We start from the raw sequence: 56,247 nt of genomic DNA, 5'->3' as shown, positions 1-56,247 counted from the left end.
CCGACAGCGCGACGACCAGCAGCGCGGTGATGATCGCCGCGCCGCGCTGGCGGCCGCGTGCCCGTGCGTGACCGGCAGCACGGGCGGCAAGCAATGAGCGGTGAGGGCGCGCGCGCATCGTCATTCCCCGACGAGGAAGATGCGCGTGACCGGCACACGCAGCGACGTCGCGCCGATGCTGACCTGCAGCCCCGTCACCGCGCGTGCAGGCGGCGCGTTGCCGATCTGCGGCACCTTGAGCGCATCGTTGTTCTGCGCGAGCGCGTCGTTGGCCGTCTGCAGGTTGGTGGTCCAGCCCACGCGCGGCACGTATAGCTTCGCGTCGATCGCGCCGACGCCGCCCATCAGCGCGACCCAGCTCCAGCCTTCGACGCTGCTGTCCTTCAGCATGTTGCGCAGCCGGTTCGCGTCGTCGATCGGCGGCGATGCATAGCGCACGACGCGCCCGCCGGCGATCCGGTAGCGCACCACCTGCAGCCGCGGCGCGACGCCCGGCACCTCGAGTTCGCGGACGATCTGCAGCGTATTGCCTGCCACGCCGATCGCCGGCTGGCCGGCTTCGTCGTCGGTCGCGGCGAGCCGCGCGTCGATGCGCATCTGGTCGAACATCTGCGCGAACACGCGCTCGTCTTCCATCGCGGCCGCGACCTTGTCGCGACCGCGCATGATCTGGTCGAGCCCGCGCCACGCGAGGATCGCGACCACCGCGAGGATCGCGATCGCGATCATCAGCTCGATCAGCGTGAAGCCGCGGGCGGGGCGGGCGAGCGGGCGTCGCATCGGCGCGTCAGAGCGGACGGCTGGTTTCATTCGCGACCACCGTCACCATTTGCGCGAGCACGCCGGTGTGCCCGGGCATGCTCACCGAAATCCGCACGCGCCGGAATACCGGGTTGGGCGTGGTGCTCACGCGCTGCGTGCAGACGAGCTGCACGTTGCCTTGCGAGCAGTCGAAACTCTGTTCGCCGATCTCCGGCCACGCATGCGTGAGCCGCATCTGCGCGAGCGCGTTGTCGGCGCTCCAGCCGGCGAGCAGGCGGTGATGAAGGTCGGACGCGTTGTTCGCCATCGTGCCGACCGCGCGGATCGACGCGGCGAGCGCGACCGCGATGATCGCGAGTGCGACCAGCACCTCGATCATCGTGAAACCGCGCGATGAAGAAACGGAAGAGGGCAGGCGACGACGCATCGTCATTGCACCTCGTAGCGGCCGTTGCCGGTGCCGACGATCGTCGCGCTGCCGACCGCCGAATGCAGCGTCACGCGCACCGGCGTGTCGATGCTCTCGGTGCCGAACACGACGCGGTTCGCATGCGTGTCGGCTCCCGGATAGTCGATGTCGGCGCCCGTGACGCCACCGTCCCAGTCGCGCGGGCGCAGCAGGTCGTCGCGCAGCGTGCGCCAGCCGTCGGGCGAGCTCACGTCGAAACGGAAGCCGTGCGCGGTCGGCTGCCACGCGATCGGCCGGGCACGCACCTGCGCTTCGTCGCCGGCCGTCTCGAACAGCAGCGCGATGCGCTGCGCTTCCTCGCGCAGGTCGGTACGCGGATTGCGCGTGAGCGACAGCGACGCGAGCGACACGAGCAGCCCCGCGATCACGAGCACGACCAGCATTTCGAGCAGCGTGAAGCCGCGCGCGCGATGACGCCGCGCGCCGTGCTCTGCTTGCCCGCCGTCGGCACGCACCGGCGCGGACGAAACCGCGCCGCGACGCACACGGCAATCGCGGCCGCAGCGGAAGGTCGTGCGAGTGGCGAGCATGAAGACGGGAACGAAACGTCGGGCCGGTCAGCGAGCGCTTATTGCCACGAACCGATGTCGGTGTCGTTGCCTTCGCCGCCTTCCTTGCCGTCGGCGCCGTAGCTGAACACGTCGATCTCGCCGTGCACGCCCGGGTTCAGGTACTTGTAGCCGTTACCCCACGGATCGTTCGGCAGGCGCTCAAGATAGCCGCCGTCCTTCCAGTTGTTCGGGATCGGATCGGTGGACGGCTTCTGGATCAGCGCGTTCAGGCCCTGATCCTGGGTCGGGTAGCGGCCGTTGTCGAGACGGTACAGCTTGAGCGCCTGCATGATCGTGCCGATGTCCTGCTTCGCGGCGATGCGGCGTGCCTCGTCCGGGCGGCTCATGATCTTCGGCACGATGAGCGCCGCCAGGATCCCGAGGATCGCGACCACCACCATGATCTCGATCAGCGTGAAACCGCGCTGGCGACGCACGGCCGCGTTGCGGCGAGTGATCCACGTTTGCATGACTGACTACCTCTTTCCAAAAAATGTCGTTGGTCGGGTGACGCACCCGCGCACCGGACGATTGCCTGACGGCAACCTTCCGAACCCGCGGGCGCGGAGCACGCATTGTAAGGCGCGCATTGCCGAGGGCTTTCACCCAACGCAAATTTCATATACATCCGTACAATAGCGCGCATGAACGCGCTCTCGATCCGGATCCTCTCCCTAGCCCTCTTCGCGGGTTTGTGCGCGACGGCCACCTACTGGGTCGTCACGCTGTCCGCCCGCGAAGCGCCGCTGCCCGCCGCCGCCGCGCGGCTGCCGATCCGCACCGAGGACGCCGCGGCGCTCTTCGGCGGTCAGCTCGACAAGAATGCCGTGCAGGACATCCACCTGTTCGGCATCCTCGCGCTCGACCACGGCGGTGCCGCGATCATCGGTGTCGGTGGCGAACCGCCGCGTGCCGTGTCGCTCGGCGCGGACGTCACGTCGGGCGCGAAGCTCGCCGAAGTCCGCCCCCGCTCGATCATCGTCGAGCGCAACGGCGCCCGCACCGAAGTCCAGCTGCCCGCCAACACGCCGTCCCCGGCGATCTACGTGCGCTGAAGCCGAAGGCGACGGCCCGACCCGCGGTCAGGCCGTCATTGCACCATGTTGTTCAGTTCGATGATCGGCAGCATCACGGCCAGCACGATCACGAGCACGATGCCCCCCATCGCCAGGATCAACAGCGGCTCGAGCAGGCTCGTCAGGAACATCGTGCGACGCTCGAGCTCGCGCGCTTCGCCTTCGGCCGCGCGATCCAGCATCGTCGTCACGTCACCCGTCGCTTCACCGGAACGGATCAGGTGCACGAGCACTGGCGGAAACGTCTTCACGTTGTTCAGCGCGCGCGACAGCGCGGAGCCTTCGCGCACGCGCACGATCGCGTCGTCGATGTTCGCGCGCATCGCGCGGTTCGACAGCGTCTCGCCGGCCGCCTGCAACGCGCGCAGGATCGGCACGCCCGCCGCGGTGAGAATGCCGAGCGTGCTCGCGAAGCGCACCGTGTTGTAGCCGCGCACGAGCTTGCCCGCGAGCGGTGCGGTGAGCACCCAGCGGTCGAACGCGAGGCGCGGCCCGTCGCGCGACAGTGTCGACTTCACGAACCACACGATCAGCACGACCGCGATCAGGATCGCCCACCACCAGTGCCGCACGAAATCCGACAGTGCCATCATCACGATCGTCAGCACGGGCAGCTGCTGCTTCGTGCTCGCGAACACGTTGACGACCTGCGGCACGACGTAGCTCAGCAGGAACGTGACGATGCCGAATGCGATCAGCGTGACGATCCCCGGATACGTGAACGCCAGCAGGATCTTCTGCTTCAGCGCGTTGCTCTGCTCGATGTAGTCGGCCAGGCGCGACAGTACGATGCCGAGCTTGCCGGTGTGCTCGCCCGCGGCGACGAGCGCACGATAGATTTCCGGAAAGTCGCGCGGATGCTGGCCCAGCGCATTCGCGAGCGAATGGCCGCCGAGCACTTCGGCGCGGATCGCGGCCATCAGTTCGCGGATGTAGTCGCGCTCGGCCTGCTCGGTCAGCACGCCGAGCGCCTCGTCGAGCGGCAGCCCGGCGATCAGCAGGCTCGCGAGCTGGCGCGTGAGGATCGCCTGTTCGCGCTGCGACAGCTTGCGGCCGAACGCGAGCCGCTGCGACCGCGCCCCGCGCGTCGCGCTGGCGGCCGGCTCGACGACGAGCGGCGTGAGCCCCTGCGTACGCAGCTGCCCGCGCGCGGCGCGTGCGCTGTCGGCATCGATGACGCCTTTCTGCGCGCGTCCCGCCGAATCGATTGCTTCGAAACGGAATGCCGGCATCGCGCTATGCGCCTCCCGTCACGCGCAGCACTTCCTCGAGCGACGTCGCGCCCGACGCGAGCCAGCGCTCGGCGTCGTCGCGCAGCGTGCGCATCCCTTCCGCGCGGCCCGCGGCGAGGATCTCCGCATCGGCCGCGTTGCGGTGGATCAGCGAGCGGATCGACTCGTCGACCAGCAGCAGTTCGTATACCCCGCGCCGGCCCGAATACCCCGAATGCCCGCACTTGTCGCAGCCGACCGGATGCCACACGGTGCGGCCTTCTTCCTGGCGCTCTTCCTTGCAGACGGGGCAGAGCTGCCGCACCAGCCGCTGCGCGAGCACGCCGAGCAGCGACGACGCGAGCAGGTAGGGCTCGACGCCCATGTCGGTCAGACGCGTGACGGCCGAGGCCGCATCGTTCGTGTGCAGCGTCGCGAGCACGAGGTGGCCCGTCAGCGACGCCTGCACCGCGATCTGCGCGGTTTCGAGGTCGCGGATTTCGCCGATCATGATCACGTCCGGATCCTGGCGCAGGATCGAGCGCAGCGCACGGGCAAAGGTCATCCCGATCCGCTCGTTCACCTGCGTCTGGCCGATGCCGCCGAGGTCGTATTCGATCGGGTCCTCGACGGTCATGATGTTCGTCGTCGCGGTTTCGAGCCGCGACATCGACGCATACAGCGTGGTCGTCTTGCCCGAACCCGTCGGGCCCGTGACGAGCACGATGCCGTGCGGGCGCGCGATCAGCTTGTCGAACTGCACGAGCGTGTCGCGGCCCATCCCGAGCGCCTCGAGGTTCAGCCGCTGCGCATCCTTTTCCAGCAGACGCAGCACCGCGCGCTCGCCGTGCCCGGTCGGCAGCGTCGATACCCGCACGTCGACCGGCCGCCCGCCGACGCGCAGCGTGATGCGGCCGTCCTGCGGCAGGCGCTTCTCGGCGATATCGAGCTGCGCCATGATCTTGATCCGCGAGATCAGCGCGCCGTGCAGCGCCTTCTTCGGCCGCACGACGTCGCGCAGCGTGCCGTCGACGCGAAAGCGCACGACCGACGCGTTCTCGAACGGCTCGATGTGGATGTCCGACGCCTGTTCGCGTGCCGCTTGCGTGAGCAGCGCGTTGATCATCCGGATGATCGGCGCATCGTCTTCCGATTCGAGCAGATCCTCGACTTCGGGGATGTCCTGCATCAGCCGCGACAGGTCGACTTCGCCCTCGACTTCGCCGACCACCTGCGCGGCGCTGCCGTCCTGGCGTGCGTACGCATGGTTGATCGCCTGCGCGAGCTCGTCGGCCGGCACGCGATGCACGGCGATCGAGCCGAAGTTGCGCGCGATTTCCGCGAGCGCGGCGTCACTCGTACGTTCGCTGATCCACACCTCGAGCGTGTCGTCGAGCTGATGCGCGATCAGCACCTGGCCGCTCTTCGCGAAGCCGTACGGCAACAGTCGCGCGGCGAGCGGCGACGGCGGCTGCCGTTCGCCCGGCGCGCCGTCGTGGGTGGAAGAGGCGTGCACGTCGCTCACTGCGACGCTCCCGGCGTGGCCGTCAACGGCTGTTGCGGCACGCTCTGCGGCTGCGCGGGCGTCGCTTCCGGCAACGGCTGGGCCGGCACCGGCGCCACCTGGCGCTGCAGCTGCTGGCGACGCATCTTGTCGAGATCGAACAGGTTGCCCGCGGCCGTGCCGCCCTGGCTCGGGCCGATCGGCATCGGCGGGACGACCGGATCGTCCTTGTCGCGGATCACGTTGTTGTCCGACTTGTACGCCCCCGTCACGCCCTGGATGTAGTCGTAGCGGTTGGACGTGACTTCCTGCGCGGTACTGCGATCGGAGATGATCACCGGGCGCAGGAACACCATCAGGTTGGTTTTCGCGCGCACCTTCGATTCGGAACGGAACAGCTGGCCGATCCACGGGATGTCGCCGAGCAGCGGCACCTTGCTGTTCGACACCTGGTAGTTGTCCTGCATCAGGCCGCCGAGCACGATGATCTCGCCGTTGTCCGCCAGGATCGTCGACTGGATCGAGCGCTTCGTGAAGGTCGGGCCGGTCTGCGCGCTCGTGGTCCCCGCGACGACCGCCGAATCCTCGGTGTAGAGCTGCAGCTTGAGGATCCCGCCGTCGGTGATCTGCGGCTTCACGTGCAGGGTCAGGCCGACGTCGCGGCGATCGTAGGTATTGAACGCGTTGTTCGTATTGCCGCTCGTCAGGTTCGAATACGAACCGGTCGCGATCGGCACGTTCTGGCCGACGACGATCTTCGCTTCCTCGTTGTCGAGCGTGATCAGGTTCGGTGTCGACAGCACGTTCGCGTCGCTTACGCCCGCGAAATACTGCAGCAGTGCACCGAGCCCCTGCACGCCGAACATGTTGTGCAGCCAGCCGATGTTGAGCCCCTGGCTCAGCGCCCCGAGATTGTTGGCCAGCCCGCCACCGGTGATGCCGCCGGCGGCGTTGGTCACGCCGCCCGCCGTCAGGTTGATGATGCTGTTGCCCAGGCCCAGCCCGGGGTTCAGGTTCGTGCCGCCGAGAAACTGGCCGCTCGCCACCTGCCACTGGATGCCGAGGTTGCCCTGCGTCGTCGAGTTCAGCTCGACGATCAGCGCCTCGATATAGACCTGCGCGCGCCGCGCGTCGAGCTGGTCGATCACCGAGCGCAGGTTCCGGTAAACCGGATCCGACGCGGTGATGATCAGCGAGTTGGTTGCCGCATCGGCCTGGATCATCCCGCCGGGCTGGTTGTCGTCGCCCTTGTCCTTGTCGCCGCCGAGCAGGCCGCCACTGCCGAGCCCGCCGCTGCTGGACGTGCCGCCGTACGATGACGACGAAGACGAGCCGCCGAGGCCGCCCGACGGCAGCGGCGGGGTGCCGGAGGTACCGGTCGAGAAGTTGCCGCTCGATGACGAGCCGCCGTTCTGGTTGAAGCTGTTCGCATCGTTGGACGACGCCGACGAACCGCTGTCGCTGCCGCTGCCCTTGCCGAGCATCCCGCGCAGCGTCTTCGCGAGCTTCACCGCATCGGCGTTGCGCAGCGGCACGACGTGCATGTTGCCGGGCACCGCGCTCGGCGCATCGAGCTGCTGCACGAGACGCTTCGCGGCCGCGAGGCGCGACGCGCTCGACGCGCGTAGCAGCAGCGAGTTGGTGCGCGGGTCGGCCGTGACCGACACCTTCAGCGTCGCGTCGCTGTTGCCGATCGCGCCGGGGTCAAGCATTTTCTGCAACTGCTGGGCGAGGTCGATCGCGTTCGCGTTGCGCAGCGCAACGACCTGCACCTGCGCGCCCGCGGCGCTGTCCACGCCGGCGATGATCTGCGCGATGCGCCGCACGTTGTCCGCGTAGTCGGTCACGACGATCGTGTTGTTCGCCGGGTAGGCGGTGACCGTGTTGTTCGGCGAGATCAGCGGCCGCAGCACGGGCAGCAGGTTGTTCGCCGATTCGTTGTGCAGCTCGAACACCTGCGTGATCACCTGGTCGCCGCGCGCCTGCGGCGCATTGCCGACGTAGGTCGGCACGCCCTGCAGTTTCGCGTCGGCCTCGGGCACGACCTTCAGCACGCCGTGATCCTGCACGAGTGCGAAGCCCTGCATGCGCAGCGCCGACTGCAGCGTCTTCAGCGCCTGGTCTTCCGGCACCGGCCGTTCGGCCACGAGGTTGAGCTGCCCCTTCACACGAGGGTCGACGATGATGGTCTTGCCGGTTGCGGCGCCGATCGCCTTGGCGACCTGGTCGATATCCGCATTCACGAAATTGAGCGTGACCTGAGCGTAGGCGGCCTGCGAGACGATGATGCCGGCGACGATCAGGGTCGTGGCGACACGCCGCATAACGAAGCGATTTCTTGTCATGGATGAATGGGTCGATGCCGGCTCAGGCCACTTCCGGCGGTAGTGCTGGGATCCAAGTCCGAAAGAGGCGACATTAGCAGTTTTTCATGTCCGAAATATCACATTGATCCGAGGACTGTCTCACATACGACATGTATCCGGCGAACCGTATGCAATCTGTAAGATTCGGCATTATTCTCGGCATGCGGCCATCGCTCCCGTTTCACGATGAACCGACACGGAAATGCGGTATAACCGGGCGGCCGTACTCCTGTATGTCGCAAGCTAACGGACTGTCGGTATGATACGGGCGGCACGATTCTCGTCGCACGAATAACAGGCACGGGTTTTCCCGACCCTCACGCATTTTCTTGTCGATTTCGCACCATGAACAGACGGTTCGTTTCGATCGTGTTGATCGCCGCCGGCGGGTATTTCGCCAGCGCGAACGCTCGCGCGGACTGTTTCGACGAGGCCGCTAAATATCAGCAGGTCAATCCGCTGATCCTGCGCGCGATCGCATGGCAGGAATCGCGCAACCGGCCCGGCGCGCTGAACAAGAACACGAACGGCTCGGTCGACTACGGCCTGATGCAGATCAATTCGATCCACCTGCCCACGCTGTCGCGCTATGGAATCGGCCGCGACACGCTGATGGAGCCGTGCAAGAACGTCTATATCGCCGCGTGGCATCTCAAGCAGAAGATGAACCGTTACGGCAACACGTGGCAGGCGGTCGGCGCCTATCATTCGGAAACCCCGTCGCTGCGCGACAAGTATGCACGGCAGATCGCCGGCATCCTGACGCAGTGGAAGCTGCTGCCGCCCGTGCAGTGACGCCGCGCCGCAGCGCGGCCTGATGCCGTACCGGCCGGCCGGCGCGCGTTTGATGCACAATGCGGATCTCACGCCGCAATTTCGCCCGTCCGCGGGACGATCGCGCCCCGGAAGGGCGTCGCGGCCGCTTTTTCAATTTTTCCGTTGGTGCATATCGCTATGAATCCGGCAATGAACCAGCCGTTGCCCGTCACCGTGCTGTCCGGCTTCCTCGGCGCCGGCAAGACCACGCTGCTCAATCACGTCCTCGCGAACCGCGCGGGCCTGAAAGTCGCCGTGATCGTCAACGATCTCGCGGCGGTCAACATCGATGCGTCGCTCGTGCGCGACGCGCAGGCACTGTCTCACGTCGAGGAACGCCTCGTCGAGATGTCGAACGGGTGCATCTGCTGCACGCTGCGCGACGACCTGCTCGTCGAGATCCGCACGCTCGCATCGGAAGGCCGCTTCGACGCGATCATGATCGAATCGACCGGCATCGCGGAGCCGATGCCGATCGCCGAAACCTTCACGTTCGTCGACGATGACGGCACGTCGCTGTCGACCATCGCGCGGCTCGACACGCTCGTCACCGTGGTCGACGCGTACAACTTCCTGCGCGACTACGGCTCGGACGATGCGCTCGCGACGCGCGGCATCGCCGCATCGGAAGAGGACGACCGCACGCTCGTCGAGCTGCTGATCGAGCAGATCGAATTCTGCGACGTGCTGGTGATCAACAAGGCCGACCTCGTCGCCGCGGACGACCTTGCCCGCCTGCAGCACATCCTCGCGCGACTCAATCCGCGCGCGCACCAGGTCGTGTCGACGTTCGGCAACGTGCCGCTCGACGAAGTGCTGAACACGGGCCGCTTCGATTTCGACGAGGCCGCGAACGCTCCGGGCTGGCTCGCGTCGCTCGATCACGATCACACGCATTGCGACGACCCCGACTGCCATGACGAACATCATGCGCACGTGCACGGCGAAGCCGACGAATTCGGGATCGGCAATTTTGTCTATCGCGCGCGCCGGCCGTTTCATCCGGCGCGACTCTGGGCGCTGCTGCATCAGGAGTGGCCGGGCGTGCTGCGCAGCAAGGGCTTCTTCTGGCTCGCGACGCGCAACGACATCGCGGGTTCGCTGTCGCAGGCGGGCGGCGTATGCCGGCATGGCCCGGCGGGGCTTTGGTGGGCGGCGCAGGATCGCGCCGAATGGCCGGACGACGACGAGCTGCTCGGTGAAATCCGCGCCGAATGGCACGGCGACATCGACGATCGCACAGTGGGCGATCGCCGGCAGGAACTCGTGCTGATCGGTATCGCGCTCGACGCGGATGCATGGCGCGAGAAGCTCGATGCGTGCCTGCTGACCGATGCGGAATTCGCGCTCGGCGCGGCCGGATGGCACGCGTTCGACGATCCGTTCCCGGCGTGGGATGTCGATTCGCACGACGACGACGATCACGGCGACACGCAGATCGTGCACGCGTAACGCGTTGTAAAAACAACCGTTAAATCTTGCAAGAGGGGCGCGGACTGTGGCGAAAATGCTGCGCGCGCCCAACAAAAAACCCGCCGAAAGGCGGGTTTTTCTTGGAACAGGCGCTGGTTTAACGCTTGTTGACGGCGTCCTTGAACGCCTTGCCAGCCGTGAACTTGACCGTCTTGGCTGCCGGGATCTTGATGGTTTCGCCGGTCTTCGGGTTGCGGCCCGTACGTGCTGCGCGCTTGCCCGAACCGAAGCTGCCGAAGCCGATCAGCTGAACCGCATCACCCTTCGACACGGCCTTCTTGATGACTTCGAGCAGCGTGTCCAGCGTTTCGCCGGTTTGAGCCTTGCTGGCGCCCGTTTGGGCGGCGACGGCGTCGATCAGTTCCTGTTTGTTCATTAAGGTTCCTTTATCAGGTTAGGTTGACACGAACAGCGCGAACGCGCCGATTATACGTGCGCGAACCGTGCCGTCGAGAGTCAGACTCCGACGACACAGCGCCGAATCCTGGCCCGCGCGACGCGCCCTCCGGTGAGCCGGTGGCCACCCCGCGGTACGGCGTTGCTATGATAGCGCAGCGCAAACCCAATAACGACAAGGGTTTCAAAGATTTTCATCGGTATTTCGCCGAATGAATCATCGACTGCCCGTTTTTTGACCAGCGCCAACCGGACAGGATACGCAGCGCGGTCCGCCCGTGCGCCGCGCCGTTGGCTTTTTCCAACGACCGGTCGGACGGCCCCGCGCAATCCCTTGCCAGGCTTGGCTGCCACGTTTTTTGTTTCGCATGACCGACCGACTTGTTCCCGCCACGCTCGCGCGCCGCGACGACCGCACGCTCGTCTCGCCCGAGTTCGGCGAGCTCCATCGCGGCGCGTCCGGCGCGCTCGCGCATCGCGTGTTCGTCGCGGGCAACGGGCTGCCGGCGCGCTGGCAGGGCCGCCGCACGTTCACGATCGTGGCGACCGGATTCGGCGCGGGCGGCAGTTTCCTTGCGGCCTGGGCCGCCTGGCGCGACGATCCCGCGCGCTGCGAGCGGCTGCATTTCGTCGCAGTCGAACCGCATCCGTTCTCGCGCGACGACCTGCGCCGCGCCGCTTCGCATATCGTTGCGGACACAACCATATCGGCGGATGTCGATGCCCTTGCCGACGCGTGGCCGATGCGCGTGCCGGGCCTTCATCGGCTCGAATTCGACGAAGGGCGCGTGGTGCTCACGCTGGCGTTCGGCGATGCGATCGACATGCTGGGGAAGATCGTCGCGCGCGCCGATGCGTTCTGTCTCGACGGCCTCGCATCATCGAACGACACGGATCTCCCATCGGCCGACGTGGTCCGCGTGCTCTCGAAAATCGCCGGCGAACACGCCACCTTTGCAGCGCATGCGAGTTCGGACGCGTTGAAACACGCGCTCGACAAATCGGGTTTCACGTATCGCGAAGTCGACGATCTGCTCGTCGGCGAATATGCGCCGCGCTGGCGCGCGCGCCGGCACGAGCCGCCGCTCGCACTGCCCGTTGCGACGCGCCGTGCGATCGTGATCGGCGCGGGGCTGGCGGGCTGCGCGGTCGTCGAACGCCTGGCCGCGCGCGGCTGGGAAGTCACGCTGATCGAGCGACATGACCGGATCGCGAGCGACGCGTCGGGCAATCCGGCCGGTGTATTCCATCCGCTGATGACACGCGACGACAACGTCGCGAGCCGGCTCACGCGCGGCGGCTTCCTGCACGCGATCGCACGCTGGCAGGCGCTCGAACGCGCAGGCCACGCATTCGCGCGCAGCACGCACGGGATGATCCATCTCGCCGAATCGGCCGGCGACTTCGAGCGGATGCGCGAGGCATTCGATGCGTTCGGTGCGCCGTCCGACTATGTCTCGCTGCTCGACGTCGAGGCCGCGCGCGCGCATCTGAACCTGCCGGTCGCGCAGGGCGGCCTGCTGTTTCCGCACGGCGGCGCCGTCTGGCCGGCCGGCCTGTGCGCGGCCCAATATGCGGCGGCCGGCGAGCGCGTGCGCTTGCTCGCGTCCACCCGCGTTGCCAAGCTCGAACGGCGGGGCGACGCATGGCATGCACTCGACGATGCGGGCGGCACGCTGGCTGAAGCGCCCGTCGTCGTGCTCGCGAATGCCGGCGACGCCGCGCGTCTCGCCGGGCTGCACCATGTCGCGTTGCAGCCGGTGCGCGGCCAGCTCACGTTGCTGCCGGCCGGCAGCACGGCATCGCTGCCGTGTCCGACGATCGGCGACGGTTACGCGGTGCCGCTCGACGACGGCACGCTGCTGATCGGCGCCACGTTCGAACCCGACGACGTCGATCCCGCGATGCGTGCGGCCGGCCACCTCGAAAACATCGAGCGCGTACGGCATCTGCTACCGGGCCTGATCGGCGACCTGCCGGATCCCGACACACTGCGCGGCCGCGTTGCGTTCCGCTGGGTCGTCGGCGACCGCCTGCCGCTGCTCGGCCCGCTCGCGGACGAAGCAGGCGCCATCGCCAATGCCCGCGCGCTGAGCGGTGCGCAGGCGCGCGACCTGCCGCGCATGCCCGGACTCTACGGCGCATTCGGCTTCGGCTCGCGCGGCCTCGTATGGGCGGCGCTCGGCGCGGAACTGATCGCCTCGCAACTCGAAGGCGAGCCTTGGCCGCTCGAACGCGAACTTGCCGATGCCGTCGACCCCGCACGCTTCCTGATCCGCGCATTGCGCGCGCGCCGCGTCGGCCAGGCCGGCTGACCGCTCAGCCGAGTCGCTCACAGTTTCCGGACTTTTTCGCGCAAGGTTATCCACTCGACGCTGTGGATAACCGCGCGAAATCCGCGCGCACTTCGTGTGCAATCACAGTGGACGTAAACTGGGCAACTCGGCACAGCTGTGAGGCGGCCCAAAAGTTGCTCAACTCAAACCTCTGTGCACGAACAGCCTGTGCAACGGGTTATGGGTTCTGCAACGCCTTGATCTGTCGACGTAAACCGAAGTTATCCACAGAACTGTGCGCCCTTTGTTAACTTCTACTACGTATATATACAAGTAAACCTTTGAAACCAAAGACCTGTGGTGCCGCACAGCGCCGCGAGTCGATTCAATGGGTTCCAGACCGAAAAAGCTGTGGCACAATCGGTTTCCTTCGCGTTCATCCGGCCAGGCGCCGGACATGCTTCAATGGAACGGTCGGCACGATTTCGAATCTGAATCTTCGAGACTGCGCAGTCCGTTCACACACCAGGCCGACAATCCAGATCGGCAACCTGAACGACTTTCCGCCCTGTGGTGGAAAAGGCGGATCCCATGTCCCGCCGTCGTCGACACAACAATCACATTCGGGGCGATACCCAGCCGGCGCGCATCCATTTCTGACGCTTGACCCCGCGTCGCTGGCGGTCGCTTCCAAAGGAGAAGTCACCACGATGAAGTCGGCGTTCTCATTCCTGCCCAACTGGCCGCTCACGCCGGATGCCGTGTTCTGGGCCGGGCTCGCGTTGTTCGCGGCCGGCCTGTGTGGCGAGCTTTGCTATCGCGCATGGCGTCTGCCCCGCATCACCGGCTATGCGGTAATCGGTCTCATCGCCGGGTCGTTCGGCTTCGGCGTGATCGATGCAAGCACCGACGAAACATCCCGGTTGCTGATCGACGTCGCGCTCGGCCTCTTGCTGTTCGAGCTCGGCAGCCGTCTCGACCTGCGCTGGATCCGGCGCAATCCGTGGCTCGTCGCGTCGAGCCTCGCCGAAGCCACGCTGACGTTCGTGCTGGTGCTGTTCGTGATGCTCGCGCTCGGGGTGTCGGGGATGGTCGCGTTGGTGCTGTCGGCGATCGCGATCGCGACGTCGCCATCGATGGTGATCCAGCTGAAGACCGAACTGCGCGCGGAAGGCCAGGTGTCGCAACGCCTCATCACGCTCACCGCGCTCAACAGCGTCTATGCGATCGTGCTGACCAAGCTCGTGACGAGCTGGCTCCACCAGGAAGCGTACGGCAACGTGTTCGCGACGATCCTGCAGCCGCTCTACCTGCTCGCGGGGTCGTTCATCGTCGCGTATGTCGTCGCGCGTTCGTGCAACTACCTGTTCCGCCACATGACCGCGACGATGCGCGACGAGCATTCGTTCGTCGCGCTGTTCGGGCTCGTGATGCTCGCGATCGCCGTCGCCCAGGCGCTGAAGCTGTCGACGCTGCTCACGCTGCTGCTCGCGGGCATCATCGTGAAGAACCTCGAGGCGCGCCCGCAACTGTGGCCCGAGCACTTCGGCACGGCCGGCTGGCTGCTGACGGTGACGCTGTTCGTGCTCACGCTCACGTCGTTCACGTGGGGCGACATCGCGCTCGGCGGGCTGCTCGCGATCGTGCTGATCGTCACGCGGCTCGTCGCGAAGCTGGCCGGCGTCGTCGCGTTCGCGAAGCCGAGCGGCATCGGCATGAAGCAGGGCGTCGCGCTCGGCATCGCGCTCACGCCGATGTCCGCGCTGTCGTACCTGCTCGTCGACGACACGTACCAGCTCTATCCGAATTTCGACCCGCACCTGCGCGCGATCGTGATGTGCACGATCGTGATCCTGCAGCTCGTCAGCCCGTTCATCGTGTACCGCTGCCTGTCGGCGGTCGGTGAACGCAGCGACGGCAACTGATTCCGGAACCTGCCATGGCACTCGAAACCTTCGTCAATTCCGAGCCGTTTACGTTCGGCGTCGAACTGGAGATCCAGGTCGTCAACACGCACAACTACGACCTGACCAAAGCGGCCTCCGACCTGATGCGCCTGATCCAGGGCGAGACCTTCCCGGGCAACATCACGCCGGAAATCACCGAGAGCATGATCGAGCTGTCGACCGGCATCTGCCATTCGCACGAGCAGGCGGTGAGCGAGCTGCATGCGATCCGCGACGTGCTCGTGAAGGCGGCCGACCAGCTCAACGTCGGGCTGGCCGGCGGCGGCACGCATGCGTTCCAGCAATGGAGCGACCGGCAGATCTACGATGCGCCGCGCTTCCAGTACATCTCCGAGCTGTACGGCTATCTCGCCAAGCAGTTCACCGTGTTCGGCCAGCACGTGCACATCGGCTGCCCCGATCCCGACAGCGCGCTGTTCCTGCTGCACTCGATGTCGCGCTTCATTCCGCACTTCATCGCGCTGTCCGCGTCGTCGCCGTTCGTGCAGAACGTCGACACCGGCTTCCATTCGGCACGCCTGAATTCGGTGTTCGCGTTCCCGCTGTCGGGCCGCGCGCCGTTCGTGCTGACCTGGGACAGCTTCGAGGAGTACTTCACGAAGATGGTGAACACCGGCGTCGTCAACTCGATGAAGGACTTCTACTGGGACATCCGGCCGAAGCCCGGCTACGGGACGATCGAGGTGCGCGTGATGGACACGCCGCTGTCGGTCGACCGCGCGGCGGCGATCGCCTGCTACATCCAGACGCTCGCGCGCTACCTGCTGACCGACCGGCCGCTGAAGCTGTCCGAGGACGACTACCTCGTGTACACGTTCAACCGTTTCGAGGCGTGCCGCTTCGGGCTCGAGGGCACCTGCGTGAATCCTCAGACGGGTGAGCGCCGCACGATCGCCGAAGACATCCTCGACACGCTCGACCGGATCGCGCCGCATGCGGCCGCGCTCGGTTCGCGCGCGGCGCTCGACGAGATCGGCGCGCTCGCGAAGGCGCGCGTGAACGACGCATCGTGGTTGAGAACCGTTTTCAAACAGGAAAAATCGCTCAATGAGACGGTCCGCCAGCAGTGCTTACGTTGGCGCGAGTGAAAAAATGTTTTGCAGATTACGGGGTCGACCGAGTCGCGATTCACTGAACGGCCGGCGGCCCCGATTGCCGCCGAAATCGTTGCCGGTTGTCCTGAAAATCTGTGGATAACCTGATATTCCGCTGCAAAGTCAACGATCTGTTCACGGGATAACCCGGTGGATCATTGCGGTTGACCCGATGGCCGATCCGAACAGGAAAATGCCCCGGCGCACCGCTTGGCGGTCGTTCGACATTGCTGGCACAACGAAAAATCTTGGTTATCCAGTGATTTTCCACAGAATGAAGGGGATAACTTAGCTGTGCGATTTTCCGCTCTCGCTTAGAATGTCGGCTTTGCGGACACCGGAACGTCGAGTGTCTTACCGGTCGCCGCGAACGCGACCGCCGCGTGTGCCCTCGCGACGGCCGTGCTGACATACTCGCAAGAGCATGTCTGTTTTGAGATAGACATTCGATCTCCACACTACGGCCGCTCGGCAAACCGGGCGGCGGCAAAGCGAAAAGACTATGAGCGAAGGCGTTTACGGGAATCAGGCTTCGGGACGTGTGACCCACAGCCTGCTGCGGTTGAGTACGGCCATGCGAAGCCAGGCATGGGATTGGGCGGAAGGCGCAGGCCTCACGCCGACGCAGGGCGAGATTCTCGTGCTGCTGCTGCAGCGCAAGGGCCCAATGCGGCTCGGCGAGATCGCGCGCGAGACGCAGCTGACCGCGGCGACCACGAGCGATGCGGTGAGCACGCTCGAAACGAAGGGTCTCGTCGAGAAGCGCCGTGCGCTGGACGACGGCCGCGCACTGGCCGTGCGCCTGTCGGCCCGTGGCCGGACGGCCGCGAAGAAGGCGCTGCAATGGCCTGAATTCCTGACGAAAGCGGTCGGCAAGCTCGGCGCGGACGAGCAGGGCGCACTGTATCGCGCACTGCTGAAGACGCTGCGCGAACTGCAGGTGGCCGGTGCGACGCCGCCGCAGCGCATGTGCCTGACGTGCGCTCACTTCCAGCCGGGCAAGCCGTCGAAGAAGACCGTGCATCACTGCGCGGCGCTCGACATCTCGATGTCCGACAGCGATCTGCGTCTCGACTGCTCGGTGCAGGAAGAGGCCGACGCGGCAACGCAGAAGAAGACCTGGAAGATTTTCGCCGGCTGACGTCCGTCGATCGACCGGGAGGCCGATGATGAACGCTGAAGTCGTGGCGATCCGCCACGTGCATTTCGAGGATCTCGGGAGCTTCGAGCAGGTGCTCGGCGAACGGGGCCGGCGGGTGCGCTACGTCGACGTCGGGTCGTCGCGGGTCGAGGTGCTCGACGTGCTCGAGCCGTCGCTGCTCGTCGTGCTCGGCGGGCCGCTCAGCGTGTACGACGATGCGCAGTATCCGACGATCGCGCCGCTCGCGGCGCTCGTGCGCAAGCGCATCGATGCCGGGTTGCCGATCCTCGGGATCTGTCTCGGTTCGCAGTTCATCGCCCGGGCGCTCGGTGCGCGCGTCTATCCGGCAGCCCAGCACGAACTCGGCTGGACGCCGCTGACGCTCACCGATGCCGGTCGCGCGTCGCCGCTGCGCCATCTCGATGGCGCGGCGACGTCGATGCTGCACTGGCATGGCGACACGTTCGACTTGCCGGGCGGGGCGATTCATCTTGCCTCGACCCCGGCCTGCCGTCACCAGGCATTCGCATGGGGCCGGCACGTGCTGGCGCTGCAATGCCATCCGGAAATCCGCGCCGACCGTTTCGAACCGTGGCTGATCGCGAACGCCGGCGAAATCGCGGCGACGCCCGGTATCGACGCGCGCCAGTTGCGCGCCGATACCGCTCAACACGGCCCCGCGCTCGAGGCGGCCGCGCGACGCATGTTCGCGGAGTGGCTCGACAGCGTCGGACTATGACGCCGCCAGCGGCGCCGCCGCTTGCCGCGAAGAGGATGCCCGGCCCGCATGTGTTGCAGGCCGGCGCCTCGCCGTATGCGCCGCCTTTTCTCCATTGCCGGCAACCTGCCGCGCGCCGTACCTGACCATCCGCTTACTGTCGAACGCGCCGTCTGCACGCTTGCCGCCTGCGTGCTACGCTCGTTCGCTCTTTCCCTTCCTGGCGAGCGGCTTCCATGACTGCGCTGTTTTCCCCGTTCACGCTGCGCGGCGTGACCCTTCCGAACCGGATCGTGATCTCCCCGATGTGCCAGTATTCGGCCGAACGCGGTGAAGCGACCGACTGGCACATGATTCACCTCGGCCATCTCGCGCTGTCGGGCGCGGGGCTGCTCTGCATCGAGGCGACCGCGGTGGAACCCGACGGGCGCATCACGCATGGCGACCTCGGCCTCTGGGACGACGCGACCGAAGCCGCGTTGAAGCCCGTGCTGGCCGCGATCCGCAAGCATTCGCCGGTCCGTATCGCGATGCAGTTGTCGCATGCGGGGCGCAAGGCGTCGAGCAACGTGCCGTGGCAGGGCGGTCAGCTCGTGTCCGTCGCCGACGGCGGCTGGTTGCCGCATGCGCCGTCTGCCGTGCCGCACAAGGATGGCGAGACGCCGCCGCTCGCACTCGATGCCGCGGGCCTGAACCGGATCCGCGAAGCGTTCGCGGCGTCGGCGAAGCGGGCCGCACGGCTCGGCATCGACGCGATCGAGGTGCACGCGGCCCACGGCTACCTGCTGCACCAGTTCCTGTCGCCGCTCGCGAACCAGCGCACCGACGAATACGGCGGCTCGCTCGAAAACCGCATGCGCTTTCCGCTCGAGATCTTCGAGATCGTGCGCGCGGCGTTTCCGGAAGACCGGCCGGTCGGTGTGCGCGTGTCCGCGACCGACTGGGTCGAAGGCGGCTGGGAGCTCGACGATACGATCGCGTTCGCGCACGAACTGAAGCGCCGCGGCTGCGACTGGATCGACGTGTCGTCCGGCGGCGTGTCGCCGCTGCAGAAGATTCCGCTGTCGCCCGGCTACCAGGTGCCGTTCGCGCAGGCGGTGAAGCGCGCGGTCGGCATGCCGACGATCGCCGTCGGCCTGATCAACGAGCCCGCGCATGCGAACCGGCTCATCGAGGCCGGCGATGCCGATTTCGTCGCGATGGCGCGTGCGATGCTGTACGACCCGCGCTGGCCGTGGCATGCGGCGGCCGAGCTCGGCGCGCAGGTGACGGCGCCGCCGCAATACTGGCGCTCGCAGCCGCGCGAGCACAAGGCGTTGTTCGGCGACATCGCATTCGGCCAGCGTTGAGCGCCGCGCGCGCAATATTGCGTGTGATGTTGAACGAAGCAATCGTGAACGTGTAGGATGCGGGTGATTCGCCGCATGCCCCGACGCGGCACCCACCGGTGCCGCGTTTTCGTTTTGCGCGACGCCAGGCCGTGACCACGGCCGTCTTCCATTCAAGTCGTCTTCACAAGGATTCGTTCGATGAGTTCACGCAGGATCGCGGTGCGCCGCTCGGGAGTACACGGCAAGGGCGTGTTCGCCGTGGCGCCGATCAAGGCCGGCGAGCGCGTAGTGGAATACAAGGGCGAGCGAATTTCGTGGAAGGAAGCGCTGCGCCGCCACCCGCACGACCCGAGCGAACCGAACCATACGTTTTACTTCGCACTGGACGAGGGCGGGGTGATCGACGGCAAGATCGACGGCAACAGCGCGCGCTGGATCAACCACTCGTGCGCGCCGAACTGCGAAGCCGAGGAAGTCAAAGGCCGCGTGTACATCCACGCGCTGCGCGACATCGGGCCGGAAGAGGAATTGTTCTACGACTACGGCCTCGTGATCGACGCGAAGCTGACGAAGACGCTCAAGCGCGAGTACGCGTGCCATTGCGGCGCGGCGTCGTGCCGCGGCACGCTGCTCGCGACGTCCGACGAGGGCGGCAAGAAGAAAAAGAAGAAGGACAAGAAGGACGGCAAGTCCGAGTCCCGATCGAAGGACAAGAAAAGCAAGAAGTGATGCAGGCGGCGGCGCATCGTGCGCTGCCGCTGCCGTTTCGGCGGATGGCTGCCGCATCGTGCAGCCGTGCTTTCCGCCTTCCTCATCCGGCGCGCGGCCCAATCAGCGGCCGCCCGCCGCGAGTCTCTCAGTTCCTCAGTGCGTCGACGCGGCGGCCGGTGTTTCGCTGGCCGGCTTCTCGGTGTGCGCAACCAGCGGCACCCTCACTACGAAGCGCGAGCCGCCTTCCGATGCATCCTCGTATGAGACGGTGCCGCCGTGCATCGCGATGATGTCGTGCACGATCGCGAGGCCGAGCCCGGCGCCCGTCTCGACACCGTTGCCGCTTTGCGCGTCGCCGCGGAAGAAGCGCTTGAACAGGTCGGCCTGCTGGTTGGCGGGCACGCCGGGGCCGTTGTCCTCGACGACGATCTCGGCGGCCGGCTGACCGTCCTCGAGTGCGCCACGCGCGACGTTCACCGTGATCCGTGCGCCGTCCGGCCGCGCGAGCGGCACGTACTTCAGCGCATTGTCGAGCAGGTTCGCGATCACCTCGCGCAACAGCACCGGGTTGCCGCGCACGACCAGCTTCTCGTCGTCACCCGGATCGTCGGTGCGCTGGAAGCCGAGGTCGACATGCGACGCAAGTGCGCGCGGCACCCACTCGGCACCCGTCTCGAACGCCATCGCCGCGAGGTCGACGTCGACGAATCGTGCGGCCTGTTCGCCTGGCTCCGCACGGGCGAGCGACAGCAACTGGTTGGACAGCCGCACCGCGCGGTCGGCGGCGGCGCGCAGTTCGCGCACCGCGGCGAAGGTCTGGTGCGGGTCGCGCGCGACGGCTGCCTGCTCCGCGTGCAGCTTCACGGCGGTGAGCGGCGTGCGCAACTGGTGCGCGGCATCGGCGATGAACTTGCGCTGCGCGTCGAGCGCGGTCTTCAGGCGGCCGAGCAGCGCGTTCATCGCGCTCGTCAGCGGCCGGATTTCCAGCGGCACCTCGGTTTCGTCGACCGGTTCCAGCGACGTGTGGGTCTGCCGGTTCAGCGAGTCGGCCAGGTGCGTGAGCGGGCCGAGCTGCTGGTTGACGACGCGCCACACGATGCCCCAGCCCGCGAGCAGCAGCAGCAGCAGCGGCATCATGATCGCGACGAGGAATTCGGCCGCGATCCGGTAGCGGTGCCGCACCGGCTGCGCGACCTCGACGACCATCGGCTTGCCGCCTTCGACGTCGTCGACGCGCACCTGCGCCACCCGCACCGCGCGGTTGTCGTATTCGGCCTCGAACACGTACGCGTGGTGCATGCGACGCACGTTGATCCCCTGCAGCGGCAGCTTGGGATCGCCGGCGAGTTCCTGTTCGCCGTCGCTGATCCGGTAGATCAGCGCTTCGGCGGGATCGGAGAACATCGCCTGCGCGAGCGGCGGCACCGTGAATGGCGCGTCGGGGCCGGCGATCTGGATCTGTTTGGAGATGGCGGTCGCGAGATCGGCGAGCGAGCGGTCGATCACGTGCTGCGTGTATTGCCACGCGAGCCAGTAGGCGATCAGGCCGCTCATCAGCGCGAGCATCGACAGCGGGGCGGCGAGGCGCCGTAGCAGCGAGCGGCGCAGGCTGGTGGTCACAGCCGGATCAGGAGACATTTCGACGGGCAAATGGATAAGCGCCGCTCACGGGGAGCGGCGCGGTCGTGCGCCGGGCGGCGACGCGGAGCAGCGCGCACACGCGGGCGGCACGCGGCCGCCCGGCGTGCGGTGCTGCTCAGACGCTCGCCGTCTGGCGGATTTCCTGCAGCAGGTAGCCGAAGCCGCGCACCGTGACGATTTCGACACGGCACTGCTCGAGTTTCTTGCGCACGCGGTGGACGTAGACTTCGATCGCGGTGTCGCCGAGATCGCCGCCGAAGTGCGTGAGGTGATCCTGCAGCTGCGCCTTGCTGACCACGCGGCCGTGACGCAGCAGCAGCATCTCGAGCACCGCGAATTCACGCGGCGACAGTTCGAGCGGCTTGTCGTCGTTGAAGATGCGACGGTCGACACCCGACAGGCGGACGCCACCGAGCGACACTTCCGGACGCGGCATGTCGCTGTGCGGGCCGCTGCGGCGCATCACCGCACGGATGCGCGCTTCGAGCTCGGCCGGTTCGAACGGCTTGAGCATGTAGTCGTCGGCGCCGGAGTTCAGGCCCTGGATCCGGTCGTTCAGCTCGTCGCGTGCGGTCAGCACGATGACGGGCGTGTGGCGGTTGGTCTGGCGAAAGCGCGTGAGCAGCGTCATCCCGTCGATGCCCGGCAGGCCGAGGTCGAGGATCACGAGTTCGTGGCGGTTCTGTGCCAGCGCCTGTTCGGCAAAGATGCCGTCATGCACCATGTCGACGGTGAAGCCAGCCTGCTCGAGGCTGCTCTGGATACCGCGTGCGATGGGGCGGTCGTCTTCGATCAGAAGGAGTCGCATGAAGTTCGCTCAAGTACAATGGGTTGGCGGTTCAGGCACGCGGACAGCACGACGCCGTTTCCACAGGGGCGCCGCAACACCTGACATCAAGCATGGCGGCCAGCGAACGTTTAAATCCAAACATGTCCGATATTTCGATCAACGACCTAGAAGCCGCGATCAATTTCTGGCGCGCCCGCTCGCCGTCGAGCGGCGACGAACTCAAACTCTGCGAAGAGGCCAGCGCGCTTTCCAAGCCGTATGCGTTGCTGATTGTACAGCGCCAAAGCGCGCTACAACTGGAAGGATTGGACCCCAAGGCACGGAATGCGTACGAGACTTACGTGCGCCTTAAGGATGGCTTGGAAAGCTGAAGGCTTTCGCTGACTACATCCTAGAAAACGTTCATCGAAATGAAAAGTTGACGCGCCGCGCATCGAAAGACGCGCGGCGGTAGAGGAAGGCCTCAGGCGGCCGGTTGCGCGTGCGCGCCGGCACGGTCGATGAACAGCGCCAGTTCGATGTCGCGTTCGGTCAGGCCGTCGGCATCGTGGGTCGACAGCGTGATGTCGACGCGGTTGTACACGTTGAACCATTCCGGATGGTGGTTCATTTCCTGCGCCTTGATCGCAACGCGCGTCATGAAGCCGAATGCTTCGTTGAAATCGGCGAAGCGCAGGCTGCGCTGGATTGCATCGCGGCCCGGGACGGCCGTCCAGAGCGGCAGGCCTTCGAGCCGGGTCTTGCGTTCTTCTGATGTGAGCTTGTGGATCATCTTGCACCTCTCGGTCGGTAACGGCGCCCGCGCGCGGCTGCGCCGCGCGGCGCAGCCGGCATCGGTCATTGTTTCATAGTTGTGGGACGGCCATCGGGAGACCGCTAGCGGTGCGTCCCGGCCCCCTCGAGCGTCACGCGTCCGCGTCGTCGGGCCAGCCGTCGCCCGTGCCGCGATGCAGCACGCGATCGGTATCGAGCACCGCGCCGGCCGCGAACTCGGGCAGCGCTGCCAGCCGGTCGGCCAGCGCACGGCCGTCGACGTCGGCGAGCGCGAACAGCTGCGCGAAATCGTCGATCACGAAGTAGGTCTTCTGGAACGTGTCGATCCGGTACTTCGTGCGCATCACGCGCTCGAGGTCGAAGCCGAGCCGGTTCGGCGCCACGCTTTCGAGGCTGTACAGGCTTTCGCCCTTGCTCGACACGATCCCGGCGCCATAGATCGACAGCCCGTTCGTGCCGCGCGCATCGCGGATCAGCCCGAATTCCACCGTATACCAGTAGAGCCGCGCGAGGCGCGCCAGCGCCGCTTCATCGTCGGCGACCGCGAGCGCGGTGCGGCCGTACGCCTGCATGTAGTCGGCGAACACCGGATCGATCAGCAGCGGCACGTGGCCGAACAGGTCGTGGAAGCAGTCGGGTTCCTGCAGGTAGTCGAGCTGGTCGGGACGGCGCATCCACCAGGTGACGGGGAAGCGCCGGTTCGCGAGATGCTCGAAGAACACGCGGTCGGGCACGAGGCCCGGCACCGCGACGATCTCCCAGCCCGTTGCCGGCTTCAACTGGCGGTTCACGTCGGCGAACGACGGCACGCGATCGGCCGGCAGGTCGATCTTCCCGAGCCCCGCGACGAACGCGTCGCAGGCGCGCCCGCGCAGCAGCGCCGACTGGCGTGCATAGAGCTGCTTCCACACCGCGTGGTCGACCTGGCCGTAACGCGCGAGCGGCTGGTCGATGGTGAAATCGGCGCGGGTTTCGAGGCCCGCATCGAACTGCTCTTGCAGTTTCGCGGTGACGACGGTGGACATGATCTGGCTCTGCACGTGGCGGTTGGGAACCATGCAAGTGTAGAGCGGGCTGCGCGCGGAATGGGCGCATAGTTGGCGTTGATTTGCTCGATGATGCGATAATCGCGCATCAAATCACGAATCAATGCGGAGAATGCTCATGCTGGAACTCGATCACTTCGATCTCGCGCTGCTGGACGTGCTGCAGCGCTTCGGCCGCGCGACGCATCAGCAGCTCGGCGAGGAAGTGCCGCTGTCGCCGTCGCAGATCGGCCGGCGGCTGCAGCGGCTCGAGGCGGCCGGCGTGATCGAAGGCTACCGCGTGATGTTGCGCCCGGAAAAGCTCGGGCTCGGCGTCACCGCGTTCACGAGCCTCAAGCTCAAGCACCACGGCGACTCGATCATCGAGCAGTTCCAGCAGCAGATCGACGTGCTGCCCGAGGTACTCGAATGCCATGCGGTGGTGGGCGATGCCGACTATCTGCTGCGGATCGTCGCGCCCGACCTGAACGCGCTGTCGCAGTTCGTGATGAAGAAGCTGATGCGCGTGCCGGGTGTCGACAGCGTGCGCTCGAACATCGTGCTGACGACCTTCAAGCGAAACGGCGCGCTGCCGCTCGCGCACCTGGCGCCCGGCGCCGCCTGACGCGGCCACCGCGCGGCGGCAGGGTTGAGGGCGGCGCGGGTTGCGCCGCCTTGGGGCAGGGCCGGATCAGGCCGCTTCGTGCGGCGTGTCGGCGTTCAGCAGGTCGACGTACGCAACGGCGACGAGGTCATCCTGCGAGACGCCGAGCTTCGCGAACACGTCGTGCGCTTCTGCTTCGCCACCGGCTTCGTCGTCATCGGGGCCGAGCACGACTTCCAGTTCGATGAAATCGCCGAGGCCGTCGACGCGGTCGAGGTGGATGCGCGTGCGGCCCGCGAGGTACACGTGCCGCTCCTTCGTCACGATGCCGCGCGTGGTCAGCGCGGTGGCGAGCAGCGCGTGCATCGCGTCGGGGTTCGTCACCGGGCTGCGCGTGTAGTACGACGCCTTCGGGCCGTCGCGGTCGTCGCGCTGGTAGAAGATCAGTTCGGCCGGCGTGCCATCCTCGAAGCGGCGCAGCTTGAGCCGGCCGCGCGGCACGTCATAGAAGAAATCCTGCTGGCGATAGAACAGCGGCGCTTCGGTCGCGAGCCTGGCCGCCTGTTCGCGCAGCTGGTCGAATTCGCGGGCGCGGGCTTTGATCTCGATGTTGCGGGCCATGCGGGTCTCCTTCAATCGGGGTCTCGCGGTGTGCGAACGCACAATCTAGCAAAAAGCCCGCGAAGGTGGCGTGACGACCGGCGGGACGCGGCGACACGCCGCGGCCGGGAGGTTCGGCTCCCGTGATTTCCCCATTCCCGCGCGCGTGAGGGCCCGCACGGTCGCCGACCGACGACGTGTCAGGCGTTGACGCCCGGTGTGCGGTCAGCCCCAGCGCTATCAGCGGCACTCATATCGCCCACTGCGCTTCGATCAGCCGCAGCGCGGCCGCGATCGCCGGTTCGTCGCGCCGCTCGGCGAGCGTCACGAACGTCAGTTCGGTGGGCACCGTCACGGGCTCGACGATCGTCAGCGCATGCGCGTGCGCTTCGGCCAGCGCGGTCGAGTCGCGCGCGAGCGTCAATCCGATCCCCGATTTGACGAGGTCGAGCATCGACTGCTCCTGGTCGACCTCGGCCACCTTGAGCGGTTGCGCGCCGGCCTCCGCGAAGCGCCGCGACAGCAGCCGGTGGTGCGCGGACGCCGGTGGCGTCCAGATCCACGGCAGCGTGGCGAGCGCGCGCCAGTCGTGTGCGCGCTGCACGCGCTCCTTCCAGCCGGCCGGCGCAAGCACGCGGTACTGGAAATGCGTGAGCGTGACCGTGTGGAACAGCGCGCCGTCGAGCGGATCGTCCTCGCCCGGCCGGCCGATGTAGTAGCCGACGTCGAGCGCCTGCGTGCGCACCTGTTCGATCACCCAGCCCGACATCCCGTGCCGCAGCGCCGTCTCGATCTGCGGATGGGTTTCGACGAGCGCGCGCAGGAAGCCGCCGAGCCGCAGGAAGCCCGGGTCGAGGATCGTGCCGATCCGCAGCCGGCCGCGTACCTCGTGCCGCAGCGCAGCAGCGGCGCGCTGCACGTCGGCGGCCGCGGCGAGCGCGCGTTCCGCATGCGGCAGCAGCGTCTGGCCGTCGCGCGTGAGCGCGAGGCCGCGCGACGTGCGCGTGAACAACGTGACGCCGAGCGTTTCCTGCAGATGCTTGATCTGCAGGCTGACCGCCGGCTGCGTCAGGTGCAGCTGCGCGGCGGCGCGCGTCAGGTTGCCTTCGCGCGCGACCGTCGCGAACGCGCGGAGCAGGGTGAGATCCATCGTCGTGATATGAGCGCAGCTTATAACGCAGTTCAGCATAACTCATTGGATCGGCGGCCGGCGGCCGGAGTACGCTTCATCGGTCGTGGCGCGAGGCCGCAAGCGCGGCTCGCGGCGCACTATGCTGAAAATGACGCGCGGCGTTGCCCCGCGTGACAGGAGACAAACCGTGACTACCCAACGCACGCTAGAAGGCGAATTCGATTACGTGATCGTCGGCGCGGGCACCGCGGGCTGCGTGCTCGCGAACCGCCTGACCGAGGATCCCGATATCCACGTGCTGCTGCTCGAAGCGGGCGGCAAGGACGACTATCACTGGATCCACATCCCGGTCGGCTATCTGTATTGCATCGGCAATCCGCGCACCGACTGGCTGTACAAGACACAACCCGAAGCCGCGCTCAACGGGCGAGCGTTGTCGTATCCGCGCGGCCGGGTGCTCGGCGGCTGCTCGTCGATCAACGGGATGATCTACATGCGCGGCCAGCGCGAGGATTACGACAGCTGGGCGCAGGAAACCGGCGACGCCGGCTGGTCGTGGGACAGCGTGCTGCCGATCTTCAAGCGCAGCGAGGATCACCATGCGGGCGCGAGCGACGCGCACGGCGCGGGCGGCTACTGGCGTGTCGAGAAGCAGCGGCTGCGCTGGGAGATCCTCGAATCGTTCGCGCAGGCCGCGCAGCAGACAGGCATCCCGGCAACCGACGATTTCAACCGCGGCGACAATGCCGGGGTCGGCTATTTCGAGGTGAACCAGAAGCGCGGCGTGCGCTGGAATACGTCGAAGGCGTTCCTGCGGCCCGCGATGGCGCGCCCGAACCTGACCGTGATCACCGGCGCGCAGGCGCAGCGCGTGATCTTCGACGGGCGGCGCGCGGTCGGCGTCGAATACCACGGCGGCGGCACCGATTACGTCGCGCGGGCGCGTTCGGAGGTGCTGCTGACGTCCGGCGCGGTGAATTCGCCGCAGTTGCTCGAACTGTCGGGTGTCGGCGATGGCCGGCGGCTGCAGGCGCTCGGCATCGACGTCGTGCACGATCTGCCGGGCGTTGGCGAAAACCTGCAGGATCATCTGCAATTGCGGATGGCGTTTCGCGTCGAAGGCGTGCGCACGCTCAACACGCTGTCCGCGCACTGGTGGGGCAAGCTGATGATCGGCGCCGAATATGCGTTGCTGCAGCGCGGGCCGATGTCGATGGCGCCGTCGCAGCTCGGCGCATTCGCAAAATCCGATCCCGACGATCCCGCGCTCACGCGCCCCGATCTCGAATACCACGTGCAGCCGTTGTCGCTCGAGCGCTTCGGCGAGCCGCTGCACAGCTTCAACGCGTTTACGGCGTCCGTGTGCCATCTGCGGCCGACGTCGCGCGGCAGCGTGCATATCGCGAGCGCCGATCCGGGCGCGGCGCCCGCGATCGCACCGAACTATCTGTCGACCGATCACGATCGCCACGTCGCCGCGAACGCGCTGCGGCTCACGCGCCGGATCGCGTCCGCGCCGGCGCTCGCGCGCTATCGGCCCGAGGAAATCCTGCCGGGCCTGCAGTATCGAAGCGAAGCCGAGCTGATCGAGGCGGCCGGCGCCGTCGGCACGACGATCTTCCATCCGGTCGGCACCTGCCGGATGGGGCGTGCCGACGATGAGCGCGCGGTGGTCGATAGCCGGCTGCGCGTACGCGGCATCGCCGGGCTGCGAATCGTCGATGCATCGGTGATGCCGTTCATTACATCGGGCAACACCAATTCGCCGACGCTGATGATCGCCGAGCGTGCGAGCGACATGATTCGTGCCGATCGCCGTGCGGCGCGCGAAGCGACACCGGTGCACACGGAGCAGGCGGTGACAGCCGCGTGACGGAACGCTGACACGCACGACAGCGGGCCGTCATGATGACGCCCGCTGATTCGATCTGCGAAACAAGCTGCTGTTGCAGCAGCGGTGCCGATGGTGGCGATAGCAGCGAATCACGCCGGTTCATCCGGCAAGATCCATGCAAGCCGTGCCGTCGCACGGCCTTTTTGTTGCGTGCCTGCCGGGGCCGGGAGGAGGGCAACGGTCGATGATGCACGTGTCAAAAAAACGGCGTGCAAAACCGTGCACAGCCGCGTGCGACAGGGCGTCAGCCCTATAAGTGCAAATCCCGATGATTGCACTGCACCAACGGCGAGACAATGTGGCGCAGTGTGCATACGCGTCGGCGCGGGAGACCACCCTCGAGGCGTAACACGGCGCCCGGGGCAGCCCGCTCATCCGCTGACCTGTTTCGCGGACGCTTCTCGCGAATCTTCCCGGTGCTTCGCCTGACTTCGTACGGAAGGGAACATGATTCTCGGCGACACGATTCTGGAAACACGCGGACTGACCAAGGAATTCAGGGGTTTCACGGCCGTCAACGGCGTGAACCTGCGTGTGCGTCGCGGTGCGATCCATGCGCTGATCGGACCGAACGGCGCGGGCAAGACCACCTGCTTCAACCTCCTCACCAAATTCCTGACGCCGACGGCCGGCCAGATCGTCTTCAATGGCATCGACATCACCGACGAGCGGCCTGCGCAGGTCGCGCGGCGCGGCATCATCCGCTCGTTCCAGATCTCGGCGGTGTTCCCGCACCTGACCGCGCTGCAGAACGTGCGCATTGGCCTGCAGCGCGCGCTCGGCACCGAATTCCATTTCTGGCGCAGCGAACGCACGCTGAAGCGGCTCGACGATCGCGCGATGGACCTGCTCACGCAGGTCGGCCTCACCGATTTCGCGCAGGTGCCGACCGTCGAGCTCGCGTATGGCCGCAAGCGCGCGCTGGAGATCGCGACCACGCTCGCGATGGAGCCCGAACTGATGCTGCTCGACGAGCCCACGCAGGGGATGGGCCACGAGGACGTCGATCGCGTGACCGCGCTGATCAAGAAGGTCGCGAGCGGCCGCACGATCCTGATGGTCGAGCACAACATGAACGTGATCGCGGGCATCTCCGACACGATCACCGTCCTGCAACGCGGCGAGGTGCTGGCCGAAGGCTCGTATGCGGAAGTGTCGAAGAATCCGCTCGTCATCGAGGCCTACATGGGCAGTGCCGACGCGGCGCTCGCGGGGGCGCACGCATGAAGCACAGCGAACGGGAGGAACGCGAATTGAGCGGCGTCGAAAGCGGTACGCCCGCGCTGGAGATCACGGGCCTGGAGGCCTGGTACGGGGAATCCCACATATTGCACGGTGTCGACCTGACGGTGCACCGCGGTGAAGTCGTCACGCTGCTCGGCCGCAACGGCGCGGGCCGCACGACGACGCTGCGCGCGATCATGGGTCTCACGGGCCGCCGCAGCGGGTCGATCAAGGTCGCGGGCAACGAGACGATCGGCCTCCCGACGCACCGCATCGCGCATTACGGCATCGGCTACTGCCCGGAGGAGCGCGGGATCTTCTCGAGCCTGTCGTGCGAGGAGAACCTGATGCTGCCGCCGCTGATCGGGCCGCGCGAGCACGCGATGCCGATCGACGAGATCTACGCGATGTTCCCGAATCTCGCGTCGCGCCGGCAGAGCCAGGGCACGCGGCTGTCGGGCGGCGAGCAGCAGATGCTCGCGGTCGCGCGGATCCTGCGCACCGGCGCGAACCTGCTGCTGCTCGACGAGATCTCCGAAGGCCTGGCACCGGTGATCGTGCAGGCGCTCGCGCGGATGATCGTCGCGCTGAAGGCGCGCGGCTACACGATCGTGATGGTCGAACAGAATTTCCGCTTCGCCGCGCCGCTCGCCGACCGCTTCTACGTGATGGAGCACGGCAGCATCGTCGAGCATTTCCAGGCGGCCGAACTGGAAAGCAAGATGCCGACCCTGCACGACCTGCTGGGGGTGTGACGCCGCCCCGTTTCCCTTGCCGCTAGCCGTGGCGGCCCTCGAACAACCACAACGCATCAGAACAACAGGAGACGTCAATGAAAATGAAGACCCTCGCACAGGCGTGTCTCGCGCTCGCGACTGCCGCGTTCACCGCCGGCGCCGCACACGCGGCGGATACCGTGAAGATCGGCTTCATCACCGACATGTCGGGGCTTTACGCGGATATCGACGGGCAGGGCGGCCTCGAGGCGATCCGCATGGCAGTGGCCGACTTCGGCGGCAAGGTGCTCGGCAAGCCGATCGAGGTCGTCTATGCCGATCACCAGAACAAGGCCGACATCGCCGCGTCGAAGGCGCGCGAATGGATGGACCGCGGCGGCCTCGACCTGCTGGTCGGCGGCACGAACTCCGCCACCGCGCTGTCGATGAACCAGGTCGCGGCCGAGAAGAAGAAGGTCTACATCAACATCGGCGCGGGCGCCGACACGCTGACCAACGAGCAGTGCACGCCGTACACGGTTCACTACGCGTACGACACGATGGCGCTCGCGAAGGGCACCGGTTCGGCGGTGGTGAAGCAGGGCGGCAAGTCGTGGTTCTTCCTGACGGCCGACTATGCGTTCGGCAAGGCGCTCGAGAAGAACACGTCGGATGTCGTGAAGGCGAACGGCGGCCAGGTGCTCGGCGCGGTGCGCCACCCGCTGTCGGCATCGGATTTCTCGTCGTTCCTGCTGCAGGCGCAAGCGTCGAAGGCGCAAATCCTCGGCCTCGCGAACGCGGGCGGCGACACGATCAACTCGATCAAGGCCGCGAAGGAGTTCGGCATCACGAAGACGATGAAGCTCGCCGCGCTGCTGATGTTCATCGACGACGTGCACAGCCTCGGCCTCGAGACGACGCAGGGCCTGGTGCTGACCGACAGCTGGTACTGGAACCGCGATGCGGCGTCGCGCCAGTGGGCGCAGCGCTACTTCGGCAAGATGAAGAAGATGCCGTCGAGCCTGCAGGCGGCCGACTACTCGTCGGTGACGACCTACCTGAAGGCGGTCCAGGCCGCCGGCACGACCGATTCCGACAAGGTGATGGCCGAGCTGAAGAAGATCAAGATCAACGACTTCTATGCAAAGGGCTATATCCGCACGGACGGCAGCATGATCCACGACATGTACCTGATGGAAGTGAAGAAGCCGGCGGAATCGAAGGAGCCGTGGGATTACTACAAGGTGCTCGCGACGATTCCGGGCGAGCAGGCGTTCGGGACCAAGCAGGAAACGCGCTGCGCGTTGTGGAAGTAGGCAGGGCGTAGCGGCGCGCGCGGGCGCGCCGCTCGGTGGCGGCCGCGGCGATGTGCCCGCTGCGCCGCCCGCGCACGCGCTGCATGAAGGTTGCGCGCGCAACGAAACTCATTCTGACGGCTAAGTCGATGGAAATCTTTGGCATTCCGTTGCCGGCGATGCTGAGCCAGTTGCTGCTCGGGCTCGTCAACGGCTCGTTCTACGCGATCCTGAGCCTTGGGCTCGCGGTGATCTTCGGGCTGCTCAACGTGATCAACTTCGCGCACGGCGCGCTGTTCATGCTGGGCGCGATGCTCGCGTGGATGGGCCTGTCGTATTTCGGGCTGCCGTACTGGGCGATGCTCGTGATCGCGCCCCTCGTCGTCGGCGCGTTCGGAATCCTGATCGAACGCTCGATGCTGCGCTGGCTGTACAAGCTCGATCACCTGTACGGGCTGCTGCTCACGTTCGGGCTCACGCTGGTCGTCGAAGGCGTGTTCCGGTCGATCTACGGCTCGTCCGGCCAGCCGTACGACGTGCCGTCGCAGCTGTCCGGCGCCACCAACCTCGGCTTCATGTTCCTGCCGAACTACCGCGCGTGGGTGGTGGTCGCGTCGCTCGCGGTGTGTCTCGCGACGTGGTTCGTGATCGAGAAGACGCGCTTGGGCGCGTACCTGCGGGCGGGCACCGAAAACCCGAAGCTCGTCGAGGCGTTCGGCGTCAACGTGCCGATGATGATCACGCTCACCTACGGCTTCGGCGTCGCGCTCGCCGCGTTCGCGGGCGTGCTGGCAGCGCCGGTGATCCAGGTGTCGCCGCTGATGGGTCAGCCGATGATCATCACCGTGTTCGCGGTGGTCGTGATCGGCGGGATGGGTTCGATCCTCGGCTCGATCGTCACGGGCCTGCTGCTCGGCGTGATCGAGGGCTTCACGCGCGTGTTCTACCCCGAAGCGTCGGCCACGGTCGTGTTCGTGATCATGGCGATCGTGCTGCTGTTCCGCCCGGCGGGCCTCTTCGGCAAGGAAAAATGATGCAGAGAAAAGTGCTCTACGGCGTGCTGCTCGCCGCACTGCTCGCCGCGCCGTTCATCGGCGCGTATCCGGTGTTCGTGATGAAGGTGCTCACGTTCGCGCTGTTCGCGGCCGCGTTCAACCTGCTGATCGGCTATACCGGGCTGCTGTCGTTCGGCCATGCGATGTTCCTCGCGACCGCCGGCTATGCGACCGGTTATTCGATGCAGACGCTCGGTTTCACGCCGGAGCTCGGCGTGCTGGTCGGCACCGTTGCCGCGACGCTGCTCGGGCTCGTCGTCGGGCTGTTCGCGATCCGGCGGCAGGGCATCTACTTCGCGATGATCACGCTCGCGTTCGCGCAGATGGTCTACTTCATCTACCTGCAGGCGCCGTTCACGCACGGCGAGGACGGGCTGCAGGGCGTGCCGCGTGGCCATCTGTTCGGGCTGCTCGACCTGTCGAACGATGTCGCGCTGTACTACGTCGTGCTGGCCGTGGTGGTCGCCGCGTGCGCGTTCATCGTGCGGGTCGTGCATTCGCCGTTCGGCCAGGTGCTCGTCGCGATCAAGGAGAACGAAGCGCGCGCGATCTCGCTCGGTTACGACACCGACCGCTTCAAGCTGCTCGCGTTCATCCTGTCGGCGGGCATCGCGGGGCTGGCCGGCTCGCTGAAGGTGCTCGTGCTCGGCTTCGAGACGCTGTCGGACGCTTACTGGACGATGTCGGGCCTCGTCGTGCTGATGACGCTCGTCGGCGGGATGGGCACGTTGTTCGGGCCGCTGCTGGGCGCGGCGCTGATCGTCGCGCTGGAAGACCGGCTCGGCGACATCGGCGAATGGCTCGCGTCGACGACGGGCGTCGCGTGGTTCCATTCGCTCGGCGAATCGGCGACGATCGTCACTGGGCTGATCTTCATCGCATGCGTGCTCGCATTCCGGCGCGGCATCGTCGGTGAAATGGTCGCGCGGATCAAGCCGCTCAGGGCGTCCTGAATGCGGGCGGCGTGCGTTACCGGGCGTTGATGCGAAGCACCATCCGGCATGCTCCGGAAGGGCGTCGCAACGGGCTCGGGCCGGCGCCGCGCGGCAAGCTGGTGCCCCATTTTCGTGCGGCGATGCACCATAGGGGTAAATGCTAAGTTGCCGTGGTGCTTAAGCCTCTTTAAGATTCACTTTAGTTCTGATGCACCGCGAAACGAATTTGCAGGTGGAGAACGAGGAGACAATCGAGGCACAAAGTGCCCGGACCCCAAAGCGCTGTTGGACGGAATCCAACAGCGCTTTTTCATTTGCGTGCACGGATTTCCGCTGTTGGTGCATCGGCCTGCGCGGCGGCCGTATTCCGCGCTTGCGTTCGCACCGCGCTTCTTCCGCGCTTCGCGCGTCCTCCGTTTTCCCGTTTCCGTTTTCCCTCGAGTCGTTCGCAGACGATGCTCAGCCGTGCGCCGGCCGTTCGGGCTAACCCGGTTGGCGTGCGCAAAACGCGTCCGTTACACTCAGCTTTCGCCGACCGCGCGGTCGGGAAAATAGGTCGGCAGTTCTCCTACAAGCAGAATGCAGAAGAGGGAGTACGGTTGGATGAGCAGCGCAGGACGATGGATCGGGGCAGGAAGGGCGGCGGGTGCCGTTCGTTCGTCGTGGGGTTGGGCTGCTGTCGCCGCGGCCTTCCCGAGCCGTTCTGCGGCCTGTAGGCGCGTTCCGGCGTCATCGCCGGTCGTTGCGTGCGCATCCATGTCGACATTCGCATCCGTATTCGCATGAGCAGCCGGTTTCCCGATCATGCGACGCGCGCGGATTTGGCCGCATCTGGCCGAATCGACGTGCCTTTCCTTGATCGTTGTGCATGCATCGATTGCGCACACGGTTATGCCTTTCTCCGCTTTCTTCATCCAGACGACACCGCCGCTGCGCATCGTGACGGTCGAACGACCGTTTCGACCGCCGGCCGGTGCGTCCGTGCGTGGTTCCGTCCGGGTGCCGTTGAAGACGAGGTGTTTCACGGGAAAACGAGCGTAGACGCGGTATGGCGAGATAGTTAATTTATTAACTTGTTTGGGGACCGGGAGCCGCCCGAGCGACCCGAGGCTTTTTCGAGCAGCGTTTGGAGACAACGTAAATGAAGATGAATCGATGGATGGAGGCCGTGCTCGCCGCGGGCCTCGTGTGCGCGGCGGCAACGGCGTCGGCGCAGGTGAAGATCGGCGTGACGCTGTCGGCCACCGGGCCGGCCGCGTCGCTCGGGATCCCGGAAAAGAACACGATCGCGCTGCTGCCGAAGGAAATCGCCGGCAAGAGCGTGCAGTACATCGTGCTCGACGACGCCTCCGACACGAGCCGCGCGGTGCAGAACGTGCGCAAGCTGATCGATGAAGATCACGTCGACGCGATCATCGGCTCATCCGTCACGCCGAACTCGCTGGCAATGCTCGACCCCGTGTCGCAGGGCAAGACGCCGACGATCTCGCTCGCGGCGAGTGCCCAGATCATCTCGCCGATGGACGCCAAACGCGCATGGATGTTCAAGGTGCCGCAGAACGACCAGCTGATGGCCGACGCGATCGCCGGCTACATGGCGAAGCACGGCGTGAAGACGGTCGGCTTCATCGGCTTTGCGGACGCGTACGGCGACAGCTGGTACAAGACGTTCGATGCGGCGGCCGCGAAGAACGGGCTGAAGCTGGTGTCGAACGAGCGCTACAACCGCACCGACGCGTCGGTGATGGGGCAGGTGCTGAAGCTGATGGGCTCGAATCCCGATGCGGTGCTGATCGCCGGCTCGGGCACGCCGGCGGCGCTGCCGGCGAAGACGCTGAAGGAGCGTGGTTACAAGGGCAAGGTGTACCAGACGCACGGCGTCGCGAACAACGACTTCCTGCGCGTGTGCGGCAAGGATTGCGAAGGCGAGATCCTGCCCGCCGGCCCGGTGCTCGTGACCGACCAGCTGCCCGATTCGAACCCGGTGAAGAAGCCGGCGCTCGGCTACAAGGCCGCGTACGAGAAGGCGTACGGCGCGGGCTCGCTGGCGACGTTCGGCGGCCATGCGTGGGATGCGGGGCTGCTGCTGCAGCGTGCGATTCCGGAAGCACTCAAGAAGGGCCAGCCGGGCACCGAGGCGTTCCGCGAGGCGCTGCGCGCGTCGATCGAGAACGTGAAGGACCTGCCCGTGTCGCACGGCGTGATCAACATGACACCGACCGACCACAACGGCTTCGACACGCGTGCGCGCGTGATGGTGCAGATCGTCGACGGCAAGTGGAAGCTGCAGGCCGAGTAAGTATCACGTGAAACCGGCGTGCGCGGCGCGACTGGCGCCGTGCATGCCGTCGGCAGGGCGCCGGGCCCGACGGGCCGCGACCATGCCCATGTCGTGTGGAACCGCAGGGGCTCGCTGCGTGGCGCCCGACGCGCCGATCTTGCGGCCCGTGCGCCCCGGCCGTTCCTGTCTTTCGTTTCTCCGCAGCATTCTCGATACACGAAACGTATGGATCTCTCGATTGCAGCGATCCTCGCGCAAGACGGCATCACGACCGGCGCCATATATGCATTGCTGTCGCTGGCGCTCGTGCTGGTGTTTTCCGTCACGCGGGTGATCTTCATTCCCCAGGGCGAATTCGTCGCCTACGGTGCGCTGACGCTTGCCGCGTTGCAGGCGCAGAAATTTCCCGCCACCTGCTGGCTGCTGTTCGTGATGGGCATCGCGTGCTTCGTGCTCGAAGTCGGCGGCCTGATCCGGCATCGCGAACGGCGCCATCAGCTCGGCCGCACGCTCGCGACGCTCGGCAGCCGCTACGTCCTGCTGCCGCTCGCGGTGTTCGCGATCACGCGCAGCTTCGCGATGCAGCCACTGCCGATGCTCGCGCAGATCGCGCTGACGCTCGCGATCGTCGTGCCGATGGGGCCGTTCGTCTACCGGCTCGTCTACCAGCCGATCGCCGAGGGTACGACGCTGCTGTTGCTGATCGTGTCGGTCGCCGTCCACTTCGCGATGGTCGGGCTGGGGCTCGTGATGTTCGGCGCGGAAGGCTCGCGTACCAACGGCTTCTCGGATGCGTCGCTGTCGATCGGCAGCATGACGGTATCCGTGCAGAGCATCCTGGTCGTCGTGACGGCGCTCGTGCTGATCGGCGCGCTCTACGTGTACTTCGGCCGCACGATCGCCGGCAAGGCGCTGCGCGCGACGTCGGTGAACCGGCTCGGCGCGCGGCTCGTCGGCATCGGCACGACCGAGGCAGGGCGGCTCGCGTTCACGTTTGCGGCGGGGCTCGGCGTGCTGTCCGGGATCCTCGTCGGCCCGCTGACGACGATCTACTACGACTCGGGCTTCCTGATCGGCCTGAAGGGTTTCGTCGGCGCGATCATCGGCGGGCTCGTCAGCTATCCGCTCGCGGCCGCCGGCTCGCTGCTCGTCGGCGTGCTCGAATCGTATTCGTCGTTCTGGGCGAGTGCGTACAAGGAGGTGATCGTGTTCACGCTGATCATTCCGGTGCTGCTGTGGCGGAGCTTCGCCACGCCGCACGCGGAAGAGGAAGAGGAGTGACACGATGAAGACGATGGTACGCAACAAGACCTTCTGGGTGTTTCTCGTGGTGCTGTTCGCGCTGCCGGTGCTGCCCGGCGCGCTGCAGGTACCCGAATACTGGATCACGCTGCTGAACTACATCGGCCTCTACGCGATCGTCGCGATCGGGCTCGTGCTGCTCACGGGCGTCGGCGGGATGACGAGCTTCGGGCAGGCCGCGTTCGTCGGCATCGGCGCGTATGCGACCGCGCTCCTGACGACGCGCTACGGCGTGTCACCGTGGCTCGCGCTGATCGTCGGTGTCGTGCTGACGGCGCTCGTCGCGCTCGTGCTCGGCGCGGTCACGATGCGGCTGTCCGGCCACTTCCTGCCGCTCGGCACGATCGCGTGGGGCCTCGCGCTGTTCTACCTGTTCGGCAACCTCGAACTGCTCGGCAAGTACGACGGGATCAACGGGATTCCGGCGCTGAACCTGTTCGGCATCACACTCGACAGCGGCCGCAGCCTGTATTTCCTGATCTGGGCCGTCGTGCTGGCCGCGATCGTGTCGGTGCAGAACCTGCTGAACAGCCGCCCGGGCCGGGCGATCCGTGCGCTGCGCGGCGGCGGCGTGATGGCCGAGGCGATGGGCGTGAACACCGCGTGGATGCGCGTCGTGATCTTCGTCTATGCGGCCGTGCTCGCGGCCATCTCGGGCTTCCTGTACGCCCACCTGCAGCGTGCGGTGAACCCGACGCCGTTCGGGCTGAACCACGGGATCGAGTTCCTGTTCATGGCCGTGGTCGGCGGCGTGTCGCACGTGTGGGGCGCCGTGCTCGGCGCGGCGATCCTGACCGTGCTGCAGGACTACCTGCAGACGCTGCTGCCGAAGCTGCTCGGCTCTGAAGGCAACTTCGAGATCATCGTGTTCGGCGTGCTGATGGTGCTGCTGCTGCAGTACGCCCGCCAGGGCGTGTGGCCGTTCGTCGCCAGGCTGTTCCCGCGCGGGCCGCGTGCGCATGTACCCGAGCACGCCGACCCGTTGCCGCAACGCGCGAAGCCCGCGGCCGGCGAGCCGCTGCTCGTCGTCGACAACGCGCGCAAGCAGTTCGGCGGCCTCGTGGCCGTCAACGACGTCAGCTTCGACGTGAAAGCGGGGCAGATCATCGGGCTGATCGGCCCGAACGGCGCCGGCAAGTCGACCACGTTCAACCTTGTGACGGGCGTGCTGAAGCCGACGGGCGGCACGATCACGTTCCGTGGCGAGCGCATCGACGGGCTCACATCGCGCCAGATCGTCCGCCGCGGCATCGGCCGGACGTTCCAGCACGTGAAGCTGTTGCCGGCGATGACGGTGCTCGAGAACGTCGCGATCGGCGCGCACCTGCGCGGCCATACGGGCGTGTGGCGCAGCGTCGCGCGGCTCAATGCCCACGAGGAAGCGCAGTTGCTGGCCGAGGCAGCCCAGCAGATCCGCCGCGTCGGGCTCGAAAAGCACATGTACGACGAAGCGGGCAGCCTCGCGCTGGGCCAGCAGCGGATTCTCGAAATCGCACGGGCGCTGTGCTGCGATCCGACGCTGCTGCTGCTCGACGAGCCGGCCGCCGGGCTGCGTTACCAGGAGAAGCAGCAACTCGCCGACCTGCTGCGGCGGCTGAAGGCGGAAGGCATGAGCGTGTTGCTTGTGGAACACGACATGGATTTCGTGATGAATCTTACCGACCGGCTGGTGGTGATGGAATTCGGCACGCGGATCGCGGAAGGGCTGCCGCAGGACGTGCAGCAGGATCCGGCGGTGCTCGAAGCGTATCTGGGCGGGGTGGAGTGATGACGGACACGACGATGCCGATTCTCGACGTGCGCGGGCTGGCGGTCCGGTACGGGAAGGTGGAGGCGCTGCACGGCGCGGCGATCAAGGTCGGTGCGGGGCAGATCGTCAGCGTGATCGGGCCGAACGGGGCCGGCAAATCGACGCTGCTGAACGCGATCATGGGCGCGCTGCCGGTGACCGGACATGCGTCGGGCGCGGTCGTGTATCGCGGTCACGATGTGGGGGCATTGCCGGTCGAGCAGCGCGTCGCACGCGGGATGTGTCTCGTGCCGGAAAAGCGTGAGCTGTTCAGCACGATGACGGTCGAAGACAACCTCGTGCTGGGCGCGTATCGACGCAAGCTGGCAGGTGAAGCGAACTTCCTCGACCAGCTCGATCACGTGTTCGCGCTGTTTCCGCGGCTGAAGGAGCGGCGCAAGCAGGCGGCCGGCACGCTGTCCGGCGGCGAGCGGCAGATGCTCGCGGTTGGCCGCGCGCTGATGGGCAAGCCCGACCTGCTGATGCTTGACGAGCCGAGCCTTGGGCTGGCGCCGCTGATCGTGAAGGAGATCTTTCATATCATCAGCGCGTTGCGCGGGACGGGCGTGGCGACGCTGCTGATCGAGCAGAACGCGCGGGCGGCGCTGCAGATCTCCGACTACGGCTACGTGCTGGAGACGGGCGAGTTTGCGCTGGAAGGGGCGGCCGCGGAACTCGCGCAGAATCCACGCGTGATCGAAACCTACCTCGGGTTGGCGAAGAAAACGGCTTGATCGGAGGCTCGGTGGGTGGGAAACGGGCGGCGTGTTTCACGTGAAACACGCCGTTTTTGTTTTGGGGTCGAGGTCTGACTCCCATGCATCGGCGGTTAACAACTAGGGGATAAGTACCGGAGGAACAATCAAAAGCGCTGTGCAGCGGCGGTGGGGGAGATATCTACCGTGCAGATGGCAATCCGGTTTGTCGATCGGAGTTGGCTGCCACTCGTTCCACAGAATGATGATGTGTCGGGTCACAGGGGATAAGTGTCGAGCGTTCCGACGGAAATTCTGTGAGGAAGGGGCACAGGATGTTTCGCCTGGGTGTTGGGCGGGACACAGGCCTCGAACGGGTTATATGTTCCACGTGAAATTTCTCGACACATGGATCCCTGCACAGGCGTAACGATGTGCGCCGGGCGGGGCCGGATTATTCGCAGGCGTAGGCGCGGAACCACAGATTCATCGGTCCAGCGCCGAAAAATCGTCGAAATGCACAGACCCTACCATTCGGACGGCATTCGGGTGAAAAGCGAACCCGCTATAATTCGCCCCATACATTTCTCTGATAGGTTCGTGCGCAGCCCTGCGTGCGGAATCCACCATGCTTTTTCCCACAGAATTTGACGTCATCGTCGTCGGTGGCGGTCATGCCGGCACCGAAGCCGCGCTGGCGTCCGCCCGCATGGGCGCAAAGACACTGCTGCTGACCCACAACATCGAAACGCTTGGGCAGATGAGCTGCAATCCGTCGATCGGCGGCATTGGCAAGGGCCATCTGGTCAAGGAAGTCGATGCGCTGGGCGGCGCAATGGCAGCCGCGACGGACGAGAGTGGTATTCAGTTCCGGATCCTCAATTCGTCGAAGGGGCCGGCCGTGCGCGCGACGCGTGCGCAGGCCGACCGTATCCTGTACAAGGCCGCGATCCGCCATCGGCTCGAGAACCAGCCGAACCTCTGGCTGTTCCAGCAGGCCGTCGACGACCTGATGGTCGAAGGCGACCGCGTGGTGGGCGCCGTCACGCAGATCGGCATCCGCTTCCGCGCCCGCGCGGTCGTGCTGACCGCCGGCACGTTCCTTGACGGCAAGATCCACGTCGGCCTGAACAACTACACGGGCGGCCGCGCGGGCGATCCGGCGGCCGTGTCGCTGTCGTCGCGCCTGAAGGAGCTGAAGCTGCCGCAGGGCCGCCTGAAGACCGGTACGCCGCCGCGTATCGATGGCCGCTCGATCGATTTCTCGCAGCTGACCGAACAGCCGGGCGACCTCGATCCGATCCCCGTCTTCTCGTTCCTGGGCCGCGCGGAGCAGCATCCGCAGCAGCTGCCGTGCTGGGTCACGCACACGAACGAGCGCACGCACGACATCATTCGCGGTGGTCTCGACCGTTCGCCCATGTATACAGGCGTGATTGAAGGCGTCGGGCCGCGCTATTGCCCGTCGATCGAGGACAAGATTCACCGGTTCGCGTCGAAGGAATCGCACCAGATCTTCCTGGAGCCAGAAGGGCTGACGACCAACGAGTTCTACCCGAACGGGATCTCGACGAGCCTGCCGTTCGATGTTCAGCTCGAGCTCGTGCATTCGATGCGCGGCCTCGAGAACGCCCACATCCTGCGTCCCGGCTACGCGATCGAGTACGACTACTTCGACCCGCGTGCGTTGAAGGCGTCGCTCGAGACGAAGGCGATCAACGGGCTGTTCTTTGCGGGTCAGATCAACGGGACGACCGGCTATGAGGAAGCGGCCGCGCAGGGTCTGTTGGCCGGCCTCAATGCGGGCCGCTACGTGCAGGAGAAGGACGCCTGGTGCCCGCGCCGTGACCAGGCCTACCTTGGCGTGCTGGTCGACGATCTCGTGACGCGTGGCGTGGCCGAGCCGTACCGGATGTTCACGAGCCGCGCCGAGTATCGCCTCAGCCTGCGTGAAGACAATGCCGACATGCGCCTGACCGAGATCGGCCGCGAACTGGGGCTCGTCGACGATGCGCGCTGGGACGCATTCAGCCGGAAGCGCGACGCTGTTTCACGTGAAACCGAACGCCTGAAGTCGACGTGGGTCACGCCGAAGACGTTGCCGGCGGAAGAGGCGACCGCGCTCCTCGGCAAGGCGATCGACCACGAATACAGCCTCGCCGAGCTGCTGCGCCGCCCGGGTATCAGCTACGACGGCGTGTGTGGGCTGAAGGGCGGCGAATGCGGCCCCGCAGAGCCGCTGGCCGACGATCCGGTGATGCTCGAGCAGATCAAGGAGCAGGTCGAGATCGGCATCAAGTATCAGGGCTATATCGAGCGCCAGGCCTCGGAGATCGAACGCAACGACGCGAACGAGAATACGCGCCTGCCGGACGGTATCGATTACCGCGAAGTCCGCGGCCTGTCGTTCGAGGTGAGCCAGAAGCTCAACGAGTTCCGGCCGGAGACGATCGGGCAGGCATCGCGCATCTCGGGTGTCACGCCGGCAGCGATCTCGCTGCTGATGGTGCACCTGAAGCGCCGCGGCCTCGGGCGCCGTAATGGCACTGCCGCAGAGGCAACGGAGCAGGGGGACGGCGCCGTCCCGACGCAACAATGACGGCGCGTCGCGCGCCGGCGGTTAATCGGGACGTACTGGAGCAGATGCTCGTCGAAGGCACGACGGCGCTCGACCTCACCCTGACGGATGCACAACTCAACCAGCTGCTCGACTACGTCGCGCTGCTCGGCAAGTGGAACGCGGTCTACAACCTGACCGCGATCCGCGACCCGAAGCAGATGCTGATCCAGCACATCCTCGATTCGCTTTCCATCGTCCCGCATCTGCGCGGCCGTGCATCGGCCCGCGTGCTCGACGTCGGTTCGGGCGGCGGGTTGCCCGGTATCGTGCTGGCGATCGTCGAGCCGGATTGGCAGGTCACGCTGAACGATATCGTGCAGAAGAAGTCTGCCTTCCAGACTCAGATGCGCGCGGAGCTGAAGCTCGCGAACCTGTCGGTGGTCACCGGTCGGGTCGAATCGCTGCAGCCGGGTGTTGAAGTGCCGGAAAAATTCGACATGATCGTATCCCGCGCTTTCGCGGATCTGTCCGACTTCGTTAAACTTGCTCGACATCTGGTCGCGCCGGGCGGATCGATCTGGGCGATGAAGGGCGTCCATCCGGACGACGAGATTGCGCGATTGCCGGAAGGCAGCCGCGTGAAGCAGACGATACGGCTGGCGGTGCCGATGCTCGATGCCGAACGGCATCTGATCGAAGTGGCCGTCGACGAAGCGAATTGAAGGGCAGGCGCGCAGTAGCGCGCCGTTTGTTTGAAGGTAAAGGGAACACACCAACGATGGCAAAGATCTTCTGCGTTGCGAACCAGAAGGGGGGCGTCGGCAAGACGACGACATCGGTCAATCTCGCCGCAAGCCTTGCAGCGCAGGAGCAACGAGTCCTGCTGATCGATCTCGACCCGCAGGGTAACGCGACGATGGGCAGCGGGATCGACAAGGCTGCTTGCGAAGCGACCGTGTACGAGGTGCTGGTCGACGGCGTGTCGGTGACCGATGCGCGCATCCGTCCGGACGGCGTCACCTACGACGTGCTGCCCGCGAATCGCGAGCTGTCCGGTGCCGAGATCGAACTGATCAGCATCGACAACCGCGAGCGCCGGCTGAAGGCTGCGCTCGAGCGCGTGTCCGACGACTACGACTTCGTGCTGATCGACTGTCCGCCGACGCTGTCGCTGCTGACGCTGAACGGGCTGTGCGCGGCGCACGGCGTCGTGATTCCGATGCAGTGCGAGTACTTCGCACTGGAAGGGTTGTCGGACCTCGTCAACACGATCAAGCAGGTTCACGCGAACATGAACCGCGACCTGAAGATCATCGGCTTGCTGCGCGTGATGTTCGATCCGCGCATCACGCTGCAGCAGCAAGTCTCCGATCAACTGAAAGCGCACTTCGGCGACAAGGTGTTCGACGCGGTGATTCCGCGTAACGTGCGCCTGGCGGAAGCGCCGAGTTACGGGTTGCCGGGCGTCGTGTTCGACCGCAGCTCGCGCGGTGCGCAAGCGTATCTCCAGTTCGGTGCCGAAATGATCGACCGCGTTCGCGCGTTCGAGGTGTCGTGATCCGGACATGAGCGAAGCGAGGAAGAAAGACATGAACGCGGTACCAAAGAAGAAGGGCTTGGGACGTGGCCTCGAAGCGCTGCTCGGCGGCAGTGCCGATATCACCGAAGCGGTGAAGATCGAAGGGGCACCGAACACGCTCGCGCTCGGCAAGCTGCAGGCCGGCAAGTACCAGCCGCGTACGCGGATGGACGAAGGCAGCCTGCAGGAGCTCGCGGCAAGCATTCGCGCGCAGGGCGTGATGCAGCCGATCCTGGTACGGCCTATTTCATCAGACAAATACGAGATCATCGCGGGTGAGCGCCGTTTCCGTGCGGCGCGCCTGGCGGGTCTCGATGAAGTGCCGGTGCTCGTGAAGGACGTATCGGATCAGGCCGCCGCGGCGATGGCGCTGATCGAGAACATCCAGCGCGAGGATCTGAACCCGCTTGAAGAAGCGCACGGCATCCAGCGCCTGCTCGACGAGTTCGGTTTCACGCACGAACAGGCGGCCGAATCGGTCGGCCGTTCGCGCAGCGCGGTATCGAACCTGCTGCGCCTGCTGAACCTGGCTTCGCCGGTGCAGACGATGCTGCTGGCCGGTGATCTCGACATGGGGCATGCGCGCGCGCTGCTCGCCGTCGATGCGGCCACGCAGATCACGCTTGCCCATCAGGTCGTCAACAAGCGCATGTCGGTGCGCGAGACCGAAAAGCTCGTCACGCACACGACGAAGGAAGCGCCGGCGGTGAAGGCGCGCGCGAAGGACGACGGCGGTCGCGATACGCGCCGTCTCGAGGAGGAGTTGTCCGACCTGCTCGCGTCGACGGTGAAGATCAAGCTTGGCCGCCGCGGGCGAGGGCAGGTGACGATCGACTTCGGCAACCTCGACGCGCTCGAAGGCATTCTCGTGCGACTGCGCGGCAACGTCGCAACCGAAGAGTAAAGGGCGGCGCATGGCGGAGACGGACGCACCGGCGCCGCGCCGGTGGTTGGGGTGGCTTGCGCAGGAGCCCGTGCTATCGGTGCTCGTGCTTGGGCTGATCGTGCTGCAATGGGTGCGTCCGCAACCATTTTCGGTGTTGGCCGATCGGGTCGACTGGCAGACGGTCGCGACGCTCGCGGGCCTGCTGATGCTGACCAAGGCGCTCGAGTTGTCCGGCTGCCTGATGTGGCTCGCACACCGCATCGTGCATCACGTGCACTCCGAACGCGGGCTCGCGATGCTGCTCGTCGGGTTCGCCGCGTTGCTGTCGATGTGGCTCACCAACGACGTCGCGCTGTTCGTCGTCGTGCCGCTGATGGTGTCGCTGCGTGCGCTGACGCCACTGCCGTTCCGGCGGCTCGTGATCGTCGTCGCGCTGGCCGTCAACGCAGGGTCCGTCGCGACGCCGCTCGGCAATCCGCAGAATCTTTTCCTGTGGCAATTGAGCGGCGTGTCGTTCGGCCGCTTCGTGGTCACGCTCGGGCCGCTCGCGATCGCGCTGATGGCGCTGCTGCTCGTGCTGACCGCGTGCGCGTTTCGTGCGAAACCGCTCGACCTGTCCGGCGACGTCGTCGCCATTCCCGTACAACGCCTGCACGCGCTGATCGCCGCAGTGCTGTTCGCGGCCTTCGTGCTGCTCGCCGATGCGCACCATCCGCTGCCGGGCCTGCTTGCCGTCGCGATCGTGCTGCTCGTCGCCAAACGTGACGCAGTCCTGAAGATCGACTGGCTGTTGCTGCTGATCTTCGTGCTGATGTTCGTCGTGCTGCGCAGCGCGGCTGCGCTGCCCGTCATCCATGACGCGATTGCGCATGCGAATCTCGATTCACCGCTGCGCATCTTTGCGGCCGGTGCCGTGCTGTCGCAGGGCATCAGCAACGTGCCGGCCGCGATCCTGCTGTCGGAGTTCACGCATGACTGGCGCGCGCTCGCGTTCGGCGTATCGGTCGGCGGCTTTGGTTTCGCGATCGGCTCGCTGGCGAACCTGATCGCGGTGCGTCTCGCGAAGGAGCCGCGCATGTGGTTGCCGTTCCACCTGGTCTCGATTCCGTTCGCGCTCGTGAGCGCGGCACTCGGCGCGTGGCTGCTCGTTCACGGTTGAACGGCGTGATGCGTGTGGCACAGGCGTGCCATTCGGGTGGTGGGGAGGGCGCACAGCATTCGCGCTGGTGCGGGCTGTTGATAAGTGCCGCAATCCACAGTCGATCGACTGTGGTGGCATGACAACTGATTGGATAATTCGTTGCGTCAGCATCAGTCCGGATTTCGCGTATCCGGCGCGGCCGGGTGACCACAGTGTTTCGTCTGTTCGGGGCTTCGTGCTGAACTCGAGCCCGGAACCGCGTCACAGCGTGGGCGCTGGGTGGTGATCGTGCCGCCCCGACGGCGCCCGCGCCGGGCATCGTTTCCTCGCTATTCCCTCGTCATCGGAATTTTTTCGAGCAAGAAATACCGGTGCAAAAAGGCGACCTTACAACTGTCATCGTACGTCGTCGAATCGCCCGTTTTTTCACATGATGAGGCGTCGTTTTACGCAGGTTTTTGTCGCGTCTAAAGCCTTGAATCACTTGCAACTATCGCTTACAATCGCCCGGATTTGTTAGCTAGGCACCCCTGAAAGCTTTCAGAAAGCTTGGGGCCGGGTTCAAGGATTTTGCGGAAGATTGCGATGGCGGGTCAGGCGCCGGACGACAGGCACGATGATCAGCGCACGCAACGCACCGCTTCAGCGGCCGGCGAGCGGCGCGAATTCGACGATGACTGGGATGCCGAGCAGCAAGATAACAACATCGTTCCGCTCACACGGGCAGACGCCGAAAAGCTGTTCGGCCCGAACGTGAGCAAGCCCTCGCGCGTGACCCCCTATAAGGTGGTATTCGCGCAAGTGGTTCTGTCCCTGGTTGCAACGCTGGCGTGGTGGCTGTTTTCAAAGTCGCCGGGCGCCGCTGCGCAATCCGCGTTTCTGGGCGGAGCGATCGGCTGGGTGCCCAGTGCGGTATTCGTGGCACGACTGAAGGCAGGTGGCTCGGCCACCGTGATGAGCTGGGTGATGGGCGAAGCCCTGAAGCTCGCTCTGACGATCGGGATGTTCACTGCAGTGGCGTTCGGCTGGTCCGGCGTGCACTGGGTGCCGTTCCTCGTCACGTACCTCGTCGTGCTGAAGACGTACTGGATCGCGCTGGCCTGGCGGTAAGGAACAAGCAGCGTGCGGTTTCGACAACGAACCGCACCAGCCCGTTCCCGCAATAGCGTGTTGCGGAACGGGCAAAACGATTTTCGACAATTTGGGTGGCATTAACGATATGGCAGCTAGCGAAGGCACGCGCGGTCCGGATCCGTCCGAGTACATTGCGCACCACTTGCAGAATTTCTCCACCTCGCATCAGACGTCGATTTTCGACATCCACGTCTGGAATCTCGACACGCTGTTCTGGTCGATCGTTTGCGGCATCGTGACGATCCTCGTGCTGCGTCTGGCCGCCCGCAAGGCGACGTCGGGCGTGCCGGGCCGTTTCCAGTGCGCGATCGAGATGCTCGTCGAGATGGTCGAAGACCAATCGAAGGCCATCGTTCACGGCAATCGTACCTTCATCGCTCCGCTCGCGCTCACGGTGTTCGTGTGGGTCGCGCTGATGAACTCCCTCGACTTCCTCCCGGTCGACCTGCCGGGCCGCGTGATCGGCCTGCTCGGTCTGTCGGACGTGATTTCCCACCATCGCATCGTCCCGACGGCCGACCTGAACGGCACGCTCGGCATCGCGCTCGGCGTGTTCGTCCTGATGATCTACTACAGCATCAAGATCAAGGGCGCGGGCGGCTTTGTGCATGAGCTGCTGTCGGCACCGTTTGGCGCCCACCCGCTGCTGTGGATCCCGAACCTCGCGCTCAACATCGTCGAATATCTCGCGAAGACCGTCTCCCTCGGTATGCGGCTGTTCGGCAACATGTACGCGGGTGAGCTGTTGTTCCTGTTGATCGCCCTGCTCGGCAGCATGTGGAGCTTCGGTGGCGACGCAACGTTCCTCGGCTTCGTTGGTCATGTGATCGCGGGTAGCGTCTGGGCAATCTTCCACATCCTGATTGTTCTGTTGCAGGCATTCATTTTCATGATGCTGACGCTGGTGTATCTCGGCCAGGCGCACGACAAGCACTAAGCGCGGCGTGCAACAAAGAGTTTCCGTTTTAGTTTTTTAAATCTCAGTTCCAAGTCTTTTCACAAAGGAGTGATCATGCAAGCTTACATCGCCAACATCCAGGGTCTGACCGCCATCGGTATCGGCATCATCATCGGCCTGGGTGCAATCGGCGCCTGTATCGGTATCGCGCTGATGGGTGGTAAGTACATCGAAGCCTGCGCACGTCAGCCGGAACTCATCAACCCGCTGCAAACGAAGATGTTCCTGCTGGCTGGTCTGATCGACGCGGCATTCCTGATCGGCGTGGGTGTTGCAATGCTGTTCGCGTTCGCGAACCCGCTCCTGTCGAAGCTCGCAGGCTAAGGTTCCTCGGAAATATGCGTCCGGCGCAAGCCGGCGCAGGGCGGAACGGAGACTTGGGGCGCTGATCGAATGCAACTCGATGAGCGCCTTACCGTTTCATTTTTCCGGAATAGCAGATAAGGAAACACCGTGAATCTCAACGCAACTCTGTTTGCGCAAATGGTCGTGTTCCTGGTCCTCGCGTGGTTCACGATGAAATTCGTGTGGCCGCCGTTGATCAACGCCCTCGACGAACGTTCGAAGAAGATCGCCGACGGCCTCGCCGCCGCCGAGAAGGGCAAGGCAGAACTCGACGCAGCGCACAAGCGCGTGGACCAGGAACTCGCGCAGGCCCGCAATGACGGCCAGCAGCGCATCGCCGACGCTGAAAAGCGTGCCCAGGCGGTCGCCGAGGAAATCAAGGCCAACGCCCAGGCTGAAGCCGCCCGCATCATCGCCCAGGCGAAGGCGGAAGCAGAACAGCAAATCGTGAAGGCGCGCGAAGCGCTGCGTGGTGAAGTCGCTACGCTGGCCGTGAAGGGCGCCGAGCAGATCCTGAAGCGCGAAGTCGATCAAACGGCCCACGCCCAACTGCTGAATCAACTGAAAGCCGAGCTCTGATCATGGCCGAACTTGCAACCATCGCCCGCCCTTACGCAGAAGCGCTGTTCCGCGTGGCCGAGGGCGGTGACATCGCCGCCTGGTCCACGCTCGTGCAAGAGCTGGCCCAGGTTGCGCGTCTGCCGGAAGTCCTGTCGGTCGCGTCGAGCCCGAAGGTGACGCGCACGCAAGTAGCCGAGTTGCTGCTTGCTGCGGTGAAGTCGCCGCTCGGAGCTGGCGCCGAAGCGAAGAACTTCGTGCAGATGCTGGTCGACAATCATCGCATCGCGCTGCTGCCGGAAATCGCCGAGCAGTTCGAGGCGCTCAAGAACGAACGTGAAGGTGCAGCCGACGCCGAGATCGTGAGCGCGTTCCCGCTGAACGGCGCGGATCTCGAGAGTCTCGTCTCGGGCCTCGAACGCAAGTTCAAGCGCAAGCTGAAACCGACGGTCGCAGTCGATTCGTCGCTGATTGGCGGCGTGCGCGTGACGGTCGGCGACGAAGTGCTCGACACCTCGGTTCGCGCGCGCCTCGCATCGATGCAGGCTGCGTTGACCGCCTGAGCGCCACGCCGGCACGCAACAGAATTGACTATCAGGAGCGAATAATGCAACTCAATCCCTCTGAGATCAGCGAGCTGATCAAGAGCCGGATCCAGGGCCTTGAAGCGAGCGCAGACGTTCGCAACCAGGGCACCGTGATCTCCGTGACCGACGGTATCGTGCGTATCCACGGCCTGTCGGACGTGATGCAGGGCGAAATGCTCGAGTTTCCGGGCAACACGTTCGGCCTCGCGCTGAACCTCGAGCGCGACTCGGTCGGCGCGGTGATTCTCGGCGAATACGAACACATCTCGGAAGGCGACATCGTCAAGACGACGGGCCGCATTCTCGAAGTCCCGGTTGGTCCGGAACTCGTCGGCCGCGTGGTCGATGCGCTCGGCAACCCGATCGACGGCAAGGGCCCGGTCAACGCCAAGCTGACCGACGCGATCGAAAAGATCGCCCCGGGCGTGATCTGGCGTAAGTCGGTGTCGCAGCCGGTGCAGACGGGCATCAAGTCGATCGACGCAATGGTGCCGATCGGCCGTGGCCAGCGTGAGCTGATCATCGGCGACCGTCAGTGCGGCAAGACCGCGGTGGCGCTTGACGCGATCATCAACCAGAAGGGCAAGGACCTGATCTGTATCTACGTCGCGATCGGCCAGAAGGCTTCGTCGATCATGAACGTGGTTCGCAAGCTCGAAGAAACGGGCGCGATGGAATACACGATCGTCGTCGCCGCTTCGGCTTCGGATTCGGCAGCGATGCAGTACCTCGCACCGTACGCCGGCTGCACGATGGGCGAATACTTCCGCGACCGCGGCCAAGACGCGCTGATCATCTATGACGACTTGACCAAGCAAGCCTGGGCATACCGTCAGATCTCGCTGCTGCTGCGCCGCCCGCCGGGCCGTGAAGCGTACCCGGGCGACGTGTTCTATCTCCACTCGCGTCTGCTCGAGCGTGCTGCTCGCGTGTCGGAAGAGTACGTCGAGAAGTTCACGAACGGCGAAGTGAAGGGCAAGAGCGGCTCGCTGACGGCACTGCCGGTCATCGAAACGCAGGCTGGCGACGTGACCGCGTTCGTTCCGACGAACGTGATCTCGATTACCGACGGCCAGATCTTCCTGGAAACCGACCTGTTCAACGCAGGCATCCGCCCGGCAATCAACGCCGGCGTGTCGGTGTCGCGAGTCGGTGGCGCCGCTCAGACGAAGGTCGTGAAGAAGCTGTCGGGCGGTATCCGTACCGACCTCGCGCAGTATCGTGAACTGGCGGCATTCGCCCAGTTCGCATCGGACCTCGACGAAGCGACCCGCAAGCAGCTCGAGCGCGGCCGCCGCGTGACGGAACTGCTGAAGCAGCCGCAGTACCAGCCGCTGCAGGTGTGGGAACTGGCCGTGTCGCTGTACGCCGCAAACAACGGCTACCTCGACGACCTCGACGTCAAGCAAGTGCTGTCGTTCGAGAAGGGCCTGCGCGAAAACCTGAAGACCAGCCACGCTGACCTCATCAAGCGCATCGAAGACACCAAGGATCTCTCGAAGGACGACGAAGGCGCACTGCGCTCGGCGATCGAATCCTTCAAGAAGTCCGGTGCCTATTGATCCGCGAGTGACACACTGAGGCCGCGCGGGTGCTGATGCGCCCGCGCCGCTTCGGTCAAGGAGCAAGCTATGGCTGGAATGAAGGAAATTCGCGGCAAGATCAAGAGCGTGCAGAACACGCGCAAGATCACGAAGGCGATGGAAATGGTGGCCGCATCGAAGATGCGCCGCGCGCAGGAACGCATGCGCGCCGCTCGTCCGTATGCGGACAAGGTCCGTGCCATCGCCGCGCACATGAGCCGCGCGAACCCGGAGTACCGCCACCCGTTCATGGTGGCGAACGAAGGCGCGACGACGGCCGGCATCATCCTCGTCACGACGGACAAGGGGCTGTGCGGTGGTCTGAACACCAACGTGCTGCGTGCGACGGTGCAGAAGTTCAAGGAGCTGGAAGAGAAGGGCCAGAAGGTCGAAGCCACCGCGATCGGTAGCAAGGGCCTCGGGTTCCTGAACCGCTTCGGCGCGAAGGTGATGTCGCAGGTCGTGCACCTCGGCGACACCCCGCATCTGGACAAGCTGATCGGCGCCGTGAAGACGCAGCTCGACCTGTACTCGGAAGGCAAGCTGTCGGCGGTTTATATCGCTTACACGCGCTTCGTCAACACGATGAAGCAGGAAGCCGTGATCGAGCAGCTGCTGCCGCTGTCGTCGGAACACTTCGAAGCCGATGATGGTACGCCGGCCACGTCGTGGGACTACATCTACGAGCCGGACGCGCAGGCAGTCGTCGACGAACTGCTCGTGCGTTACGTCGAGGCGCTGGTGTACCAGGCCGTCGCGGAAAACATGGCGTCCGAGCAATCGGCGCGCATGGTCGCGATGAAGGCCGCGTCCGACAACGCGAAGACGGTGATCAGCGAACTGCAGCTCGTATACAACAAGAGCCGTCAGGCCGCGATCACGAAAGAACTGTCGGAGATCGTCGGCGGCGCAGCCGCTGTTTAAGCGCGCGCCCGGGACGACAACTGCGCCTTTGCGCGAGTAAAGAATCAGGTATTTAAAGGAAAAGCGATGAGTACTGCTGCTTTGGTAGAAGGCAAGATCGTACAGTGCATCGGCGCCGTTATCGACGTGGAATTCCCGCGCGACAGCATGCCGAAGATCTACGACGCGCTCATTCTCGATGGCTCGGAACTGACCCTCGAAGTCCAGCAGCAGCTGGGCGACGGCGTTGTCCGTACCATCTGTCTGGGTGCATCCGACGGCCTGCGCCGCGGCCTGACCGTGAAGAACACGGCAAAGCCGATCTCGGTGCCGGTCGGCAAGCCGACCCTCGGCCGAATCATGGACGTGCTTGGCCGTCCGATCGACGAAGCTGGCCCGATCGAAAGCGAAACGACGCGTTCGATCCACCAGAAGGCGCCGGCGTTCGACGAACTGTCGCCGTCGACCGAACTGCTCGAAACGGGTATCAAGGTCATCGACCTGATCTGCCCGTTCGCAAAGGGCGGCAAGGTTGGCCTGTTCGGCGGTGCTGGCGTGGGCAAGACCGTCAACATGATGGAGCTCATCAACAACATCGCGAAGGAACACGGCGGTTACTCCGTGTTCGCGGGCGTGGGCGAGCGTACCCGTGAAGGGAACGACTTCTACCACGAAATGAAGGACTCGAACGTTCTCGACAAGGTCGCGCTGGTGTACGGCCAGATGAACGAGCCGCCGGGCAACCGTCTGCGCGTCGCGCTGACCGGCCTGACGATGGCCGAGCACTTCCGTGACGAAGGCCTCGACGTGCTGTTCTTCGTCGACAACATCTACCGTTTCACGCTGGCCGGTACCGAAGTGTCGGCACTGCTCGGCCGTATGCCGTCGGCAGTGGGCTATCAGCCGACGCTGGCTGAAGAAATGGGCAAGCTGCAAGAGCGCATCACGTCGACCAAGAAGGGCTCGATTACGTCGGTCCAGGCCGTGTACGTCCCTGCGGATGACTTGACCGACCCGTCGCCGGCTACGACCTTCGGCCACCTGGACGCAACCGTCGTTCTGTCGCGTGACATCGCTTCGCTGGGTATCTACCCGGCGGTCGACCCGCTCGACTCGACGTCGCGCCAGATCGACCCGAACGTGATCGGTGAAGAGCACTACTCGATCACCCGTCGCGTTCAGCAGACGCTGCAGCGCTACAAGGAACTGCGCGACATCATCGCGATTCTGGGCATGGACGAACTGTCGCCGGAAGACAAGCTGTCGGTCGCGCGCGCGCGTAAGATCCAGCGTTTCCTGTCGCAGCCGTTCCACGTTGCTGAAGTGTTCACGGGCTCGCCGGGCAAGTACGTGCCGCTGAAGGAAACGATCCGCGGCTTCAAGATGATCGTCGACGGCGAGTGCGACCACCTGCCGGAACAGGCGTTCTACATGGTCGGCACGATCGACGAAGCCTTCGAAAAGGCCAAGAAGATCTCGTAAGGATCGGGCGTAACGCAGCGGGTGCCGTTGGCCGTTGGTTCTCCTATAGCGCTGGCGATAGGGGACACGGCACCCAAGCACTATGCTCAATCCGCCGTGCATGGGATCGAAGTGGGCGTTTTAGCGCCCGCTCCGATCGACAGGAGTCGATATGGCAACCATCAAAGTAGACGTCGTCAGCGCGGAAGAGCAGATCTTCTCGGGCGAGGCGAAATTCGTCGCGCTGCCGGGCGAAACGGGTGAGCTGGGCATTCTGCCGGGCCACACGCCGCTGATCACGCGGATTCGTCCGGGTGCGGTGCGCATCGAAGTCGAGGGCGGCAACGACGAATTCGTGTTCGTCGCGGGCGGCATTCTCGAAGTGCAGCCGGGCGCCGTGACGGTGCTCGCCGATACCGCGATCCGCGGCAAGGACCTCGACGCGGCGAAAGCCGAGGAAGCACGCAAGCGTGCCGAGGAAACGCTGCAGAACGCGAAGTCGGATCTCGACCTCGCGAAGGCGCAATCCGAGCTCGCGACCGCGATGGCGCAGCTCGAGGCGATCCAGCGTCTGGCGAAGATTCGCAGCCGGCACTGAGCCGCGCCGCGTATCCCGCGAAAGAAAAGCAGCCTTCGGGCTGCTTTTTTTTCGTCCGTCATGTTCGTCTGATTTTTGCGGGCCGGATCATTCCGTCCGGTCGTGCTATTTCATCCGTCCGCCGTGATTTGATGTCAGAGTATCGTCAGCCACGCGCGTCATCATCCGCGTGGAGGCCGTTCGTCGCGAGTGCGTGACGGAGGCGGGCGCGGAAGGCGCGCGCAGGCCGATCAGACAAAAAGGACGGAGACATTCATGGCAGCAGACCTTGGCGTGGGCGCGCTGATCGCGCCCGAAAACGGCTTGTCGTATGTGCGTGGCACGACCGATGTGCCGCTCTCCGAAGCGACGATCGGACGGTTCCTGCTCGATACGGCCGGGCGCTTTCCCGATCGCCCGGCCGTCGTGTTCCGCGAGCAGCAGGTGCGCTGGACCTGGCGCGAGTTCGCGAACGAGGTCGACGTGCTGGCCGCGGGCCTGGCCGCGCTCGGCATCGTGAAGGGCGATCGCGTCGGCATCTGGTCGCCGAACCGCAGCGAATGGCTGCTTACGCAGTTCGCCACCGCGCGGATTGGCGCGGTACTCGTCAACATCAATCCGGCCTACCGGCTGTCGGAGCTCGAATACGCGCTCAACAAGGTCGGCTGCAAGGCCGTGATCGCCGCCGAGCGCTTCAAGACGTCCGCGTACGTCGAGATGCTGCAGACCATCGCGCCGGAGCTCGCGACCGCGACGCCGGGTGACCTGCATGCGGCGCGGGTGCCGAGCCTGCGCACGGTCGTGTCGATGGGCGACGTCGCGCCGGCCGGCATGTTCCGCTTCGCGGACCTGATGGCGCGCGGCCGCCAGGCCGTCGATCCCGCATTGCTCGATGCGATCGGCGCGACGCTCTCGGCCGGCGAGCCGATCAACATCCAGTTCACCAGCGGTACGACCGGCAGCCCGAAGGGCGCGACGCTCACGCACCGCAACGTCGTCAACAACGGGCGCTCGATCGCGACGGCGATGCGTTTCACCGAGCAGGACACGCTGTGCATCCCGGTGCCGCTGTATCACTGCTTCGGGATGGTGCTCGCGGTGCTCGCGTGCGTGTCGAAGGGCGCGGCGATGGTGTTCCCCGGCGAAGCGTTCGACCCGGTCGCGACGCTCGCGGCGGTGGCCGACGAACGCTGCACCGCGTTACATGGTGTGCCGACGATGTTCATCGCCGAGCTCGATCACCCCGAGTTCGCGAAATTCGACCTGTCGACGCTGCGCACCGGGATCATGGCCGGCTCGCCGTGCCCGATCGAGACGATGAAGCGCGTCGTGTCGCAGATGCACCTGTCGGAGATCACGATCGCGTACGGGATGACGGAAACGAGCCCCGTGTCGTTCCAGAGCTCGACCGACGATCCGCTCGAGAAGCGCACGACGACGGTCGGACGCATCCAGCCGCATCTGGAAGTGAAGATCGTTGATCCGAGCGGCGCCATCGTGCCGGTCGGCGTGACGGGCGAGCTGTGCACGAAGGGCTATTCGGTGATGCTCGGCTACTGGGACGACGACGCGAAGACGCGCGAGGTGCTGGTGGACGGCTGGATGCATACGGGCGACCTCGCGACGCTCGATGCGGACGGCTACTGCAACATCGTCGGCCGGTTGAAGGACATGGTGATTCGCGGCGGCGAGAACGTCTATCCGCGCGAGATCGAGGAATTCCTGTTTCGGCATCCGAAGATTCAGAGCGCACAGGTATTCGGCGTGCCCGATGCGAAGTACGGCGAGGAGCTGTGCGCGTGGATCGTGCTGCGCGCGGACGAGCAGATGACGGAGGACGACGTGCGTGCGTTCTGCCACGGGCAGATCGCGCACTACAAGATCCCGCGCTACATTCGCTTCGTCGACGAGCTGCCGATGACGGTGACGGGCAAGGTGCAGAAGTTCGTGATGCGCGACCGGATGATCGAGGAACTGAAGCTCGACGTCCAGAAGACCGCGTAGCGCGGCATGAAGGCGGGAAAAACGCGGCGGCCTGCGGGCCGTTGCGTTTTCGATGGACGAAAAAAAGCGGGCTTATTAGCCCGCTAAAAACCACACGCTACGGGGTTAGCGCGAGGAGACCAAAGATGAAACCGAGTCCGGCGGGGGGCCGGAAACGACTCCAACAGGGATGCCCCTCGGAAGGGCTTCGGTACGTGACCGACTGGCTCGCAGCGCTTCGCGTCCGCTCACACTTGGCACACGAGACCGCATCCGTGTTGAAACCGTTGAGGCCATTGTGGGCGAATTAATGACCCGTCGCGGTAACAAAGTGTTTCAGGTTGTAACGCCCGCCAGATAAGGCTTTCCGGGATTTTT

Annotated in this window: 53 protein-coding genes (1 of these 53 cut by a window edge); 37 read left to right on the top strand and 16 right to left on the bottom strand. The window is 65.5% G+C overall.

Annotated elements, in window-relative coordinates; translation table 11 throughout:
- The 5 genes in view from gspK to gspG are tightly spaced (at most 38 nt apart) and all read right to left on the bottom strand, a layout consistent with a single transcriptional unit that may run on beyond the window.
- A protein-coding gene (gspK, locus tag LGM56_RS30460) for a type II secretion system minor pseudopilin GspK (protein ID WP_226207609.1) crosses the window boundary here: on the bottom strand, nucleotides 1-118 show its beginning. 1,010 nt of this gene lie to the left of the window's left edge; the window shows 118 of its 1,128 coding nt (coding positions 1-118); the start codon lies at nucleotides 116-118; its stop codon lies off the left edge, out of view.
- A gap of 2 nt (nucleotides 119-120) precedes the next feature.
- A complete protein-coding gene (locus tag LGM56_RS30455) occupies nucleotides 121-780 on the bottom strand; it encodes a type II secretion system protein J (protein WP_039351910.1) in 660 nt (219 codons plus the stop codon).
- 7 nt (nucleotides 781-787) lie between these two features.
- Entirely contained in the window at nucleotides 788-1,195 is a 408-nt protein-coding gene (gene gspI / locus LGM56_RS30450; protein WP_413226810.1) for a type II secretion system minor pseudopilin GspI, read from the bottom strand.
- On the bottom strand, nucleotides 1,192-1,761 hold the full coding sequence (locus LGM56_RS30445) for a GspH/FimT family pseudopilin (RefSeq protein ID WP_226207608.1): 570 nt from the start codon (nucleotides 1,759-1,761) through the stop codon (nucleotides 1,192-1,194). The genes gspI and LGM56_RS30445 overlap by 4 nt, the downstream gene beginning before the upstream one ends.
- A gap of 38 nt (nucleotides 1,762-1,799) precedes the next feature.
- Nucleotides 1,800-2,252 carry a type II secretion system major pseudopilin GspG gene (gspG, locus tag LGM56_RS30440; RefSeq protein WP_011350483.1) on the bottom strand — a complete coding sequence of 151 codons (453 nt, stop codon included), beginning with the start codon at nucleotides 2,250-2,252 and terminating at the stop codon, nucleotides 1,800-1,802.
- A gap of 174 nt (nucleotides 2,253-2,426) precedes the next feature.
- On the opposite strand from gspG, the gene LGM56_RS30435 reads away from it, so the two are divergent.
- The gene (locus tag LGM56_RS30435; protein ID WP_039351532.1) at nucleotides 2,427-2,837 is read left to right on the top strand and encodes a type II secretion system protein N; all 411 of its coding nucleotides are present in this window, start codon (nucleotides 2,427-2,429) and stop codon (nucleotides 2,835-2,837) included.
- A gap of 35 nt (nucleotides 2,838-2,872) precedes the next feature.
- Here the strand turns inward: LGM56_RS30435 and gspF are convergent, their stop codons facing one another.
- Genes gspF through gspD form a run of 3 tightly spaced genes read right to left on the bottom strand, consistent with a single transcriptional unit; the run spans nucleotide 2,873 to nucleotide 7,918 of the window.
- Nucleotides 2,873-4,090, bottom strand: a complete 1,218-nt coding sequence (gspF, locus tag LGM56_RS30430; RefSeq protein ID WP_039351519.1) for a type II secretion system inner membrane protein GspF — start codon at nucleotides 4,088-4,090, stop codon at nucleotides 2,873-2,875.
- A gap of 4 nt (nucleotides 4,091-4,094) precedes the next feature.
- Entirely contained in the window at nucleotides 4,095-5,594 is a 1,500-nt protein-coding gene (gene gspE, locus LGM56_RS30425) for a type II secretion system ATPase GspE (protein WP_089438895.1), read from the bottom strand.
- Nucleotides 5,591-7,918 (bottom strand): type II secretion system secretin GspD, encoded by a 2,328-nt coding sequence (gene gspD, locus LGM56_RS30420; protein WP_226207607.1) that lies wholly within the window; start codon nucleotides 7,916-7,918, stop codon nucleotides 5,591-5,593. The genes gspE and gspD overlap by 4 nt, the downstream gene beginning before the upstream one ends.
- A 366-nt stretch (nucleotides 7,919-8,284) precedes the next feature.
- On the opposite strand from gspD, the gene LGM56_RS30415 reads away from it, so the two are divergent.
- Both LGM56_RS30415 and LGM56_RS30410 read left to right on the top strand, forming a co-directional pair.
- Entirely contained in the window at nucleotides 8,285-8,734 is a 450-nt protein-coding gene (locus LGM56_RS30415; protein ID WP_069246751.1) for a lytic transglycosylase domain-containing protein, read from the top strand.
- A 159-nt stretch (nucleotides 8,735-8,893) separates the two neighbouring features.
- Entirely contained in the window at nucleotides 8,894-10,207 is a 1,314-nt protein-coding gene (locus LGM56_RS30410) for a GTP-binding protein (RefSeq protein ID WP_089424129.1), read from the top strand.
- A 118-nt stretch (nucleotides 10,208-10,325) separates the two neighbouring features.
- Here the strand turns inward: LGM56_RS30410 and LGM56_RS30405 are convergent, their stop codons facing one another.
- A complete protein-coding gene (locus tag LGM56_RS30405) occupies nucleotides 10,326-10,604 on the bottom strand; it encodes an HU family DNA-binding protein (RefSeq protein ID WP_006401505.1) in 279 nt (92 codons plus the stop codon).
- A gap of 388 nt (nucleotides 10,605-10,992) precedes the next feature.
- Here LGM56_RS30405 and mnmC point away from each other — a divergent pair, with 388 nt between their 5' ends.
- The 7 genes from mnmC to LGM56_RS30370 all read left to right on the top strand — a co-directional run bounded on the left by mnmC (nucleotide 10,993) and on the right by LGM56_RS30370 (nucleotide 19,880).
- A complete protein-coding gene (gene mnmC, locus LGM56_RS30400; protein ID WP_226207606.1) occupies nucleotides 10,993-12,939 on the top strand; it encodes a bifunctional tRNA (5-methylaminomethyl-2-thiouridine)(34)-methyltransferase MnmD/FAD-dependent 5-carboxymethylaminomethyl-2-thiouridine(34) oxidoreductase MnmC in 1,947 nt (648 codons plus the stop codon).
- Nucleotides 12,940-13,610: 671 nt separating this feature from the next.
- Nucleotides 13,611-14,825: a cation:proton antiporter gene (locus tag LGM56_RS30395; RefSeq protein ID WP_089424132.1), complete on the top strand. Its 1,215-nt coding sequence runs from the start codon at nucleotides 13,611-13,613 to the stop codon at nucleotides 14,823-14,825.
- Nucleotides 14,826-14,839: 14 nt separating this feature from the next.
- Nucleotides 14,840-15,955, top strand: a complete 1,116-nt coding sequence (locus LGM56_RS30390; protein ID WP_006490006.1) for a YbdK family carboxylate-amine ligase — start codon at nucleotides 14,840-14,842, stop codon at nucleotides 15,953-15,955.
- A 508-nt stretch (nucleotides 15,956-16,463) separates the two neighbouring features.
- On the top strand, nucleotides 16,464-17,102 hold the full coding sequence (locus LGM56_RS30385) for a MarR family winged helix-turn-helix transcriptional regulator (RefSeq protein WP_226207605.1): 639 nt from the start codon (nucleotides 16,464-16,466) through the stop codon (nucleotides 17,100-17,102).
- A 28-nt stretch (nucleotides 17,103-17,130) separates the two neighbouring features.
- On the top strand, nucleotides 17,131-17,841 hold the full coding sequence (locus LGM56_RS30380) for a glutamine amidotransferase (RefSeq protein ID WP_089493937.1): 711 nt from the start codon (nucleotides 17,131-17,133) through the stop codon (nucleotides 17,839-17,841).
- Nucleotides 17,842-18,056: 215 nt separating this feature from the next.
- On the top strand, nucleotides 18,057-19,169 hold the full coding sequence (locus LGM56_RS30375) for an NADH:flavin oxidoreductase/NADH oxidase (RefSeq protein WP_089493803.1): 1,113 nt from the start codon (nucleotides 18,057-18,059) through the stop codon (nucleotides 19,167-19,169).
- 180 nt (nucleotides 19,170-19,349) lie between these two features.
- Nucleotides 19,350-19,880, top strand: coding sequence for an SET domain-containing protein (locus LGM56_RS30370; protein WP_089424134.1), 531 nt, complete (start codon nucleotides 19,350-19,352; stop codon nucleotides 19,878-19,880).
- Nucleotides 19,881-20,015: 135 nt separating this feature from the next.
- Here the strand turns inward: LGM56_RS30370 and LGM56_RS30365 are convergent, their stop codons facing one another.
- Entirely contained in the window at nucleotides 20,016-21,500 is a 1,485-nt protein-coding gene (locus LGM56_RS30365; RefSeq protein ID WP_089424135.1) for a sensor histidine kinase, read from the bottom strand.
- A gap of 118 nt (nucleotides 21,501-21,618) precedes the next feature.
- Nucleotides 21,619-22,311, bottom strand: a complete 693-nt coding sequence (locus tag LGM56_RS30360; protein WP_006401494.1) for a response regulator transcription factor — start codon at nucleotides 22,309-22,311, stop codon at nucleotides 21,619-21,621.
- Nucleotides 22,312-22,433: 122 nt separating this feature from the next.
- On the opposite strand from LGM56_RS30360, the gene LGM56_RS30355 reads away from it, so the two are divergent.
- Nucleotides 22,434-22,664: a DUF3717 domain-containing protein gene (locus LGM56_RS30355; RefSeq protein ID WP_089438903.1), complete on the top strand. Its 231-nt coding sequence runs from the start codon at nucleotides 22,434-22,436 to the stop codon at nucleotides 22,662-22,664.
- A 92-nt stretch (nucleotides 22,665-22,756) separates the two neighbouring features.
- Here LGM56_RS30355 and LGM56_RS30350 read toward each other — a convergent pair whose 3' ends face one another.
- Both LGM56_RS30350 and phhA read right to left on the bottom strand, forming a co-directional pair.
- Nucleotides 22,757-23,065, bottom strand: a complete 309-nt coding sequence (locus LGM56_RS30350) for a 4a-hydroxytetrahydrobiopterin dehydratase (RefSeq protein WP_011350499.1) — start codon at nucleotides 23,063-23,065, stop codon at nucleotides 22,757-22,759.
- Nucleotides 23,066-23,198: 133 nt separating this feature from the next.
- Entirely contained in the window at nucleotides 23,199-24,092 is an 894-nt protein-coding gene (gene phhA / locus LGM56_RS30345; protein WP_226207604.1) for a phenylalanine 4-monooxygenase, read from the bottom strand.
- A gap of 139 nt (nucleotides 24,093-24,231) precedes the next feature.
- Here phhA and LGM56_RS30340 point away from each other — a divergent pair, with 139 nt between their 5' ends.
- The gene (locus LGM56_RS30340) at nucleotides 24,232-24,717 is read left to right on the top strand and encodes an Lrp/AsnC family transcriptional regulator (RefSeq protein ID WP_006408082.1); all 486 of its coding nucleotides are present in this window, start codon (nucleotides 24,232-24,234) and stop codon (nucleotides 24,715-24,717) included.
- 66 nt (nucleotides 24,718-24,783) lie between these two features.
- Here LGM56_RS30340 and LGM56_RS30335 read toward each other — a convergent pair whose 3' ends face one another.
- Entirely contained in the window at nucleotides 24,784-25,317 is a 534-nt protein-coding gene (locus LGM56_RS30335; protein ID WP_069246759.1) for a class IV adenylate cyclase, read from the bottom strand.
- 229 nt (nucleotides 25,318-25,546) lie between these two features.
- Complete coding sequence (locus LGM56_RS30330; protein WP_089424136.1) at nucleotides 25,547-26,446, bottom strand: LysR family transcriptional regulator; 900 nt, start codon at nucleotides 26,444-26,446, stop codon at nucleotides 25,547-25,549.
- A gap of 169 nt (nucleotides 26,447-26,615) precedes the next feature.
- Between LGM56_RS30330 and LGM56_RS30325 the strand changes: the two genes are divergently transcribed.
- From LGM56_RS30325 to LGM56_RS30300, 6 genes are all read left to right on the top strand, one after another.
- On the top strand, nucleotides 26,616-28,301 hold the full coding sequence (locus LGM56_RS30325) for a GMC family oxidoreductase (RefSeq protein ID WP_226207603.1): 1,686 nt from the start codon (nucleotides 26,616-26,618) through the stop codon (nucleotides 28,299-28,301).
- 468 nt (nucleotides 28,302-28,769) lie between these two features.
- The gene (locus tag LGM56_RS30320) at nucleotides 28,770-29,549 is read left to right on the top strand and encodes an ABC transporter ATP-binding protein (RefSeq protein WP_021160426.1); all 780 of its coding nucleotides are present in this window, start codon (nucleotides 28,770-28,772) and stop codon (nucleotides 29,547-29,549) included.
- On the top strand, nucleotides 29,546-30,301 hold the full coding sequence (locus LGM56_RS30315) for an ABC transporter ATP-binding protein (RefSeq protein WP_089493805.1): 756 nt from the start codon (nucleotides 29,546-29,548) through the stop codon (nucleotides 30,299-30,301). Before LGM56_RS30320 ends, LGM56_RS30315 begins: the two co-directional genes overlap by 4 nt.
- A 77-nt stretch (nucleotides 30,302-30,378) precedes the next feature.
- A complete protein-coding gene (locus LGM56_RS30310) occupies nucleotides 30,379-31,578 on the top strand; it encodes an ABC transporter substrate-binding protein (RefSeq protein WP_089493806.1) in 1,200 nt (399 codons plus the stop codon).
- 128 nt (nucleotides 31,579-31,706) lie between these two features.
- On the top strand, nucleotides 31,707-32,591 hold the full coding sequence (locus LGM56_RS30305; RefSeq protein WP_011350508.1) for a branched-chain amino acid ABC transporter permease: 885 nt from the start codon (nucleotides 31,707-31,709) through the stop codon (nucleotides 32,589-32,591).
- Nucleotides 32,591-33,565, top strand: a complete 975-nt coding sequence (locus LGM56_RS30300; protein WP_039351467.1) for a branched-chain amino acid ABC transporter permease — start codon at nucleotides 32,591-32,593, stop codon at nucleotides 33,563-33,565. Before LGM56_RS30305 ends, LGM56_RS30300 begins: the two co-directional genes overlap by 1 nt.
- Nucleotides 33,566-34,068: 503 nt before the next feature.
- Here LGM56_RS30300 and LGM56_RS30295 read toward each other — a convergent pair.
- Entirely contained in the window at nucleotides 34,069-34,572 is a 504-nt protein-coding gene (locus LGM56_RS30295; RefSeq protein ID WP_226207602.1) for a hypothetical protein, read from the bottom strand.
- A gap of 116 nt (nucleotides 34,573-34,688) precedes the next feature.
- On the opposite strand from LGM56_RS30295, the gene LGM56_RS30290 reads away from it, so the two are divergent.
- The 19 genes from LGM56_RS30290 (at nucleotide 34,689) to LGM56_RS30200 (ending at nucleotide 55,890) form a co-directional block, all read left to right on the top strand.
- Nucleotides 34,689-35,846, top strand: coding sequence for an ABC transporter substrate-binding protein (locus tag LGM56_RS30290; RefSeq protein ID WP_089493810.1), 1,158 nt, complete (start codon nucleotides 34,689-34,691; stop codon nucleotides 35,844-35,846).
- Between the two features lie 207 nt (nucleotides 35,847-36,053).
- Entirely contained in the window at nucleotides 36,054-37,109 is a 1,056-nt protein-coding gene (locus tag LGM56_RS30285; RefSeq protein ID WP_226207601.1) for a branched-chain amino acid ABC transporter permease, read from the top strand.
- Nucleotides 37,110-37,113: 4 nt separating this feature from the next.
- Nucleotides 37,114-38,898, top strand: coding sequence for an ABC transporter permease subunit (locus tag LGM56_RS30280; protein ID WP_089493811.1), 1,785 nt, complete (start codon nucleotides 37,114-37,116; stop codon nucleotides 38,896-38,898).
- Nucleotides 38,898-39,653, top strand: coding sequence for an ABC transporter ATP-binding protein (locus tag LGM56_RS30275; protein WP_175237702.1), 756 nt, complete (start codon nucleotides 38,898-38,900; stop codon nucleotides 39,651-39,653). The genes LGM56_RS30280 and LGM56_RS30275 overlap by 1 nt, the downstream gene beginning before the upstream one ends.
- A gap of 589 nt (nucleotides 39,654-40,242) precedes the next feature.
- Nucleotides 40,243-42,213 (top strand): tRNA uridine-5-carboxymethylaminomethyl(34) synthesis enzyme MnmG, encoded by a 1,971-nt coding sequence (mnmG, locus tag LGM56_RS30270; RefSeq protein ID WP_089483179.1) that lies wholly within the window; start codon nucleotides 40,243-40,245, stop codon nucleotides 42,211-42,213.
- The gene (rsmG, locus tag LGM56_RS30265; RefSeq protein ID WP_089424148.1) at nucleotides 42,210-42,896 is read left to right on the top strand and encodes a 16S rRNA (guanine(527)-N(7))-methyltransferase RsmG; all 687 of its coding nucleotides are present in this window, start codon (nucleotides 42,210-42,212) and stop codon (nucleotides 42,894-42,896) included. Before mnmG ends, rsmG begins: the two co-directional genes overlap by 4 nt.
- Nucleotides 42,897-42,952: 56 nt before the next feature.
- Nucleotides 42,953-43,732, top strand: coding sequence for a ParA family protein (locus LGM56_RS30260; RefSeq protein ID WP_089424149.1), 780 nt, complete (start codon nucleotides 42,953-42,955; stop codon nucleotides 43,730-43,732).
- 31 nt (nucleotides 43,733-43,763) lie between these two features.
- On the top strand, nucleotides 43,764-44,657 hold the full coding sequence (locus LGM56_RS30255) for a ParB/RepB/Spo0J family partition protein (protein WP_027788713.1): 894 nt from the start codon (nucleotides 43,764-43,766) through the stop codon (nucleotides 44,655-44,657).
- Nucleotides 44,658-44,667: 10 nt separating this feature from the next.
- Nucleotides 44,668-45,798 (top strand): SLC13 family permease, encoded by a 1,131-nt coding sequence (locus LGM56_RS30250; RefSeq protein WP_226207600.1) that lies wholly within the window; start codon nucleotides 44,668-44,670, stop codon nucleotides 45,796-45,798.
- A 567-nt stretch (nucleotides 45,799-46,365) separates the two neighbouring features.
- Nucleotides 46,366-46,890 (top strand): ATP synthase subunit I, encoded by a 525-nt coding sequence (locus tag LGM56_RS30245; RefSeq protein WP_089424151.1) that lies wholly within the window; start codon nucleotides 46,366-46,368, stop codon nucleotides 46,888-46,890.
- A 109-nt stretch (nucleotides 46,891-46,999) separates the two neighbouring features.
- On the top strand, nucleotides 47,000-47,851 hold the full coding sequence (atpB, locus tag LGM56_RS30240) for a F0F1 ATP synthase subunit A (protein WP_011350522.1): 852 nt from the start codon (nucleotides 47,000-47,002) through the stop codon (nucleotides 47,849-47,851).
- A gap of 75 nt (nucleotides 47,852-47,926) precedes the next feature.
- The gene (atpE, locus tag LGM56_RS30235; protein WP_006482730.1) at nucleotides 47,927-48,196 is read left to right on the top strand and encodes a F0F1 ATP synthase subunit C; all 270 of its coding nucleotides are present in this window, start codon (nucleotides 47,927-47,929) and stop codon (nucleotides 48,194-48,196) included.
- Nucleotides 48,197-48,325: 129 nt separating this feature from the next.
- Complete coding sequence (locus LGM56_RS30230) at nucleotides 48,326-48,796, top strand: F0F1 ATP synthase subunit B (RefSeq protein WP_039351436.1); 471 nt, start codon at nucleotides 48,326-48,328, stop codon at nucleotides 48,794-48,796.
- A 2-nt stretch (nucleotides 48,797-48,798) separates the two neighbouring features.
- Nucleotides 48,799-49,338 (top strand): F0F1 ATP synthase subunit delta, encoded by a 540-nt coding sequence (locus tag LGM56_RS30225; RefSeq protein ID WP_011350524.1) that lies wholly within the window; start codon nucleotides 48,799-48,801, stop codon nucleotides 49,336-49,338.
- Nucleotides 49,339-49,382: 44 nt separating this feature from the next.
- Entirely contained in the window at nucleotides 49,383-50,924 is a 1,542-nt protein-coding gene (gene atpA, locus LGM56_RS30220; protein ID WP_021160444.1) for a F0F1 ATP synthase subunit alpha, read from the top strand.
- 69 nt (nucleotides 50,925-50,993) lie between these two features.
- Nucleotides 50,994-51,869: a F0F1 ATP synthase subunit gamma gene (gene atpG, locus LGM56_RS30215; RefSeq protein WP_069246774.1), complete on the top strand. Its 876-nt coding sequence runs from the start codon at nucleotides 50,994-50,996 to the stop codon at nucleotides 51,867-51,869.
- Between the two features lie 66 nt (nucleotides 51,870-51,935).
- Nucleotides 51,936-53,330 (top strand): F0F1 ATP synthase subunit beta, encoded by a 1,395-nt coding sequence (gene atpD, locus LGM56_RS30210; protein WP_011350527.1) that lies wholly within the window; start codon nucleotides 51,936-51,938, stop codon nucleotides 53,328-53,330.
- 151 nt (nucleotides 53,331-53,481) lie between these two features.
- Nucleotides 53,482-53,907 carry a F0F1 ATP synthase subunit epsilon gene (locus LGM56_RS30205; protein ID WP_006477288.1) on the top strand — a complete coding sequence of 142 codons (426 nt, stop codon included), beginning with the start codon at nucleotides 53,482-53,484 and terminating at the stop codon, nucleotides 53,905-53,907.
- Between the two features lie 255 nt (nucleotides 53,908-54,162).
- The gene (locus LGM56_RS30200) at nucleotides 54,163-55,890 is read left to right on the top strand and encodes an AMP-binding protein (protein WP_226207599.1); all 1,728 of its coding nucleotides are present in this window, start codon (nucleotides 54,163-54,165) and stop codon (nucleotides 55,888-55,890) included.
- The last annotated feature ends 357 nt before the right edge of the window (nucleotides 55,891-56,247 follow it).

It is taken from the genome of Burkholderia sp. AU38729 (assembly GCF_020419725.1).
Lineage (GTDB): Bacteria > Pseudomonadota > Gammaproteobacteria > Burkholderiales > Burkholderiaceae > Burkholderia.
The sequence above is the reverse complement of the archived record's forward strand: the minus strand, read 5'-3'. Positions and strand labels throughout refer to the sequence as shown.

Excerpts from the sequence above, each read along its gene's own strand:
- LGM56_RS30455 (WP_039351910.1), bottom strand. The coding sequence starts at position 780 with ATGCGACGCCCGCTCGCCCGCCCCGCCCGCGGCTTCACGCTGATCGAG.
- gspI (WP_413226810.1), bottom strand. The coding sequence starts at position 1,195 with ATGACGATGCGTCGTCGCCTGCCCTCTTCCGTTTCTTCATCGCGCGGT.
- LGM56_RS30445 (WP_226207608.1), bottom strand. The coding sequence starts at position 1,761 with ATGCTCGCCACTCGCACGACCTTCCGCTGCGGCCGCGATTGCCGTGTG.
- gspG (WP_011350483.1), bottom strand. The coding sequence starts at position 2,252 with ATGCAAACGTGGATCACTCGCCGCAACGCGGCCGTGCGTCGCCAGCGC.
- LGM56_RS30435 (WP_039351532.1), top strand. The coding sequence starts at position 2,427 with ATGAACGCGCTCTCGATCCGGATCCTCTCCCTAGCCCTCTTCGCGGGT.
- gspF (WP_039351519.1), bottom strand. The coding sequence starts at position 4,090 with ATGCCGGCATTCCGTTTCGAAGCAATCGATTCGGCGGGACGCGCGCAG.
- gspD (WP_226207607.1), bottom strand. The coding sequence starts at position 7,918 with ATGACAAGAAATCGCTTCGTTATGCGGCGTGTCGCCACGACCCTGATC.
- LGM56_RS30415 (WP_069246751.1), top strand. The coding sequence starts at position 8,285 with ATGAACAGACGGTTCGTTTCGATCGTGTTGATCGCCGCCGGCGGGTAT.
- LGM56_RS30410 (WP_089424129.1), top strand. The coding sequence starts at position 8,894 with ATGAATCCGGCAATGAACCAGCCGTTGCCCGTCACCGTGCTGTCCGGC.
- LGM56_RS30405 (WP_006401505.1), bottom strand. The coding sequence starts at position 10,604 with ATGAACAAACAGGAACTGATCGACGCCGTCGCCGCCCAAACGGGCGCC.
- mnmC (WP_226207606.1), top strand. The coding sequence starts at position 10,993 with ATGACCGACCGACTTGTTCCCGCCACGCTCGCGCGCCGCGACGACCGC.
- LGM56_RS30395 (WP_089424132.1), top strand. The coding sequence starts at position 13,611 with ATGAAGTCGGCGTTCTCATTCCTGCCCAACTGGCCGCTCACGCCGGAT.
- LGM56_RS30390 (WP_006490006.1), top strand. The coding sequence starts at position 14,840 with ATGGCACTCGAAACCTTCGTCAATTCCGAGCCGTTTACGTTCGGCGTC.
- LGM56_RS30385 (WP_226207605.1), top strand. The coding sequence starts at position 16,464 with ATGAGCGAAGGCGTTTACGGGAATCAGGCTTCGGGACGTGTGACCCAC.
- LGM56_RS30380 (WP_089493937.1), top strand. The coding sequence starts at position 17,131 with ATGAACGCTGAAGTCGTGGCGATCCGCCACGTGCATTTCGAGGATCTC.
- LGM56_RS30375 (WP_089493803.1), top strand. The coding sequence starts at position 18,057 with ATGACTGCGCTGTTTTCCCCGTTCACGCTGCGCGGCGTGACCCTTCCG.
- LGM56_RS30370 (WP_089424134.1), top strand. The coding sequence starts at position 19,350 with ATGAGTTCACGCAGGATCGCGGTGCGCCGCTCGGGAGTACACGGCAAG.
- LGM56_RS30365 (WP_089424135.1), bottom strand. The coding sequence starts at position 21,500 with ATGTCTCCTGATCCGGCTGTGACCACCAGCCTGCGCCGCTCGCTGCTA.
- LGM56_RS30360 (WP_006401494.1), bottom strand. The coding sequence starts at position 22,311 with ATGCGACTCCTTCTGATCGAAGACGACCGCCCCATCGCACGCGGTATC.
- LGM56_RS30355 (WP_089438903.1), top strand. The coding sequence starts at position 22,434 with ATGTCCGATATTTCGATCAACGACCTAGAAGCCGCGATCAATTTCTGG.
- LGM56_RS30350 (WP_011350499.1), bottom strand. The coding sequence starts at position 23,065 with ATGATCCACAAGCTCACATCAGAAGAACGCAAGACCCGGCTCGAAGGC.
- phhA (WP_226207604.1), bottom strand. The coding sequence starts at position 24,092 with ATGTCCACCGTCGTCACCGCGAAACTGCAAGAGCAGTTCGATGCGGGC.
- LGM56_RS30340 (WP_006408082.1), top strand. The coding sequence starts at position 24,232 with ATGCTGGAACTCGATCACTTCGATCTCGCGCTGCTGGACGTGCTGCAG.
- LGM56_RS30335 (WP_069246759.1), bottom strand. The coding sequence starts at position 25,317 with ATGGCCCGCAACATCGAGATCAAAGCCCGCGCCCGCGAATTCGACCAG.
- LGM56_RS30330 (WP_089424136.1), bottom strand. The coding sequence starts at position 26,446 with ATGGATCTCACCCTGCTCCGCGCGTTCGCGACGGTCGCGCGCGAAGGC.
- LGM56_RS30320 (WP_021160426.1), top strand. The coding sequence starts at position 28,770 with ATGATTCTCGGCGACACGATTCTGGAAACACGCGGACTGACCAAGGAA.
- LGM56_RS30315 (WP_089493805.1), top strand. The coding sequence starts at position 29,546 with ATGAAGCACAGCGAACGGGAGGAACGCGAATTGAGCGGCGTCGAAAGC.
- LGM56_RS30310 (WP_089493806.1), top strand. The coding sequence starts at position 30,379 with ATGAAAATGAAGACCCTCGCACAGGCGTGTCTCGCGCTCGCGACTGCC.
- LGM56_RS30305 (WP_011350508.1), top strand. The coding sequence starts at position 31,707 with ATGGAAATCTTTGGCATTCCGTTGCCGGCGATGCTGAGCCAGTTGCTG.
- LGM56_RS30300 (WP_039351467.1), top strand. The coding sequence starts at position 32,591 with ATGCAGAGAAAAGTGCTCTACGGCGTGCTGCTCGCCGCACTGCTCGCC.
- LGM56_RS30290 (WP_089493810.1), top strand. The coding sequence starts at position 34,689 with ATGAAGATGAATCGATGGATGGAGGCCGTGCTCGCCGCGGGCCTCGTG.
- LGM56_RS30285 (WP_226207601.1), top strand. The coding sequence starts at position 36,054 with ATGGATCTCTCGATTGCAGCGATCCTCGCGCAAGACGGCATCACGACC.
- LGM56_RS30280 (WP_089493811.1), top strand. The coding sequence starts at position 37,114 with ATGAAGACGATGGTACGCAACAAGACCTTCTGGGTGTTTCTCGTGGTG.
- LGM56_RS30275 (WP_175237702.1), top strand. The coding sequence starts at position 38,898 with ATGACGGACACGACGATGCCGATTCTCGACGTGCGCGGGCTGGCGGTC.
- mnmG (WP_089483179.1), top strand. The coding sequence starts at position 40,243 with ATGCTTTTTCCCACAGAATTTGACGTCATCGTCGTCGGTGGCGGTCAT.
- rsmG (WP_089424148.1), top strand. The coding sequence starts at position 42,210 with ATGACGGCGCGTCGCGCGCCGGCGGTTAATCGGGACGTACTGGAGCAG.
- LGM56_RS30260 (WP_089424149.1), top strand. The coding sequence starts at position 42,953 with ATGGCAAAGATCTTCTGCGTTGCGAACCAGAAGGGGGGCGTCGGCAAG.
- LGM56_RS30255 (WP_027788713.1), top strand. The coding sequence starts at position 43,764 with ATGAACGCGGTACCAAAGAAGAAGGGCTTGGGACGTGGCCTCGAAGCG.
- LGM56_RS30250 (WP_226207600.1), top strand. The coding sequence starts at position 44,668 with ATGGCGGAGACGGACGCACCGGCGCCGCGCCGGTGGTTGGGGTGGCTT.
- LGM56_RS30245 (WP_089424151.1), top strand. The coding sequence starts at position 46,366 with ATGGCGGGTCAGGCGCCGGACGACAGGCACGATGATCAGCGCACGCAA.
- atpB (WP_011350522.1), top strand. The coding sequence starts at position 47,000 with ATGGCAGCTAGCGAAGGCACGCGCGGTCCGGATCCGTCCGAGTACATT.
- atpE (WP_006482730.1), top strand. The coding sequence starts at position 47,927 with ATGCAAGCTTACATCGCCAACATCCAGGGTCTGACCGCCATCGGTATC.
- LGM56_RS30225 (WP_011350524.1), top strand. The coding sequence starts at position 48,799 with ATGGCCGAACTTGCAACCATCGCCCGCCCTTACGCAGAAGCGCTGTTC.
- atpA (WP_021160444.1), top strand. The coding sequence starts at position 49,383 with ATGCAACTCAATCCCTCTGAGATCAGCGAGCTGATCAAGAGCCGGATC.
- atpG (WP_069246774.1), top strand. The coding sequence starts at position 50,994 with ATGGCTGGAATGAAGGAAATTCGCGGCAAGATCAAGAGCGTGCAGAAC.
- atpD (WP_011350527.1), top strand. The coding sequence starts at position 51,936 with ATGAGTACTGCTGCTTTGGTAGAAGGCAAGATCGTACAGTGCATCGGC.
- LGM56_RS30205 (WP_006477288.1), top strand. The coding sequence starts at position 53,482 with ATGGCAACCATCAAAGTAGACGTCGTCAGCGCGGAAGAGCAGATCTTC.
- LGM56_RS30200 (WP_226207599.1), top strand. The coding sequence starts at position 54,163 with ATGGCAGCAGACCTTGGCGTGGGCGCGCTGATCGCGCCCGAAAACGGC.